Origin of the sequence: Clostridioides sp. ES-S-0006-03 (genome assembly GCF_020662275.1) — a bacterium.
Lineage (GTDB): Bacteria > Bacillota > Clostridia > Peptostreptococcales > Peptostreptococcaceae > Clostridioides.
Genome location: NZ_JADGMM010000013.1, coordinates 57,672 through 115,342 on the forward strand (window position 1 = coordinate 57,672; position 57,671 = coordinate 115,342).

General features: G+C 29.0%; 57 protein-coding genes, 1 riboswitch and 1 other annotated feature (2 of these 59 cut by a window edge). Of the genes, 3 read left to right on the top strand and 54 right to left on the bottom strand.

Translation table 11 applies throughout. The annotated features are described in order from the left end of the window. The 27 genes from IR151_RS15705 to purR form a co-directional block, all read right to left on the bottom strand. On the bottom strand, positions 1 to 240 hold the start of the coding sequence (locus tag IR151_RS15705; RefSeq protein WP_227436279.1) for a Ppx/GppA phosphatase family protein. It extends 681 nt beyond the left edge of the window; 240 of the gene's 921 nt are visible here — the first part of the coding sequence; the start codon lies at positions 238 to 240; its stop codon lies beyond the left edge, outside the window. 112 nt (positions 241 to 352) lie between these two features. Further along, positions 353 to 637: an FtsB family cell division protein gene (locus IR151_RS15710; protein ID WP_227436281.1), complete on the bottom strand. Its 285-nt coding sequence runs from the start codon at positions 635 to 637 to the stop codon at positions 353 to 355. 5 nt (positions 638 to 642) lie between these two features. Then, positions 643 to 1,173 carry a spore cortex biosynthesis protein YabQ gene (gene yabQ / locus IR151_RS15715; protein WP_227436283.1) on the bottom strand — a complete coding sequence of 177 codons (531 nt, stop codon included), beginning with the start codon at positions 1,171 to 1,173 and terminating at the stop codon, positions 643 to 645. Further along, positions 1,174 to 1,428 (bottom strand): YabP/YqfC family sporulation protein, encoded by a 255-nt coding sequence (locus IR151_RS15720; protein WP_003421411.1) that lies wholly within the window; start codon positions 1,426 to 1,428, stop codon positions 1,174 to 1,176. A gap of 61 nt (positions 1,429 to 1,489) precedes the next feature. Next, complete coding sequence (locus IR151_RS15725; protein ID WP_227436285.1) at positions 1,490 to 1,732, bottom strand: RNA-binding S4 domain-containing protein; 243 nt, start codon at positions 1,730 to 1,732, stop codon at positions 1,490 to 1,492. Between the two features lie 71 nt (positions 1,733 to 1,803). Continuing rightward, a complete protein-coding gene (locus IR151_RS15730; protein ID WP_227436295.1) occupies positions 1,804 to 2,082 on the bottom strand; it encodes an HU family DNA-binding protein in 279 nt (92 codons plus the stop codon). Positions 2,083 to 2,170: 88 nt separating this feature from the next. Next, entirely contained in the window at positions 2,171 to 3,619 is a 1,449-nt protein-coding gene (gene mazG, locus IR151_RS15735; protein WP_227436296.1) for a nucleoside triphosphate pyrophosphohydrolase, read from the bottom strand. A gap of 106 nt (positions 3,620 to 3,725) precedes the next feature. After that, complete coding sequence (locus tag IR151_RS15740; protein ID WP_227436298.1) at positions 3,726 to 5,339, bottom strand: polysaccharide biosynthesis protein; 1,614 nt, start codon at positions 5,337 to 5,339, stop codon at positions 3,726 to 3,728. A 119-nt stretch (positions 5,340 to 5,458) separates the two neighbouring features. Further along, the gene (locus IR151_RS15745; RefSeq protein ID WP_227436300.1) at positions 5,459 to 5,998 is read right to left on the bottom strand and encodes a stage V sporulation T C-terminal domain-containing protein; all 540 of its coding nucleotides are present in this window, start codon (positions 5,996 to 5,998) and stop codon (positions 5,459 to 5,461) included. 123 nt (positions 5,999 to 6,121) lie between these two features. Beyond that, positions 6,122 to 7,117, bottom strand: coding sequence for a peptidylprolyl isomerase (locus IR151_RS15750; RefSeq protein WP_227436302.1), 996 nt, complete (start codon positions 7,115 to 7,117; stop codon positions 6,122 to 6,124). 30 nt (positions 7,118 to 7,147) lie between these two features. Then, positions 7,148 to 10,534, bottom strand: a complete 3,387-nt coding sequence (gene mfd, locus IR151_RS15755; protein ID WP_227436304.1) for a transcription-repair coupling factor — start codon at positions 10,532 to 10,534, stop codon at positions 7,148 to 7,150. 16 nt (positions 10,535 to 10,550) lie between these two features. Next, complete coding sequence (gene pth, locus IR151_RS15760) at positions 10,551 to 11,111, bottom strand: aminoacyl-tRNA hydrolase (protein ID WP_227436306.1); 561 nt, start codon at positions 11,109 to 11,111, stop codon at positions 10,551 to 10,553. Positions 11,112 to 11,124: 13 nt separating this feature from the next. After that, positions 11,125 to 11,775 carry a prepilin peptidase gene (locus IR151_RS15765; protein WP_413927206.1) on the bottom strand — a complete coding sequence of 217 codons (651 nt, stop codon included), beginning with the start codon at positions 11,773 to 11,775 and terminating at the stop codon, positions 11,125 to 11,127. Between the two features lie 102 nt (positions 11,776 to 11,877). Beyond that, positions 11,878 to 12,660, bottom strand: coding sequence for a prepilin peptidase (locus IR151_RS15770; RefSeq protein WP_227436310.1), 783 nt, complete (start codon positions 12,658 to 12,660; stop codon positions 11,878 to 11,880). Next, positions 12,641 to 13,723, bottom strand: a complete 1,083-nt coding sequence (locus IR151_RS15775) for a type IV pilus twitching motility protein PilT (protein ID WP_227436312.1) — start codon at positions 13,721 to 13,723, stop codon at positions 12,641 to 12,643. Before IR151_RS15775 ends, IR151_RS15770 begins: the two co-directional genes overlap by 20 nt. Positions 13,724 to 13,828: 105 nt before the next feature. Next, positions 13,829 to 15,367, bottom strand: a complete 1,539-nt coding sequence (locus IR151_RS15780; protein ID WP_227436315.1) for a hypothetical protein — start codon at positions 15,365 to 15,367, stop codon at positions 13,829 to 13,831. Between the two features lie 20 nt (positions 15,368 to 15,387). Further along, a complete protein-coding gene (locus IR151_RS15785; RefSeq protein WP_227436318.1) occupies positions 15,388 to 15,915 on the bottom strand; it encodes a prepilin-type N-terminal cleavage/methylation domain-containing protein in 528 nt (175 codons plus the stop codon). Positions 15,916 to 15,953: 38 nt separating this feature from the next. Continuing rightward, positions 15,954 to 16,520, bottom strand: coding sequence for a prepilin-type N-terminal cleavage/methylation domain-containing protein (locus IR151_RS15790; protein WP_227436320.1), 567 nt, complete (start codon positions 16,518 to 16,520; stop codon positions 15,954 to 15,956). Positions 16,521 to 16,546: 26 nt separating this feature from the next. Continuing rightward, positions 16,547 to 17,455: a type 4a pilus biogenesis protein PilO gene (gene pilO / locus IR151_RS15795; RefSeq protein WP_227436321.1), complete on the bottom strand. Its 909-nt coding sequence runs from the start codon at positions 17,453 to 17,455 to the stop codon at positions 16,547 to 16,549. Further along, a complete protein-coding gene (locus IR151_RS15800; RefSeq protein ID WP_227436323.1) occupies positions 17,448 to 19,160 on the bottom strand; it encodes a PilN domain-containing protein in 1,713 nt (570 codons plus the stop codon). Before IR151_RS15800 ends, pilO begins: the two co-directional genes overlap by 8 nt. A 15-nt stretch (positions 19,161 to 19,175) precedes the next feature. Then, positions 19,176 to 20,384, bottom strand: a complete 1,209-nt coding sequence (locus tag IR151_RS15805) for a type II secretion system F family protein (protein ID WP_227436325.1) — start codon at positions 20,382 to 20,384, stop codon at positions 19,176 to 19,178. Between the two features lie 11 nt (positions 20,385 to 20,395). Then, a complete protein-coding gene (locus tag IR151_RS15810; protein ID WP_227436326.1) occupies positions 20,396 to 22,072 on the bottom strand; it encodes a GspE/PulE family protein in 1,677 nt (558 codons plus the stop codon). Positions 22,073 to 22,219: 147 nt separating this feature from the next. Further along, entirely contained in the window at positions 22,220 to 22,744 is a 525-nt protein-coding gene (locus IR151_RS15815; protein WP_227436328.1) for a prepilin-type N-terminal cleavage/methylation domain-containing protein, read from the bottom strand. A 157-nt stretch (positions 22,745 to 22,901) separates the two neighbouring features. After that, positions 22,902 to 22,987: riboswitch (cyclic di-GMP riboswitch) on the bottom strand. Positions 22,988 to 23,829: 842 nt separating this feature from the next. Next, the gene (locus IR151_RS15820; RefSeq protein ID WP_054271950.1) at positions 23,830 to 24,780 is read right to left on the bottom strand and encodes a ribose-phosphate diphosphokinase; all 951 of its coding nucleotides are present in this window, start codon (positions 24,778 to 24,780) and stop codon (positions 23,830 to 23,832) included. 94 nt (positions 24,781 to 24,874) lie between these two features. Continuing rightward, entirely contained in the window at positions 24,875 to 26,254 is a 1,380-nt protein-coding gene (glmU, locus tag IR151_RS15825) for a bifunctional UDP-N-acetylglucosamine diphosphorylase/glucosamine-1-phosphate N-acetyltransferase GlmU (RefSeq protein ID WP_227436330.1), read from the bottom strand. A 210-nt stretch (positions 26,255 to 26,464) separates the two neighbouring features. Next, complete coding sequence (gene spoVG / locus IR151_RS15830) at positions 26,465 to 26,743, bottom strand: septation regulator SpoVG (RefSeq protein WP_003421453.1); 279 nt, start codon at positions 26,741 to 26,743, stop codon at positions 26,465 to 26,467. A 155-nt stretch (positions 26,744 to 26,898) separates the two neighbouring features. After that, the gene (gene purR / locus IR151_RS15835; protein WP_227436331.1) at positions 26,899 to 27,777 is read right to left on the bottom strand and encodes a pur operon repressor; all 879 of its coding nucleotides are present in this window, start codon (positions 27,775 to 27,777) and stop codon (positions 26,899 to 26,901) included. A gap of 218 nt (positions 27,778 to 27,995) precedes the next feature. On the opposite strand from purR, the gene murC reads away from it, so the two are divergent. Next, positions 27,996 to 29,348, top strand: a complete 1,353-nt coding sequence (gene murC / locus IR151_RS15840) for a UDP-N-acetylmuramate--L-alanine ligase (protein ID WP_227436333.1) — start codon at positions 27,996 to 27,998, stop codon at positions 29,346 to 29,348. 77 nt (positions 29,349 to 29,425) lie between these two features. Here murC and IR151_RS15845 read toward each other — a convergent pair whose 3' ends face one another. From IR151_RS15845 to IR151_RS15945, 21 genes are all read right to left on the bottom strand, one after another. Beyond that, complete coding sequence (locus tag IR151_RS15845) at positions 29,426 to 30,220, bottom strand: hypothetical protein (protein WP_227436335.1); 795 nt, start codon at positions 30,218 to 30,220, stop codon at positions 29,426 to 29,428. 69 nt (positions 30,221 to 30,289) lie between these two features. Further along, entirely contained in the window at positions 30,290 to 31,186 is an 897-nt protein-coding gene (locus tag IR151_RS15850) for a cation diffusion facilitator family transporter (protein WP_227436337.1), read from the bottom strand. Between the two features lie 185 nt (positions 31,187 to 31,371). Further along, a complete protein-coding gene (locus IR151_RS15855; protein ID WP_227436340.1) occupies positions 31,372 to 32,487 on the bottom strand; it encodes a M20/M25/M40 family metallo-hydrolase in 1,116 nt (371 codons plus the stop codon). 149 nt (positions 32,488 to 32,636) lie between these two features. Further along, a complete protein-coding gene (locus IR151_RS15860) occupies positions 32,637 to 33,923 on the bottom strand; it encodes a hypothetical protein (RefSeq protein ID WP_227436342.1) in 1,287 nt (428 codons plus the stop codon). A gap of 65 nt (positions 33,924 to 33,988) precedes the next feature. After that, on the bottom strand, positions 33,989 to 34,858 hold the full coding sequence (gene rsmA, locus IR151_RS15865) for a 16S rRNA (adenine(1518)-N(6)/adenine(1519)-N(6))-dimethyltransferase RsmA (protein ID WP_227436343.1): 870 nt from the start codon (positions 34,856 to 34,858) through the stop codon (positions 33,989 to 33,991). 161 nt (positions 34,859 to 35,019) lie between these two features. Continuing rightward, positions 35,020 to 35,550, bottom strand: coding sequence for a ribonuclease M5 (gene rnmV, locus IR151_RS15870; RefSeq protein WP_227436345.1), 531 nt, complete (start codon positions 35,548 to 35,550; stop codon positions 35,020 to 35,022). A gap of 357 nt (positions 35,551 to 35,907) precedes the next feature. Then, positions 35,908 to 36,975: a putative 2-aminoethylphosphonate ABC transporter substrate-binding protein gene (locus IR151_RS15875; protein WP_227436348.1), complete on the bottom strand. Its 1,068-nt coding sequence runs from the start codon at positions 36,973 to 36,975 to the stop codon at positions 35,908 to 35,910. 11 nt (positions 36,976 to 36,986) lie between these two features. Then, entirely contained in the window at positions 36,987 to 38,675 is a 1,689-nt protein-coding gene (locus tag IR151_RS15880) for a putative 2-aminoethylphosphonate ABC transporter permease subunit (protein WP_227436349.1), read from the bottom strand. A 17-nt stretch (positions 38,676 to 38,692) separates the two neighbouring features. Then, positions 38,693 to 39,688, bottom strand: coding sequence for an ABC transporter ATP-binding protein (locus IR151_RS15885; RefSeq protein WP_227436351.1), 996 nt, complete (start codon positions 39,686 to 39,688; stop codon positions 38,693 to 38,695). Continuing rightward, positions 39,689 to 40,525, bottom strand: coding sequence for a PHP domain-containing protein (locus tag IR151_RS15890; protein ID WP_227436354.1), 837 nt, complete (start codon positions 40,523 to 40,525; stop codon positions 39,689 to 39,691). It abuts the gene before it with no gap. 3 nt (positions 40,526 to 40,528) lie between these two features. Continuing rightward, a complete protein-coding gene (locus IR151_RS15895) occupies positions 40,529 to 41,698 on the bottom strand; it encodes an alpha-D-ribose 1-methylphosphonate 5-triphosphate diphosphatase (protein WP_227436356.1) in 1,170 nt (389 codons plus the stop codon). Further along, positions 41,699 to 42,412 (bottom strand): phosphonate C-P lyase system protein PhnL, encoded by a 714-nt coding sequence (locus IR151_RS15900; RefSeq protein ID WP_227436358.1) that lies wholly within the window; start codon positions 42,410 to 42,412, stop codon positions 41,699 to 41,701. A gap of 40 nt (positions 42,413 to 42,452) precedes the next feature. Then, positions 42,453 to 43,325, bottom strand: a complete 873-nt coding sequence (locus IR151_RS15905; protein WP_227436360.1) for an ATP-binding cassette domain-containing protein — start codon at positions 43,323 to 43,325, stop codon at positions 42,453 to 42,455. After that, the gene (locus IR151_RS15910; RefSeq protein ID WP_227436361.1) at positions 43,318 to 44,187 is read right to left on the bottom strand and encodes an alpha-D-ribose 1-methylphosphonate 5-phosphate C-P-lyase PhnJ; all 870 of its coding nucleotides are present in this window, start codon (positions 44,185 to 44,187) and stop codon (positions 43,318 to 43,320) included. The genes IR151_RS15905 and IR151_RS15910 overlap by 8 nt, the downstream gene beginning before the upstream one ends. Positions 44,188 to 44,205: 18 nt before the next feature. After that, positions 44,206 to 45,291, bottom strand: coding sequence for a carbon-phosphorus lyase complex subunit PhnI (locus IR151_RS15915; RefSeq protein ID WP_227436363.1), 1,086 nt, complete (start codon positions 45,289 to 45,291; stop codon positions 44,206 to 44,208). Between the two features lie 2 nt (positions 45,292 to 45,293). Further along, a complete protein-coding gene (gene phnH / locus IR151_RS15920) occupies positions 45,294 to 45,869 on the bottom strand; it encodes a phosphonate C-P lyase system protein PhnH (RefSeq protein WP_227436365.1) in 576 nt (191 codons plus the stop codon). Positions 45,870 to 45,883: 14 nt separating this feature from the next. Continuing rightward, positions 45,884 to 46,315, bottom strand: coding sequence for a phosphonate C-P lyase system protein PhnG (gene phnG, locus IR151_RS15925; RefSeq protein ID WP_227436367.1), 432 nt, complete (start codon positions 46,313 to 46,315; stop codon positions 45,884 to 45,886). 265 nt (positions 46,316 to 46,580) lie between these two features. Continuing rightward, positions 46,581 to 47,351 carry a TatD family hydrolase gene (locus IR151_RS15930; protein WP_227436369.1) on the bottom strand — a complete coding sequence of 257 codons (771 nt, stop codon included), beginning with the start codon at positions 47,349 to 47,351 and terminating at the stop codon, positions 46,581 to 46,583. Between the two features lie 29 nt (positions 47,352 to 47,380). Further along, complete coding sequence (gene metG / locus IR151_RS15935) at positions 47,381 to 49,318, bottom strand: methionine--tRNA ligase (protein ID WP_227436371.1); 1,938 nt, start codon at positions 49,316 to 49,318, stop codon at positions 47,381 to 47,383. Positions 49,319 to 49,400: 82 nt separating this feature from the next. Continuing rightward, positions 49,401 to 49,649, bottom strand: a binding site (T-box leader). 65 nt (positions 49,650 to 49,714) lie between these two features. Then, positions 49,715 to 50,236: a spore maturation protein gene (locus IR151_RS15940; RefSeq protein WP_227436373.1), complete on the bottom strand. Its 522-nt coding sequence runs from the start codon at positions 50,234 to 50,236 to the stop codon at positions 49,715 to 49,717. 15 nt (positions 50,237 to 50,251) lie between these two features. Further along, positions 50,252 to 50,836, bottom strand: a complete 585-nt coding sequence (locus tag IR151_RS15945; protein ID WP_227436375.1) for a nucleoside recognition domain-containing protein — start codon at positions 50,834 to 50,836, stop codon at positions 50,252 to 50,254. Positions 50,837 to 50,967: 131 nt separating this feature from the next. On the opposite strand from IR151_RS15945, the gene IR151_RS15950 reads away from it, so the two are divergent. Next, entirely contained in the window at positions 50,968 to 52,398 is a 1,431-nt protein-coding gene (locus tag IR151_RS15950) for a nicotinate phosphoribosyltransferase (RefSeq protein WP_227436377.1), read from the top strand. Between the two features lie 37 nt (positions 52,399 to 52,435). Further along, the gene (locus IR151_RS15955; protein ID WP_021386461.1) at positions 52,436 to 52,864 is read left to right on the top strand and encodes an Lrp/AsnC family transcriptional regulator; all 429 of its coding nucleotides are present in this window, start codon (positions 52,436 to 52,438) and stop codon (positions 52,862 to 52,864) included. 211 nt (positions 52,865 to 53,075) lie between these two features. Here IR151_RS15955 and IR151_RS15960 read toward each other — a convergent pair whose 3' ends face one another. The 6 genes from IR151_RS15960 to IR151_RS15985 form a co-directional block, all read right to left on the bottom strand. Then, on the bottom strand, positions 53,076 to 53,780 hold the full coding sequence (locus IR151_RS15960) for an HDIG domain-containing metalloprotein (protein WP_227436379.1): 705 nt from the start codon (positions 53,778 to 53,780) through the stop codon (positions 53,076 to 53,078). A gap of 22 nt (positions 53,781 to 53,802) precedes the next feature. Further along, the gene (rsmI, locus tag IR151_RS15965) at positions 53,803 to 54,636 is read right to left on the bottom strand and encodes a 16S rRNA (cytidine(1402)-2'-O)-methyltransferase (RefSeq protein ID WP_227436381.1); all 834 of its coding nucleotides are present in this window, start codon (positions 54,634 to 54,636) and stop codon (positions 53,803 to 53,805) included. Then, complete coding sequence (locus IR151_RS15970) at positions 54,637 to 55,389, bottom strand: tRNA1(Val) (adenine(37)-N6)-methyltransferase (RefSeq protein WP_227436384.1); 753 nt, start codon at positions 55,387 to 55,389, stop codon at positions 54,637 to 54,639. Between the two features lie 76 nt (positions 55,390 to 55,465). Continuing rightward, the gene (locus tag IR151_RS15975) at positions 55,466 to 56,359 is read right to left on the bottom strand and encodes a stage 0 sporulation family protein (protein WP_227436386.1); all 894 of its coding nucleotides are present in this window, start codon (positions 56,357 to 56,359) and stop codon (positions 55,466 to 55,468) included. Continuing rightward, entirely contained in the window at positions 56,356 to 57,291 is a 936-nt protein-coding gene (locus IR151_RS15980) for an ATP-binding protein (protein ID WP_227436388.1), read from the bottom strand. The genes IR151_RS15975 and IR151_RS15980 overlap by 4 nt, the downstream gene beginning before the upstream one ends. A 2-nt stretch (positions 57,292 to 57,293) precedes the next feature. Beyond that, a protein-coding gene (locus IR151_RS15985) for a dTMP kinase (protein WP_227436391.1) crosses the window boundary here: on the bottom strand, positions 57,294 to 57,671 show its 3' portion. Its footprint extends 312 nt past the window's final position; the window shows 378 of its 690 coding nt (coding positions 313-690); its start codon lies off the right edge, out of view — the gene reads right to left on this strand; the stop codon is at positions 57,294 to 57,296.

Consider the following 57,671-nt stretch of genomic DNA (forward strand, 5'->3'; position numbering starts at 1 on the left):
AGATGTCCCCATACAATAAATATTTTCACATTTTTCATCATTACACTTGTCAGAGAATTCTTTTAATGCTTCTATATTTCTTTGAATCGCATCTTCCTTTATATATCCCTTGCTATCTACACCTTGCCCAATTCTAGTTGTGTTAACAAATTTTTTTCTATTTATAAGTTTTCCATCCACATAATCTACTATCAACAATCTCATTGAGTTTGTTCCAATATCAATAGCTCCTATTTTCATTATAAAATTCCTCCTTAAATCAAAATAAAAAAGTCATCCTTAAACTGAATGACTTTTTTATTCAATCTTAAATTTTAAAATCAATACTCGTAGACTTATTGGCAACTTTTAATCAACGATTTATATCTACATAAACGGTTTCATTAGGCTTTACCATGTTTAACCTTTTTCTAGCTATTTCTTCTAAGTCTCCTTCATATGATTTTTCATCTTTCTTTAAGCTGTTTATTTGTATTTCAGTCTTTTTTAATTGTTTATTTAGACTTGCTATTTCTGTTTTATATTCTTTAGCTTTTTCGTACTCAAATACAAATCCTGTCATTATACTAAAAATTGATATTCCTAAAAATAAACTGATAACAATAATTTGTCCTGAAAATTTTTTTCTTAAGTTCATTTTTCCTACACCCTTTTTTTAGTTTTAGTTTTTTTCTTAGATTTTGATTTTTTCTTGTTTTTTGATTTTTTATTTGATTTTCTCTTTATACTTTTTTTTGTTGCTATAAATATATTTGGTATATAAAATATAATATCAAATAGTAGGTGTAGTGAATAGATTATAACGTAATACAAATTGTTTAAAAAACTGACTATGTAGTATGTAACTTTTTTAAAAGAATTCCTCACAAAACGAATTATTTTATTGATAATTGATAAAACAATTTTACTTATGGTGTTATAGTATAAAATAAAACCAATAAACAAAGCCACAAAATGGTAATATCTTAAATTAAAAAACTCTGTAAGGTTTATTGTTATAAATATTATAATGGTTGCTAGAAACCAAAATAATACATCAAAAATTATTGCAAAATAATTGATGAATTTAAAACTCCCTCTCAGGCTTCTATAAAAATCAAACAACACTCCTATGAGTATTCCACCATAAATAGTAGCGTAGAAAATACTTACATCTTGAGTAAAAGGTATCATCTATCTAAATACCTTTTTCAAAAAACTTTCTTGTGGCTTTTTAGGCTTTGCATATACCATAGAATTTATAGTTCCATCTATGCTAATTATATTTTCGTCTATACTTAGCTTGCTCATATCTAGGTTTTCGCCTTCAATTACCATCTCACCAACAGAAGTTTTAAGCTCTACTCTTTTATCATTAAAAGAATATATGTGCTCAACTCCTGAAATAACCAGCTTTGATCTATCTTTCAAAGTTATGTTCTGTTCCATAATATCCCCCCAGTAAATATTTCACTAATACTACTATTAATATACTAGAGGACTATTAATTTTATTCTAAAATTTCGTACATTTCTTTCGCATCATTTTTTAATACATGCTCTCTTACTTCATTTATCTTAAACTTCATCTTCTTCTCTCCAAATTGTATTTCTAATGTATCTCCAATATTCACTTCTGAAGAAGATTTAGCGACTTTTCCATTTATAGTGACAATTCCTTTATCACATGCATCTTTAGCAACAGTTCTTCTCTTTATAATCCTAGATACTTTTAAAAACTTATCTAATCTCATAATTATCACCTTCCTTAGCTCTATAGAAAAAGTGTGGTAAATTTATCCACACTTTTTCACAAGATTTCTAATTATCCATTTATTGTATCCTTTAATCCTTTTCCAGCTTTGAAAACTGGTGCTTTAGAAGCTGGTATATCTATAATTTGCTCTGGATCTCTTGGATTTCTTCCTTGTCTAGCAGCTCTTTCTCTTGTCTCAAATGTTCCAAATCCAACTAATTGAACTTTTTCATTATTTACTAGTGCATCTTGAACAGAACTCATAAATGCGTTTAACGCAGCCTCTGCTTCCTTCTTTGTTAATCCACTTTTTTCTGCCATCTTTGATACTAATTCAGCTTTATTCACGATATTTACCTCCTAAAAATGTTTATAATATAGACTCCTATCTTTCTGATAAAAGTTCTAGATTTTTGACAAATTTCCTTCCACAATTTTATTGTTTTTTAGCCTGATTCCAAAATTCATCCATCTCTTCAAGTGTCATGTCTTCTAATTTCCTATTTAAATTCATTGCACTTTTTTCTACAAACTCAAATCTATTTATGAATTTATCTGTAGTACAGTTCAAGGCTTCTCCTGAGTCTATGTCTAAAAATCTAGCTAGATTTACTATCGAAAATAATAAATCGCCTAGTTCTTCCTTTATGTATTTTATATTCCCGACCCTGTGTTCGTCAAGTAATTCCTGATATTCTTCTTCAATTTTTTTAAATACATCTTCTACATTGTCCCAATCAAAGCCAACAAGAGCTGCTTTATGTTGAACTTTACTAGCCTTCATAAGAGCTGGTAAATGTTTTGGTATTCTTCTAAGGCCATCTGTTACAGTGCTTTCGCCTTTTTCTTCTTTCTTTAACTCTTCCCAAGTTTTTTCAAACTTAGACATATCTAATTTTACACCATTAAATATATGAGGATGTCTATGAATTAATTTTTTGCATATACCATTTACCACTTCTTTTAAATCGAAGTAGCCCTCCTCATTACCTATCTGACAATGGAATATAACTTGTAAAAGAACGTCTCCTAGCTCTTCTACCATTTCATCTATATCATTATTATCAATTGCATTACAAAGTTCATATGCTTCCTCTATAACAGAATTTTTTAATGATTGATGTGTTTGTTTTTTATCCCATTCACATCCAGATGGGCTTCTTAATGTATTAACTATTATTTCTAAGTCATGTACTGTATTATACATCTTTTTAGAACTTTTGGGTATATATAAGCTAGTTAAATAGTCAAAAAAGTTTTCATTTCTGTCTAATTCACATAATTTTATAAACTTTTTACTTTCTAAATCTTTGACACCTGCTCCATTTACTATACATATTTCTTGATTATAATCATAATATTCCATAAGTTTTAACTTTACATTTGATGCTATAAATTTATCATACACTTGAGTTATTATCATACTTGTATCTAAATCTATATATGAGTTTTCTATCTCAAAAGCATCTATCAATTTAAATCCATCAGATGGGTCTATAGCTAAATAGTTAAACATAGCGTCTACAAAGCTCATAGAAGGTACTATCTCCACTTTTATGTGCTTTTCATTGGCAAGTCTCTCTATTATACTTACAGTCTTTTCTGCGACCCTTGGATGACCAGGAACCGCATATACTAAGTCACCTTTTGTAGATTCTTCTATAATAAATTCAGATATTTTTAAGTAAACACTCTCAAAGTTTTCCTCATTTTCATAAAAGTAATCTAAAGAAGTGTATTGTATAGTTTCTTTAAGCTTATCAATTATCGGATGTTTCTCTGTTCTAAAAAAGACTCTAGGGCTATTTTTTAAAGATTCCAGTACACCTTGACTTATAAGAGAATAGTCTCCTGGTCCAAGCCCTACAATACTTATCTTACCCATAACATCACTCCCATTAGCAAATTTCACTTTATTTTTGTATTGTTATACAAATAAGGAGCTTTACTATTTGTATAGTATTTCCTTTATTTGCATATATATTCCTATATTATCTTATAAGTTTAACTTTTTTTAACAATTTATATAATTTATCACCTTTTGGCATAGTTAGTATCTCTTCTTTTTTAATTCCGCCTATTCCAAGTATAACTACTACATATACAATACCACCAACACCTATTGCGATTATTGTAGATATACTATTACCCAATAATCCAACTAAAGCACCATAACTCAATTTAACCATTATAAACATTGTCATAACTGTTATAAATGGTTTTATTATAAATTCCTTCTTAGGAAATTTTACATTCATATATTTCTTAACATATAATAAGTTAATCATAGCTGCCACAAAGTATGCTGTAACTGTTCCAAAAGCTGAACCTAATACATTAATATCTGGAATACCTGTCAATGTATAACTTATAACAATCTTACATAACATACCCACACATAAAGCAATTACAGGAACTATTGGTTTTCCCATTCCTTGAATTATACCAGTCAATGTTTGTATTAATCCTAAGAACAGTACACATGGAGTAAGAGTAAACAAGATAGTTCCTACAGATGATGGCTCATGTGGAAATAAAAGACCCATTATTGGTATCGCTAATGATGCCATACCAAACGCACAAGGTAATACTATAAGTAAAGTCACCTTAACAGCACTTTTAGTATCTTTTCTAGCCTTTGATTTATTACCTAATGCATATGCTTTAGAAATAGCTGGAACTAAGCTCATACTCATTGCAGTTGTTATAACGGCTGGTAAATTTATTGTTGCCATTGCCATACCTGTCAATTGACCAAACATTGAATTTGCTACTTTATATGTAAAGCCTGCTTCCATAAGTCTTCTTATTACAATAACATTATCTATCATATTTACAAGTGGCATTACTGATGCACCTATTGTTATCGGAATAGCAACTGTTAAAAGCTTTTTAAAGATATAAGAAACTTGTTCATCCTTAAACCTTTGACTCGCATCTATCTCAGCTCTACGTTCTCTTCTTCCTAACATATAAGCAAACATCAGATAAACCATAGATGCTACTGAACCTATTGTAGCTCCTGATATAGCACCCGCTGCTCCTAAAGTTTGCCCAAAGCTTTTCATAAGTAGGTAAGCCAAAGTAAGACCTAATACAACTCTAAAAAATTGCTCTGCAACTTGAGACACAGCAATCTTAGTCATGTCTTGTCTACCTTGGAAATATCCTCTATATGCTGACATTGCTGGAACAAATAATAAAGCTGGAGCAATAGCTTTCATAGAGTACAATGCACCAGGATTTTTCATTATGTTTGTTACTATGTAGTCGGCTCCAAAAAACAATATACAAAATGATATTATACCAGTTATAAATAAAACTGTATGTGATACTTTAAATATCTTATTTGCACCTTTATAATTTCCAATGGCAACTTTTTCCGAAACCAACTTTGCCACAGCTGTTGGGAATCCAGCAGTAGCTAATGTTAAAAATAGAGTGTACACAGGATAAGCAGCCTGATAGTATCCCATTCCTTCTGAACCAATCATGTTTCCAAGGGGAATTCTAAAAAATCCACCCATTATTTTTACAATTACACCTGCTAGCCCAAGTATAAGGGCTCCTTTTAAAAAGGAGTCTTTGTTTTTGTTATTGTTCATAACATAACCTCCATACTGTTTATATAACAAACTTTAATATACCATATTTTTAATGCTATATTCAATATTTTAAACAAAAACTTCAAAAGACCTTCACGCAAAAGGTCTTTATGATAAAATTATTGAACTTGTTTTCCTAAAAAGTTAGCAGCTATTTTTAAAGATTTTTCTTCACTTTCTGCAATTGTATCTTTATCTTTTGAAACAACTACAATCGAACCTATACAGTCACCAGATGCACTAATTATAGGCATAATAACTTGACTAATATATTCCTTTTGGTCTTCTTTAAATAAAGGTAAAATATTTTTATCTTTTGAGTATTTTACTGTTCTTTCACTTATTATTGCTTCTAACTCATCACTTATACTTTTTTCTTTATAATCTTTTTTAGGAAGTTTAGATACAGCTATTATAGAATCTAAATCTGTTATTAATACACCATATCCTAGTACTTCTGCTAATGTTTCAGCATATTCCTGAGAGAATTCATTTAATTCTCCTATTGGAGAGTATTTTTTAAGTATGACTTCTCCATCTTTTGCTGTGAATATCTCTAAAGGATCTCCTTCTCTAATTCTTAATGTCTTTCTTATCTCCTTTGGGATAACTACCCTTCCAAGATCATCTATTCTTCTAACTATACCTGTTGCTTTCATATTTTTTAATCCCTCCATAAATTACTTTAAGTTTATTTTTACCATTGTTAAGAAAAATATACAAAAAAAGCTATATCTTCTCCAGATATAGCTTTTTTAAGCATATTACTATTTTTTTAGTTTTTATATTGTGATTGTATTTATTACTTTTTCATCTTTTTCTACTTTAGCTTCTTTAGTTAATTTTTCTATTTTCTCTTGATATTTATTTTTTAATAATTGTTCTTTTATAGTTTCTTTAGAATCTTCAAATGGTGTTTGTTCATTTACTTTGTCTGTTACTTTAATTATATGGTATCCATATTGAGTTTCAACTAAGTTAGATATTTCACCCTTTTTCATAGAAAACGCTGCTTCTTCAAATTCAGCTACCATTTGACCTCTTGAGAAGAATCCTAATTTACCACCATCACTTGCTGAAGCATCTTGTGAATATTTCTTTGCAACCTTTGCAAAATCTTCACCTGATTTAACTTCTTTAAGGGCTTCTTCAGCTTTTTTCTTGGCTTCTGCCTTCTTCGCTTCTGAAAGTGGCTTATTGTTATCATCTACTGTTTTTAATAAAATATGAGAAGCTTCTACTTCATCTTTTTTGAATTCATCTTTATGTGTATCATAGTATTTTTTCATTTCTTCATCTGATATTTTAGTTTCTTTAGTAAAATTAGCTTGATAGTTTTGCATAGCTAAATCTTTTTCTTGTTGGTCTTTTAAAAATGTATCATCTATACCTAATTTTTCAAGTTGTTTTTTATAATTTTCATCTTTACTCATAGCGTCTTTTAAATCTTTAAAACTTTTTTCAACATCTTCTTTTTTAGGAAGTAAGTTATCTTTTTTAGCTTGTGAATATATGACTTCTGTAGTTATAAGTTGTTCAAGAATTAAGTCTTTAAACTTGTCCTTATACTTTACTCCTTTTTCAACTTCTTTGTCCCAAATGTCTTTTCCATAAGTTTGTTCCATAGAATCTTTATAAAGAGCTATAGTTTTTTTAAATTCATCTGATGATATTTTTGTACCATTTACTGTTGCTACAGTTCCATCTGTGCTTGCGCTACAAGCTGTTATTGATACTACAACTATCATAGCTATTACTAACGTTATTACTTTTTTCAAATTTAAAACATCCCTTCTTAAATTTACAAGTTATTTTACCTTGCACATTTTTTCTAACAGTTCTTCTAATTCTGTAACTATATTATAACCTATTTTTTGTTTAGTTCTATACTTTGTTATTGGAACTAATAATATTTCATCTTTCACTTGTCTAATTTTTTCTATTTTTAATATCTTACACAATGATTTTATATAAGCTATTGTAAGTAGTGTTTGTACTGGTTTAGGTATATCAGAGAATCTATCTTCAAGTTCTTCTTGTATATCCAACATATCTTCCCTATTTTCAATAGAAGCAATCTTCTTATACATTTCAATCTTAATCAATTCATCCTTAATATAATTGTCTGGAATATATGCATTTACACTTAAATCTATTTCAACATCAATTTCCTCAACAATAGGCTCACCTTTAACCTTTTTGATTGCATCATTAAGCATTTTGACATATAAATCATAACCTATGACTGCCATATGACCATGTTGTTGAGAACCTAAAATATTTCCAGCCCCTCTGATTTCAAGGTCTCTCATAGCTATTTTAAAGCCTGATCCAAATTCTGTAAATTCCCTAATAGCCTTTAATCTTTTTTCTGCTATTTCACTTAAAGTCTTATCTTTTTCATACATGAGATATGCATATCCTTGTCTGGAACTTCTTCCAACCCTACCTCTTAACTGATATAACTGAGCTAATCCCATTTTATCTGCATCGTATATAATCATGGTATTTGCATTGGATATATCCATACCTGTTTCTATTATTGTAGTACACACTAGCACATCATAGTCTTTATTTAAAAATCCTAAGATTATATTTTCTAGTGATTTAGAAGTCATTCTTCCATGTGCAACAGCTACTCTAGCATCTGGCACAAGCTTTTGAATCATACTTGCCATTTCTTCAATATGTTCAACTCGATTGTATACGAAGAATACCTGTCCACCTCTGCTTAATTCTCTTTCTATTTCATCTTGAATTACGCTTTCCTTACTCTCAGTAACATACGTTATTACAGGATGTCTTTCTTGCGGGGGTTCTTCTATAACACTCATATCTCTTATCCCACTTAAAGACATATGTAGAGTTCTTGGTATAGGAGTTGCTGAAAGTGTAAGAACATCTACTGTAGATTTAATTTTCTTTAAAGCTTCTTTGTGTTTTACACCAAATCTTTGTTCCTCATCAATAACTACAAGACCCAAGTTTGGTAAATTTATATCTTTAGATATTATTCTATGAGTACCAATTAAAATATCTACTAACCCTTTTTTAGCATCTTCAATAATCTGCTTTTGTTGCTTTGGAGTCTTGAATCTACTCAAAACTTCCACTCTCAAAGGATAATTTTCAAACCTTTCTTTAAATGTATTGTAATGCTGTTGAGCCAGTATCGTTGTTGGTACTAATACTGCAACCTGCTTTTGGTCCATACATGCCTTAAAAATACTTCTAATTGCTACTTCTGTTTTTCCATAGCCAACATCTCCACAAACAAGTCTATCCATTACTTTACTTGATTCCATATCATGTTTAGTTTCCTCTATTGCTTTTAATTGGTCTTCTGTTTCTTGATATGGAAACAAGGATTCAAACTCTGCCTGCCAAGGTGTATCTTTTGAAAACTTATACCCTTGTATCTTTTCACGTTTTGCATAGAGTTCAATTAAGTCTTTTGTCATATCTTCAATTTCTTTTTTGACTTTTGCCTTTGCCTTTGTCCACTCATTTGTTCCAAGCTTATTTAACTTAACTTTTTCTACCTCTGCACCAATATATTTTTGTACTTTATCCATCTGATCTATTGGTACATATAAATTATCTCCACCTTGGTAAACTATTTTCATGTAATCTTTTTTGATGGCGTTAACTGTAATCTGTTCAATTCCTGTGTATCTACCTACACCACTATTTTCATGTACTACATAATCTCCAACGCTTAAATCTAAAAATGACTCTATCTTCTTTCCTTTTTTGGCTTTTTTATTACTAGTCTTAGAGGCTCTCTTATAGACCCCTATCATTTCATTATCTGTTATAACAACAAATTTTATGGATTTATACTGAAAACCACTATTTATATGTGCAGGTACAATTACAATTTGAGAAGATTTAATTTCAATATCTCTATCTTTAGAAACAGTTGTTTCTAAGCCTTTATCCAATAAATCTTTTCCTAATTTATTTGCTCTTTCCAATGTATTTGTAGCCAAAATTATTTTATAGCCATTGTATTTCAGCCGATTTAATTCTTCTACAAGTAAGTCTACTTTTCCATTAAATGTAGGTACTTCTCTACTTTCAAAATTTATTATGGATTTTACAGAAAAGTTATTTATAGACTTTGGTAATAGTGAATTTAAGACTACAGACTTGTCTTTTACTAGGTACTCTAAATCTGTATAGTGGTATAATAGTTTTCCTTGATTTTTAATAGCTAAACCTCTTTCAAGGTTTAATTTGTAATTTTCTCTAAACTCATTTAAGTAATTTTCACATCTTTCCTTAAGTCTTGTTATATCATTGATAAATACTATTGCATCATCTGCTAGATAAGTAAATATACTTTTGTTTTCTTCTGGATAGATATAATCTATATAGTTTTCTACACCTTCAAAATAGGTCTTACTTGATATATATTCTATATTTTGAAAGGTTCCTTCATCAGTATTTTTAGTTGTTTCTTTTTTTAATCTAACTAATGCATCTGTAGTTTTTTCTGGATAAATAAATTCTCTTGAAGGGGTTATAGAGAATTGTTGTAATTTATCAATTGATTTTTGAGAAAATACGTCAAAAGTTCGTATGGAATCTATCTCATCATCAAATAATTCCATACGAATCGGATTTGTATACTCAAGCGAGAATACATCAATAATTCCACCTCTTATACTAAATTGACCAAACCCCTCTATTTTTGAAACTCTTTCATATCCTAAGGAAACTAACTTCTCAGTTAATTTTTCTAAATCTAAACTATCCCCCACTTTGTAATGAGACACACTATCAAGTAAAACTTGTTTTGGTATATATTTTCTTAGAACGGCTTCAATAGAAGTCACTAAAATTATTTTTTCTTTCTTTGCTAGTTTTAACAACACCTTTAATTTTTTTGCTTCTTCGTTTCTGTCCTTTGCATCTAAATGATAAAAGTAAATATCTTGAAACCCTAAATATTCGACCTTATCTCCAACATAAAAATTTAAATCTTCATATACTTTTTTTGCTTCTAAATCACTACTTGTGATAAAAATCATTTGTCGTGACAAATCATTAAACATAGAATATGATATATGAGGTTTTTGTACTGGTAAAAGTCCATTAACCAATAATGAGCCTTTTGTATTTTTTATGCAGTTTATTATATCTTTATACTCTTTTGAGTTCTGCAAAGGATATAAAAAAACATCATTCATTTAAATCTCCCTCTCACTATCCATTGTATTTGTTCATAGACATGTCTATATTTTCTCTTATTATTGAGTCAACAGCACACGCCGCTTTTTCTAGTGCTTCATTTATATTATCAGATTCTTCTTTTCTAAATCTAGAAAGTACAAAATCTGCTAAGTCTTGGCCAACTTCTGGCTTAGATACACCTACTCTTACTCTTGGGAAATCATTTGAACCTAAACACTTCGTTATAGATTTCATTCCATTATGAGTACCACCACTTCCTTTTTTTCTTATGCGTATCTTTCCAACATCTAAATCTATATCATCATACACTACTACTATATTATTTAAATCTACCTTATAATATTTATATATATCTATTAATGTTTCTCCACTTAAATTCATATAAGTTTGTGGTTTTACTAGTAATACTTTTTCAGTACCTACTCTACCTTCGCCAATTAAAGCTTTGTGTTTTATTTTAGTAACACTAATGTTGTATTCTTTTGCAAGAATATCTATGACATCAAATCCAACGTTATGTCTAGTCTTTTCGTATTTTTTTCCTGGATTTCCTAACCCTACTACTACGTACATTTTTTACCTCCTGTTATAGAAATTTATATAACAAACTATAATAAAAATCAAATATATTATACTCTGTAAATATTATTATAATTGTCGCTAGAGAAATAAATGGTGTAAAAGGAATTTGTTTTTTGATATTTATATTTTTAAAAATTTTAATTACATATAAAATAACAAAAAATAAAAATGCTAAAATAAATGATAAAATTATCACATAAAATCCATAGTTATTTCCCAATGCAAAGCAACATAAGCTATAGAGACCTACATCTCCATAGCCTAATCCTTTTGTAAATTTAGCAATAATATAAGGTATAATAAAACCTATTGCCAGTCCAAATATATGACTTATATAGTCAATTTGCACTATATTGCAAAAGATTAAAAAAATTACACCTTGAACTATTATACCACTAACTATTGTTATATCATATACATATATTGTGTAGTAGTCTATAATAGATATAATTATTAAAAATGGAATCAATACTATATATTGTACACATTCTGTACTAATCCCAAATTTTAGATATATTAATACAGATAAAACTACAGTTACTATGTAAATAAAAAGCATATTATACGAACTTTTCTTTAATCCATCACAAAAAATATATAAGGATTTATTTATCAAATATGCAAAAAATAAGGAAATTATTATTATATACTCCATAGTCTACAGTACTCTGTAGTAGGGTTAATAATAATATTGTCCTTATTGATTACTTTAATTCACTTTTATAAAAATTAAAATCACATTAAATTTAACTATCCTCTACATAAGTATAGAAAAGTAAAATTCAAGTAATTGTCTTCCAAATAAAATTGTTATTAATGCTCCAATTGATATAAATGGCCCATAAGGTATAACAGAATTGTATTTCTTTCCCTTTATCTTGCTCAAAACTATCACACAAATTCCATATACTGCCCCTACATAAACACTCAGTAAAGCTGTTAAAAGACCATTTTTAGCACCCATATATAAGCCTAACATTGCGAATAGTTTAATATCTCCTCCACCCATGCATTCTTTTTTTATTATGAATTCAATTAGAACTACTATAAGCCAAACGCTTCCTCCACATACAAAAGCACCTATAATAGAATCTTTAATTGAAACTTCTTTTAGTAGAAGATTAAAAATTATAGCAAATATAGCCCCAAAAACTAGTATCCTATCTGGTATTATAAAGTGGTCAATATCTATAAATGTTATTACAATTAATAAAGATACAAGAACCAAATAATAAATAGTTGATATGGATATTCCATAAACCATAAATACTGTTAAAAATAAAATTCCTGTAATTAACTCTACTATAGCATATCTACTAGAAATTTTCTCACCACAATATCTGCATTTTCTCCCACTCATTAAATAGCTAAAAACTGGTATTAAGTCCATAGTCTTTAATCTAGTATTGCAACTCATACAATGAGATGGGGGACTAGAGATAGATATACCTTCTGGAATCCTAAAAATACAAACATTAAAGAAACTTCCAAATACTAGCCCAACTACAAATACATATAAATTAACGACTATAATTTCCATTATAACTTACTCCACCTATCATTCTAGTCATAAATTCTTGGTCAGTACATCTACTAAGTGCCATATCTTTTGTAATCTTTCCATTTTTATAAAGTTCCATTAAATCTTGATCCATAGTTTTCATACCTGCTTTAACTCCAGTTTGTATCATATTTGGAATTTGATATGTTTTTCCTTCTCTTATTAGATTTTTTATTGCTGGTGTTGCAAACATCAATTCAATTGCAGCTATCCTACCCTTCCCATCTGATGTAGGAAGTAATTGTTGTGATACTACCCCTTCACACACTGTAGACAATTGAGTTTTTATTTGTTGTTGTTGGGCTGGCTGGAACATGTCCACTATTCTGTCTATTGTCTTAGCAGCACCAACTGTATGTAGTGTTGAAAATACTAGATGTCCTGTTTCTGCGGCTGTTAACGCTATTGACACAGTCTCAGGGTCTCTCATTTCCCCTATTAGTATTACATCTGGGTCTTGACGTAAAATAGCTCTAAGAGCTGAGTGAAAACTTTCTGTATCAGTTCCTACTTCTCTTTGGTTTACTAAACTTTGTTTATGGTGATGGACATACTCTATTGGGTCTTCTAGTGTAATTATATGTTTTTGTTGCGTTTCATTTATTATATTTATCATACTTGCAAGTGTTGTACTTTTACCACTTCCTGTAGGTCCTGTAACTAAAACCAATCCTTTATGTCTTTCAGTAAAAGATTTTATGTTTTCTGGAAGTCCTAGTTTCTCAAAAGTTGGTATTTCTGCTGTTATAGTTCTTATTGCTATTGCATAATTTCCTTTTTGTCTATAGGAGTTTACCCTAAATCTTTCTCCAGTTTTTAGAGAAGCTGAAAAATCAGCTTCTCCATGTTCTTCTATTACTTTAAACATAGATTCCCCTGCTATGTCTTTTGCCATTTGCATCGTTATCTCTGGTGTCAAGATTTGTTCACTTAGCTTTACAAATCCACCTTTTACTCTAGCTACAGGATTTGTACCAACTGTTATGTGTATATCTGATGCATTTAAACTTATTGCTTGCTCTAATAAATCATAAATATACATAATATTTATTCTCCATATCTTTTATTAATTTACTTATTTTTTTAGTAATAAACATACAAAGTTATTTTATTACTTATTAGTTTATACTAAGTTATAGTTTTGTGTTTAGTTTACTTTTTTGTACGAACTTATGTCATGACTAATTGAAATTTTATCTTTTATGTCATAATTATCTAATATATTTGAATCTACATTTATATTAAATTTAACTTTAGCTTCAACTTCATATTTTGAATTTGAGTTTTCTTCAACACCTAATCCAAGAATATTTTTTTGTCCACCTTTAACTTCTACCTCTTTTATTCCATCTTTATCACCAGTTACTACTAAACTTAACTCTGCCCCTGAGCCATTTTCTTTTAATTCTGGCCAGCTTTCTTTCGTCATGTCGTAGTCAGCTTTATAAAAAGGTATTTTTATAGTAGCGTCTTCTGTTTTATCAACTTCTTGAGGTTTTAATTCCTTCAGTCTACATTTTATCTCCGCTAAAAGCTCATTTTGTATATAATCAAAAGTTGTTATCAAAGTCATATTATCATATTTAACAGGTATTTTCTCATAAGACATACTTTTTAACTGATTACATTGGTCTGATATCTCATATAGTAACTCTTTATATTCCAAAAAATCTTCTGCTGTATTTTTATTTCCACTATATATATTCTCACTTAATTTTTCAAATTTCCTTACATTATTTCTCAAGTGAACCCTCAAAGCATTAAATCCTTCAGTTTGATTTGGTAAGAGTTTTAACAAGTTTTCTAATGTATCCCAGTTACTATTCCAACCATATCTCTTCCCATTTATTATAGGATTTTGTATTAAGTCATAATATTGTTGAGAATCTGGAATTCCATCAGATATTTCTACTTTTGGTTCATCAATATGAAATGTATGTCTGTATTCAATCATATTTTGCATTGCCAAAGAAATACTATCTAAAGCTTTATAAGTGTATGAAAATGTCCCATTTAAATGTTCATTTTCAACTTTATTTCCTTCTAAAAACATTTTTAAAAGAATATCATTATTTACTAACTTTGCCTGAAGTAATGTAGTTGAATCTATATCTCCAACCAAAATACTTTCATTTATTTTACTGATATCTCCAGAAGTATAAGTCTTACAAATTCTTAATGTAGAATCTCTATGTGAAAGAATAGTTTCAGCTATATCTTCAATATCCCTATCCTCAAATATATTTAAACCCTGTAATTTTTTTAACTCTATACTAGCTTTTTCTAAATCTGGAGCAGCTTTATTTAAATAGAACTTTATATTATTCATATACCCAAGTCTCTCCACTGGAAGATTTTCCTCATCTTGATTATTAAGTTCCAAACTTGATATATTTCTTAATGCTGACCTTGATATTGATTTTTCTTGATTTTCACTTTTAAGTTCATTATCTATTTTTTCAAGCTCATCATACAATTTTTCATATGCTTTATCAACACTATTTTCCACACATGTATCTGCTAGATACTTGGCCTGTATACCCTCATTAGTAGTCTTTGTAGATTTTATTCTATTAGCTATCTGATTTGAAAATGTCAATCCAACAATAGAAAGCAATGCTACTACAACCAAAACTAAAACTAATGCCGCCCCTCTTTCGTTTTTTATCTTATTATACTTCCTCAAAATCTCACCCCCAAGTAAAATTATTTATCTTTAAATATTTCAGTTACAATTTTAACTTCTTTTTTACTTGAATAGTCATTCATGCTTTTTCCCGTTGCAGTTATTTTGTATATTTGACCACTTTTATCATCTACAATAACCTTTACTTTGTTTGTAATACTTTCCTTGTCAATTATATTTCCGTCTTTATCTTCTACTGTTGTAATCTCTTTATATGGAGTATCATATAAACTCACATCATCCTTGTTAAGTACTTTATCATATACGACTTTGTTTGATTTATCTATTAATTTTTCATATTCCACTGTTCCATCTTCTCGCTTATCCAGACTGTCAAAATCAAATGTTCCACTTTTTATTTTCTCTCTTAAGTTCTCTATTTCACTTTGAACATAATTTAAGGAACTTATATCTGCTTCATTTTTAGTGTTGGCCTTTTCATTAGTATTGATAATATTAAAAAATGCAAATAATATAATTCCCATAATCGCCATAGCTACTAATACTTCAATTAAAGAAAATCCTTTTTCATTACTCTTTTTACTCATATTTTATCAACCTACTTATTTTTTAAATAAATTCCCATTTACCCAATTCTTGACATAACATCAAATGTATAAGTCTTATTATTTAAATCACTGCTTTTCTGGCCTTCTTGAGCTGATTCATTATAATATACACTTACTGTATAAATAGATTTATCAGCTTGTTTTTCTATTTTAAATGGCGTTTCCTTCATTTCTTTATTGTTTTGAACTAATGGTTGATTAGAAATTATTTCTTCTCTAAGTGCATCTTCAGTATTAGTGGTATTTTCTTGAATTCTTGTTACATAGTATACTCCTGTATTGTTTTTGGTATCTATAGATACTTCATACTTTACTGTATTATCTGGAGTTTCTATATTGTATTCATAGCCACTACCTGAACTGTTCTTTGTTACATCCTTACAGTTTTCTAAGTCTCTATTTAAATATTTATTAATTAAATTAATATTTACTTGAGCATCTGTAATGATTTGTTGTTTTTTTACTGCTGATGTTATACCATTAAATACTTTATAAGAAATACTTAAAACTATAGTCAATATAAATACAGCTACTATTATTTCTAATAAAGTAAGACCTCTTTCATTGTTTTTGTACAAGCTCATCACCTATCTTTAAAACCTATTTGGTTTTATTTTGCACTAGCTTTAAATGGATTATATTTTCCTGGTCTCCACGAAGATGGATTATCTGTATCAAGTACCATTGTAGTATTTTCTTTAGTATACATTATAAATTTAAATGTAGCCTCTACTACACCTTCTGCTTGTGGAGTTACTACTTCTTTTTTTGTTTCTTTTTCTGTTGCAGCTCTAAGTACACAAGTGTTACATAGATAACTTGTTGACCTATCTAAAAGTTTGTCATTTTTAAGAATTTCTCCTTCTTTTATCAATGGACAGTCATTATATAAATGCCATTTATCTTCGCCTTCTACCCAGTATATTTTTGTATCTTTATTTATGTTCACATTTTTAATTAAGTCTTTATTACTTGTTGTCTCTTGTTCTTCTTTTTCTGGCTCTATATATGAAGTCATAGTATAGTCTAATATCTGAGTAACATTTTTTTGCTCTTCTAAATAAGCCATCAATTTTTTAACATTTCTATAGTCCCCTCTAACACTTATCGTTGTTGATATTCCATAAAAATGTTCATATTCTCTAATATTTCCAACATCATAGCTAGTTAAGTCAATATTATATGTTTTCATTTTCTTGTCTAAACCAATTAGAAACAGACCATCTTGCATATCATATAATAGGTTTTTACTTTTTTCATTTAATTCAGTTTCAATATTTTTAAGTTGTTTTTCATATTTTGGCATAAGAGCTGTTTTCTCTTTATATGTATTTAGTTTTTGTGTAGCTTGTTTTACAGAATTTTTTGTAGAAACATATTTCTCATATTGTGGATAAAGTCCAAAATATCCATAGGATAAAATAGCAAGTAAAATTACAACTTTTATAAGTATTCCCTTTAGACTAACTTCCATTTTAAATATATCTTTTATATCTTTTTTAAATATGTCCTTATTCATTAGTTAATACACCTTCTTTCAGGTATAATGTCATATTAAATGTATAGTTGGAATTCTCTTCATTGCTTTTTATGCTATGCAGTTTAACATCTTCAAAATAATACAAGCCCTTTAATTTATATAAAAACTGACCTACATAAGAAGAATCTTTAGCATTTCCTTCTATGTTTATAACATTTGGTATCTTATCATATAATGGTGTTTTATCATCTTTATCTGTATCAGCACTATCAGTTCCACTATCTCCAGTTAATGCTTCTGACACATTTGTAGTCTTATCTTCATTTAAATCACTGCTGGCTTTATCTCCATCACTACTACTTTTTGTATTTGATTTTGTTTCATTACTACTTGATTTATTTGTGGTAGTTTTATTGTTATTTGAGTTCTCAGTTTTATTAGTAGTTCCAAGATTTTGATAAGTCGTTGATAAACTCATTAGTTCAACTCTACTTGGAGTATTTTTATCTATATCATCCAATAGATTTTCCCATTTTACCTTTTTCCCAATTAACATATCATATACCTTTATTTCTTCTGTTTTACTTTGTATCATTTTTTCTATATTTCCAATTTGATAGTAAGCAGACTCAATATTTCTTATTTCATCATTTACATTTTCAAGTTCTTTATTAGCTAAACTGTTTGAAAAAATTAAACATAAATATGGAATAGAAATCACTAAAATAACCACAGGTGCCATTTTCATTACACTTTTTATTTGTTTAGCTTTCATTTGTTTTCTAAGTATATCTATTGGTAGAAAATTTATATTTTCAAAATCTTTTTTGTCTTTAGGCTCTATCATACAACCTAAAAGTTCTACAATTGAATTTATATCATCTTCATCTATATCACCAGATACCATATCAGCTATATCCATTATCTCTGTAAGACCTTGAGAAACATAGTTTGAAAATGCAGAACTAAAAGCCTCATAAATTAATTTATTAGAGTACCTTTTCCCCAATATCAATATAGTGTCTGTTACCTTACCAAAGTTTCTTGACGAATAGTAATTCATAAGTCCTTTTGACTCTTCGACCACATTTAATAATTGCATTTCCATATCTTTAGCAGTTATTCTTATTGGTATATTATCACTAATAAATAAAGTATCTTTTTTATATATGTTTATAATTGTGCTATTATCGCTTATATTTGTCACCATTATATCATTGTAATCTAAATTCTTGAGAATTCTTAAATAAGCTGTTGATAATGTATCTATTCTATCCAATACCAAATCAAATTCATGTATTATATCTACAATTGCATTTATTTCTTCTTTCTTTATAGCCCCAATAATCAGATTTAAACTAGCCTCTTCACCTTCTGACCTATCAGATATCTCACTAGATACTTCATATGAAAATACATACTCATCTGATTCCAGGGCCATCATTTCATCCATTTCTAGCTTCATAAATCCATCTAAATCTTTTTTATCCATCTTAGGCAACTTTTGAGGTTTTAGAATTACATCTCTCGTATTCAAACAAAACACTATGTGTTTTGATTTTAACTTTACATTTTCTAATGCATATCTCAATAGAGCATACTTTTCTTTAGAAAAATCTTGAGCAATATCCTCTATTGAAAATACATTAAAGTTTTTTATATAAAATTTATCTTTATCATGTTTGTATCTGCCTTCAACTATGGATATAGAATCACCATAATATGATACATAAACCTTATTCATTTGTTGTTTTCCCTCCTACATAGCATCATATATACTAAGCATTGGCATGAATATTGATACAACCAGTACCGCAACTATAATACCAACTGCAATTATTAAAACAGGTTCTATCATTGATGCCATTCTATTTAGATAAATTTCGGATTCATATTCATAGAATTCAGCCATCTGTCTACTTATGTTCTCTAATTCCCCTGTCTGTTCCCCTATAGCTATCATCTGCACTAAAACTGAATCAAAATACGTATATCTTTCTAAGTTTTCTGCTAGACTTTCACCTCTTGTTATTCCATCTTTTGCTGATGTTAAAATCTTTTCTGCCATAGTATTATTTACACTATCTATAATATAATCGAGCCCTTGAACTAATGGATACCCAGTTGATACAAATAGATACAATGCTCTTGAAAATCGTGTAGCCACCATACAGTTTATACCTTTTCCCAATACAGGAATTTTATTTATAACTCTATCCTTTTGAGCTCTACCCACTGGTGTTTTTAGATACTTCTTAAATTGGTAAATAGACAGTATAATAACTAAAAGTACTATTGGCCAAAATGTCTTCATAAATGTACCAAATCCCATAACAATCCTTGTTACAAGTGGAAGAGTAGCACCTACTGTTGTGATTGAATTAATCATCTTAGGTACCATAAATGCTGTAAATATAAAAATCATTATAAATGAAGAAATCAAAACTATTAATGGGTATGTAGCTGCATTTCTAAGCTTTTGCTTAACTCTATGCTCACTGGAATAAAATGAAGCCATACTTTTTAATACTTCATCTAGTTTACCTGTAGCCTCACCTGTAGCCACCATAGCACCAAGTAACTTTGGAAACTTAGACTTTGGTGCAAGCATTGAGTCAGCAATAGTAGAACCTATTTTTATCTCTGCTACTATACGATTTATTTCTTCTCTTAATGTAACATTAGTTGACCTTCCTGCTAATGTTTCTAATCCAGAAATACTATTTATACCAGAAGATACTATAATAGCAAACTGTCTGCAAAAATGGCTTATTTGGTCAGCTCCTAAGTCTTTTTTTCTCTTTCTAGAAGATATATTTATATTTTTACTTTTACTTTCTTTGATTTCAAGAACTCTAAGATTTCTTTTTCTAAGAAGACTTTTAGCTTCATTAAAATCATTAGCTTCAATCACATCAGTTTGCTTTTTCCCATCCTCTTTTATTATTGTATACTTAAAACTTTTCATAATATCATCCCTTAATCAGTCATCAAAATTATTCTAATCATTTCTTCTACTGTTGTCTTTCCACCTAAAACCTTTTTAACTATATCCTCTTTTAGACTAATCATACCTTGTTTTTTAGCTAACTTTAAAATTTCTCTTTGATTTGCAGATGAATCTATTAGCTCTTTTATTTCTGGTGTAATTTCAAGCATTTCAAATATACCTAGACGTCCCTTATATCCAGTATTATTACATCTTTCACATCCCTGTCCTTTATAGATAGTCACTGATTCGTTTACATCAATTCCAAGAGCCTTTTTTTCTCCAGTGTCTGCTTCATATGAAATTCTACAATGTTCACATATTTTTCGTGTCAGCCTTTGAGATATTACCCCTAAAAGAGATGAAGTTATCAAAAAACTTTCCACATCCATATCTAAAAGACGTGAAATCGCTCCGACTGCTGTATTTGCATGTAATGTACTTAAAACTAAATGTCCTGTAAGAGAAGCTCTAATTGCTATTTCAGCAGTTTCTGTATCTCTTATCTCTCCAACCATTATTATGTCTGGGTCTTGACGCATAAAGGCTCTAAGCCCACTGGCAAAAGTAAGTCCTGCCTTCTCATTTATTTGAGATTGATTTACACCAGGTAGTTCATACTCTATAGGGTCTTCTATCGTTAATAAATTTCTATTTTCCGTATTCAATTGATTTAGCATTGAATATAATGTAGTAGTTTTTCCACTTCCAGTAGGTCCAACTACCAATATAAGCCCATAAGGAGTATTTATTAACTCATCATATATCTTAGAGCCATGTTCATCTATTCCTAGTACTTCTTTACTTACCATAAAATTACTCTTATCAAGTACTCTCATTGCTATTTTTTCATCCCTATTAGTAGGCATTGTAGAAACCCTAAAATCTATAGGTTTATTATCTACTTTTAAATATATTCTACCATCTTGTGGAATCCGCTTTTCAGATATATTTATATCTGACATTATTTTTATACGACTTATTACCGCTTTGTATGGAGCAGAGTTCATTCTCATATATTCTCTTAACATTCCATCTATTCTAAATCTAACACGCATGTAATTTTCGCTTTGTTCTATATGTATATCACTGGCCTCCATTCTAACAGCATTTTCTAGTATATTATTTACTAGTCTTACTATTGGAGCAGCATTTACATCCTCTTCAAGGATTACTGTTTCTCTAATTCCACCAGTCTTGTTTTTGTTGTATTCAGTCATTGCTTTATTTATTTCTGAATGTGCATAAGCATGACCTATTGCTTTGTTTATATCTTCTGCACTTGATATAAATATTTCGACATCTTTACCTGACATACGTCTTACATCTTGAACTGCTTCTCTGTCTTGTGGGTCTGACATGGCTAGACATATTTTATTTCCATCAATTTTGAATGGAAATACAGCATATCTTTTGCATATATTTTCTGGAACCATCTTTGTAGCTAATGTGTCTATTTCTGTTCCTTCTAAAAATACACTTTCTATATCTAAAAGTTCTTTTAATACACTTATTAATAAGTTACTATCTATAAGACCTTCTTGTACTAGAAATTCTCCTAGTCTTTTTCCACTGTTTTTTTGCTCTGATAATGCCCATTTAAGCTGGTCTTCTGTTATGTATCCTTTTTCGACCAGTTTGTCTCCTATTCTAACTTTTTTAGCCACAGATTTCACTCCTTTACTATCTCAATTATATCATCATTTATGATTAGATATTAAAGAAAATAGTATAAAAAGACAGGAAGATTTTCTTCCTGTCTTTTTTATTATATTTTTCATAAAATTTATAATATTTCTTATAAAAATATTGCTTTAATTATTTGCTGAATCCATCTCAGCATTATCTATAAGAACTATATATAGAATCTCATTATCTACTTTCTCATTAGCCTTTAATTGATTTGCAAGTGTACCATCGTTAGCTATAGTTCTGTATATCTTATCTCCACCTATATCACTAACTAACTTTGTTGATTGTGCTCCTGTTAATGTAGCTTTTTCTGAGTCTTTACCTATTTGTAAGACTAACTTATTATCACCCAAAAGCAATTGATAAGCTCCACCTATATCTGCTTTATCAGGAAGAGTTTCCATATAAGTCTTTAGTTTTGTTAAATCACCAACTGATGCTGTAGCTGGCATCTTATTAGTATCTGAATAATAAGACAACGCTGCACTCTTAATTGAGCTATAATCAGACTCAACACTTGCTACCTTAGCCTTGTTTATATTACTAAATAAAGCTGGAACTGCTACCACTGCTAATACACCTATAATTGCAATTACTACCAATAATTCCACTAAAGTGAAACCTTTTTTATTCTTTCTTAACTTCATTTTTATTCCCCCTCAATTTTTTTAATTAATACTTAATTATAATATATCTGGTTAAAAATCTAAGTAAAATTATTTACACGTACTAACCAGATTTATTTCTAGCATATAACCATTTTTTTGAACAAAAAAAACTATGAAAATAAAAGTATCATAAATACAATTTCATAGCCGGTTGCACCACTAACTCAATATGTTCCAAGGTGCCCACATCACAGAACATACATCAACGTTTCTATTTTATTAAATTTAGAATGATATATAACTCATAATAGAGATACATATCCACTTATATTATATAATAGTTACCACATTTTAGCAATACAGTTTATATTATTTATATATACCAAACTTTAACATATTCAAACATAATTTCCGAAAGTAATTATACTATACAAAAAAGAAACATCTCCCTACAATTATCATATATCGTAAGGAGATATTTATAAATTATCATTTAGTTTTATCATTGTCATTTCCATCCTTTGCTAATATTTATTTGAAAGCTAAAAGCTATTACAATATAGTATTTTATTAAAAACATCTATATATAAACATTCTATATTCTTGCAGTTATGATTCAGCCACAATCACTATATAAATGAAACTCTTCATCTATATATATGCTTATCGTACAAAATTACTTTCTTTACAGTAACTTTATATAATCCAGAACCCTCTCACAAACACTAAAGATATAGAATAGATACTATTTTCAATTCTTATAAATAAACTTTCAATAGATTTTTATATTTACTTTAGATTGTGGCTGAATCAATTAATTATTAGGGGTTCATCTTCAATCCTTCCCATTGGAAACACCTCTTTCTTTAATTTATATTTACATAATACTACATAATTCAAACTTTTTCAATGCTTTTTCCAAATATTTTTTATATTCGTAATATTCATAATTTTATATTTTTTATTAAATTTAGTTTTTAATTACTTATCCACATGTTTTACAAGAAACATTTACTTTTATATACACACATACAACTCCAATAAATTATACTAATACATAAATTAGATATTAAAAAAGAGTTGCTTAAAAACTTACTTTAAGCAACTCTTATAAATCTAATTAATTAAAATAATTTACTTACTGATTCATTAGAGAATATCATTCTTATAGCATCTCCAAATAAAGGAGCTACTGTTTTTATTTTTATCTTATCTATTCTTTTTTCTTCAGGAAGTTGTATAGTATCAAGAACTATTAACTCACTTATTTCTGAATTAGAAATTCTTTCAATAGCTGGTCCTGATAATACACCATGAGTACAACAAGCATAAACATCTTTTGCTCCAAACTCTTTAAGCGCATTTGCAGCATTAACGATTGTTCCAGCTGTATCTATCATATCATCTAATAGTATAACATTTTTACCTTTAACATCACCTATTAAGTTCATAACTTCACATACATTAGCTTTTGGTCTTCTCTTATCTATTATCGCTATTGGAACTTCTCCATTTAAAGTATTAGCAAACTTTCTTGATCTAGTAACACTTCCTAAATCTGGAGATACTACTACTAAATCTTCTATTTTCTTTTCATTGAAGTAATCTGCTAATATTGTTCCACCTAATAAGTGGTCTAGTGGTATATCAAAGTATCCTTGTATTTGAGCTGCATGTAAATCCATTGTTAATACTCTGTCTGCCCCAGCAGCAGTTATTAAGTTTGCAACTAATTTAGCAGTGATTGGATCTCTTGCCTTAGCTTTTCTATCTTGTCTTGCATATCCATAGTAAGGAATAACTGCTGTTATTCTTCCTGCTGATGCTCTCTTTAATGCATCAATTAAGATTAATAACTCCATTAAGTTATCATTTACTGGACTATTAGTAGATTGTACTACAAACACATCACAACCTCTTACTGTCTCATTCATGTTTACACATATTTCACCATCACTAAATGTACCTACTTCACAGTCTAGCACTGATACACCTATATAGTCAGCTATTTTTTGTGCTAACTCTTTCGATGAATTACCTGCAATAATTTTAATCTCGCTTCCGCTAGTATTCATTTATGTAACCCTCCTGAAAATTTTAAAATCCTAATGAATATAATTTATAATAATTTCGAGCTAATTTTATTAGCCAAAATAATAAACTAAATAACTACTTACCTTGATTATCTTTTTGATTCTTCTTTTCTACCCATCCTTCTTTAACAACTTGTCTTTGTCTTGCTATTGCTAAAGCTCCATCTGGGACATCATGTGTTATTGTTGAACCTGTTGCTATATATCCTTTTTCTTCTACAACTACTGGTGCAACTAAATTAGAATTTGAACCTATAAACGCATCATCTTTAACTATTGACTTAAATTTATTTTTACCATCATAGTTTACAAATACTACTCCACATCCAATATTTACATTTTTTCCAACATGCGCATCTCCTATATAAGAAAGATGAGATGCTTTTGAACCATCTTCTATAACAGCATTTTTTACCTCTACAAAATCACCTATTTTTACATTGTTTCCTAAGTTAGTTTTCGGTCTTAAATATGCATATGGTCCAACAGTAGTATTATCTCCAACTTTACTATCAAGTATCGTTGAATTTTTTATTTCTGTACCATTTCCTATTTCTGAGTTTGTTATAGATGAGTTCATTCCAATTATACAATCTGAACCTATCTTTGTTTTTCCTTGTAACATAACCCCTGGATATATTATAGTATCATTACCTATCTCAACATCAGATTCTATGTAGGTAGAGTTAGTGTTTATTATAGTCACTCCATTTACCATATGAGATTCATTTATTCTTCTTCTCATAATTTCTTCTGCCTTTGATAATTCCACTCTTGAGTTAACACCCATAAGTTCTTCAATAGTTGAACCTGCAAATGCACCAACTTTTAAGCCCTTGTCTCTCATTATTTTAGCAGTATCAGTTAAATAATATTCACCTTGTGCATTGTTATTATTTAACAAATCTAATGCTTCTCTAAGACTCTTTCCATTAAAACAGTATATCCCAGAATTTATCTCACTTATCATTTTTTCTTCTGAATTTGCATCTTTTTGTTCCACTATTTTAAGAAGGTCACCCTTCTTATCTCTTATTATTCTACCATAACCTGTTGGATTTCCAACTTTTGTTGTAAGAACTGTGGCATGATATTTATTTTCTATATGGAAATCAAATAATTTCTTTAATGTTTCTTCCTTTATAAGTGGAGTATCTCCACAAAGTACAACTATTATATCGTCATCATTTATATATTCTTTAGCCATTTTTACAGCATGTCCTGTTCCAAGCTGTTCTGTTTGCATAGCTATCATAGTTTCTTCTGCAAGTTTTTCTTTTACTACATCCGCTTCATGCCCCAAAATTACAACAGTATCCTTTACACCTGATTTTTTTGAAACATCTATAATATGGTTGACCATTTCTTTTCCGCATACTTTATGTATAACTTTTGGGTATTTAGACTTCATTCTTGTTCCTTTGCCAGCGGCAAGGATTATAGCTTTAAAGTTCATTGATACACTCCATTCAATCTAATTTAATTTTATTCGTATTATTATCTCAATCAATATACATTATAATACATTTATTTAACAATTTGTATACAACATATACATTATCACTAATAATATAGCACTTTTTTACTAAAAAGTACATATTTTAATGCAAATTCTACATTTAAAAAGAGCCTAAATGTTCGGGCTCTCTCCATTTTATATTTATTGTTATTCAGCAGCTACTTCCCATTGAACTAATGCTTCATGATACGCTTGTAAAACTGCATCTTCTAAAACTTGTCTCATTTCTGCATTTATTGGATGAGCTATGTCTCTGAAATTTCCTTCGCCTACTTTTCTGCTAGGCATTGCTATAAATAACCCATTGTGGCCTTCTATAACTTTTATATCATGCACTACAAACAAATTATCAAAAGTTATTGAAACTATACATTTCATCTTGCCTTCTTCTGTTAATTTTCTTACTCTTACGTCAGTTATCTTCATACCAATATATCCCCCTTTGATTTTGACAGAAATTAATTTATATTAAAATTATTATTGTTGGAATAAATTAATATAAACTGTTTTTTAAGTAATTCTATGGACAACTAGGGATATCCTCTTTTTATTTTTACATATTTTTCTAAATATTTTTTTTATTAATCTTCATCTATTTCAAATTCAAATTCTGAATCATTTTCTTCATCTAATTCTTCATTTCTATATTCATCTTTAAAAGTTTTTAAATTTGGTTCAACTACTATTTTATCTCCAGTAACATCTAACTGAATTAGTGATATATAATCTTTTACCATTTTTTCTGAAGGATTTGTTGTAGATATAAATACTCCAGTACCTATAACCTCTGCTCCAAATTCATTCATAAGGTCTACCATTCCTTTTATAGTACCTCCACCCCTCATGAAATCATCTATAATTATAACTTTACTATCTGGTTTAAGAGCCCTTCTTGGTAAACTCATACTCTCAACCTTCGAATTATTTCCACTTACATATGTCATACTAAGGGTAGGACCTTCTGATACTTTTATGTCTTTCCTTATTATAACTAAAGGCAAATTCATAGCCTTTGCAGTCATAAGTGCCATAGGTATACCTTTTGTTTCCATTGTTACAACATAATCTGCATCTACATATTCAATGTTTGAAGCAAATATTTTTCCTATCTTAGCAGCTATTGTAGGGTCATAAATTAAATCAATTAAGTATAAAAAACCACCAGATAGTATTCTAGATGTGTCACATATTTTCTCACATAATTCCATTAAAAACTCTGCATTTTCTGCTATAGAAGTTTTAGGTATATATTTTACTCCTCCTGCTGCACCTGAGATAGTTATAACTTTCCCTAAATGTAGTTTTTCAAATACATTTTTTACAACTAATAAATCTTCACTTATTGTGGATTTTGCTGCATTAAATTGATTTGTAAAATAACTTAATGTATATATTTTATTTGGATTATCAGATAGTATTTTAACTATTGCTCCAATTCTCTCTGTTCTTTTAAATTTCATTACTATTTCCTCCTACAAATACCTTTATATAACGTTAAACTAAATAATGCATAACAATTCGTATTGTGGTATAATATTACTTATGTTTTATTATATTCAAAAATAAAATACATATAATATTATATGCATATTAATTATAAAATATTGAACATTATATTATTATACCACAAAAATAGTTCATATTGTAGGACTTAATTAAAAAGAAAGGTGGTTTTATTATGAATATACACTTTATAGGAATTGGCGGTATCAGCATGAGTGCATTAGCCGAAATATGTATCAATAAGGGTTATCAGGTTTCAGGTTCGGATTCAAACGAATCATATCTATTAGACAAACTTAGGGATCAAGGGGCAAACATCTATATCGGTCAAAAAAAAGAAAATATATCAGATGATGTAAATATGGTTGTTTATACTGCAGCAGTTCACCCAGATAATGAAGAACTTATAGCTGCTCGAGAAAAGAATAAATTAATAATGAACAGAGCTACTTTTTTAGGCCAGATTATGAGAGAATATAAAAACTCTATAGCAGTTTCTGGTACACATGGAAAGACTTCTACAACATCTATGTTGTCTACAATTTTTGAATATGCAGACTTAGACCCAACTATACTAGTTGGTGGTAACTTAAGCATGATAGGTGGTAATGTTAAGATAGGTAATTCTAACCATTTTATAACTGAGGCATGTGAATATGTAGATAGTTTCCTTAATTTTAATCCTAAGATATCTATAGTTTTAAATGTTGAGGAAGACCATCTTGATTATTTCTCAGGTATAGACGAAATCAAAGCTTCTTTTAATAAATTTGGTAAACTTTTACCTCCAGATGGATATTTCATAATAAATGGTGATGATGAAAATGTAGATGACATATTATATGATGTCAAAGCTACTATTATAAAATATGGTAGAGATTCTGACAATGATGCTGTAATAAAAGACATACATTTTGATAATAGTGGTCATGGGATATTTAAAATAGAGTATCAAGGAAAAGATTTGGGAGAATTCGAGCTTTCTGTATATGGTCTTCATAATATATACAATGCTTCTTCTGCTATAATGGCAGCTCTTGTTTCTGGTATTGATTTAGAGACTATAAGAAAAAATTTAAAAATATATAAAGGTGTAGGAAGACGATTTGAATCTAAAGGATACTACAAAAATGCCTTAGTAATAGATGATTATGCACATCATCCAACTGAATTAAAGGCTACTTTAGCTGCTGCTAAAAAGTTAAAAAAATCAACTTTATGGTGCATCTTCCAGCCACATACTTACACTAGAACAAAATCTCTTTTAGGAGAATTTTCAGAAGCTTTCTATGCTGCTGATAAAGTTATCATAACAGACATATATGCTGCAAGAGAAGATGATCCAGGAGATATACACTCTAAAGATTTAGTTGAAAAATTATATCAAAACAACGTAGATGCTATCTACATAAAAGAATTTGAAGATATAGTAAAATATTTACGTGAAAATGTTAATGATAATGATTTAGTAATAACTGCTGGTGCTGGTCCAATATATAAGGTTGCAGACTTACTAGTTGAAAAATAGTATGTAACTAAAAATAACATATAAAAATTAATGTAGGCTATCAAATGATATAATCGCTTGATAGCCTTCTTAATATTTTATTTCTTTCCAATCTCAAATATTTCATTTTTAAGATAATCAAATAAACTTGTATGAACCTCGTAGTAAGAGACAGTTTTTTTAGAAGTAACTTTTACATAATCCTTGCCCATTGTATCTACTTTCACAGCAAAATTTTCACCTTTTATATTTATACTGAAATTATAATCACTTCTTTCCTTGCTTTTTTCTGGCTGAACCTTTCCTACAACTCTTTTTGAAATCATCTTATGTGCTAAATCATCAAACTTCCATTTATGAACCTTCTTAGTTTCTTTTCCATAAGTTATAGTGACCTCTTTCCAGTCTTTATAGTGACTCAAAAGGTCAAATGAAGTATATATACTCTCATCTAAAAGTTTCTTAAAAGAATTTTTGGAATCAATTGGAACTTTATAATATTCCTCTTTATTTACAGTATAGACTCTAAAAAAATTAAGGTCTGTAGAAAATTTAATTCCATCATCAGAATACCCTTCATAAATTGCTTCATAAGAAGTAGTATTTCTTACCTTCTTAAATTCTGAGAAAAAGAACTTTATCTCGTTCCACATATCTTCTTCGATTTTTATGTTTTCTACATTTTTATCTGATACATAAATTTTCTTTTTCTCTTTTATTTGAGTCATTAAAGACCTATTATCTTCTGTCTCTGTTTCTACTTTCTTTGGAACTTCACTCTTATCCTTCTCCATGTTTAGACCTATTTTAAAGGATATAAAGTATATTATAAAGAAAACAACTACTCCTATTAATATTGCAGCTTTTTTCTTTAGTTTTCTTTTCTTACTCATTTAACCACCCCTAGAGTTTATAGTCATAAAACAATTATATAACTTTTTACACTTTTTTTTAAGCTATAATTATTTTATACACTTATTTCCTTGGCAATTAGTGCATGGTTCAACATGAACTGTTATCCCTTTTACAAATTCCATATGTTTTATTATATGTTTTTCCAACTTAGTAGCAATATCGTGCCCCTGTTTTACTGTGAGATTTTCATCAACACATATAGTCAAGTCCACATATGCCATAGCTCCATGCTTTCTAGTCTTTATATCTCCTAGATTTTTAACACCTTCTGTATCTGCTACAATAAACTTTAATTCTCTTCTTTCTTCTTCATCAACTGAAACATCCATCAATTCATTTACAGAACTTCTAAGTATATCGATTCCTACCTTAGCCACAAATACTGCCACTACAACTGACGCAATTGGGTCTAATGGTTTAAATCCTAAAATAGAACCTCCTATACCTATAAATGCAGCCACTGAAGATAGAGCATCTGACCTATGATGCCAAGCATCTGCTTTTAAAGCTGGTGAATTTATCTTTTTAGCAACTTTGATTGTTATTCTATATTGATACTCTTTTATCAAAATTGAGATGACTGACACTATTAACGGAAGTATTGATGGAACACTCAATGCATCTAAGTTAAATAATGATTTAATAGCCCCTATACCTATTGTTATAGAAACAAATATAAGTAATATTGATAATACGAATGATACCAATGTCTCTGCCTTTTCGTGACCATAATTATGTTCCTTATCTCCTGGTCTAGAAGATACATAATTACCTATCAGTACACCTATAGAACTTATAATATCTGAGGCTGAATGTAATCCATCTGCAATCATAGCACTCGAATTACCAATAATACCAGCTATCACCTTAATTATTGTTAAGACTATATTCCAAATTATTGATTGTATTGTTATTTTATTTGCTTCCTCATACCTTGTTTCCATTGTTATTCCTCCTAACAAACCAAATCTAAATATTATTAAAAACATATACTTAAACATAAATTAAATTTATTATTATATTCAAATGTATATCTTTTACTTTCAATAGAGATTATCAATCTTCTATAAAATGAAAAATCACCTAGCTTGAGCTAGGCGATATATATATTATACACTATTATTTAAATTTATGCTTCTTTTATTATCTCTATTACCATTTTGGCAGAATCATATAAATCCTTTATAGCTATATGTTCATCTAATGTATGCGCATTTTTCATACCTATTCCTAGAGTTATAGCTTCAATACCATTTTTACTTAATATATTAGTATCGCTACCTCCTCCTGTAGATTCAGTATGACCTTCTATTCCTAAATTTGAAAATGCTTTTTTTGCAAGTTGTATTATTTCTGAATCTTCATTAACATCTATTGGAGTATATGCTCTATTTACATCTATTTCAATTTTAGCTCCAAAATCCTTAGCAGCTTTTTCAAAAGTTTCTACCATATGTTTAGTTTGAACATCTAATTTATCTTCTTTTAGACTTCTAGCTTCTGCAACTATGTTAACTTCTCCTGTTACTATATTTGTAGCTGTTCCACCATTTATAATTCCTATGTTAGCAGTTGTTTCTTCATCTATTCTAAGTAAATTCATATTATCTATTGCTCTAGCAGCTACCATTATAGCACTTATACCCGCTTCAGGCTCAAGACCTGCATGAGCTGTCTTTCCTAATATCTTAACATTTATTACATCTTGTGCAGGAGCTTTTACTATTATCTCTCCTGGAGAACCACCACTATCTAATACAAAGGCATATTTAGAATCTATTTTTGCATAGTCTAAATTTTTAGCTCCAACTAATCCACATTCTTCACATATAGAGAATACAACTTGAATATCAGTATGTTCTATATTATTTTCTTTTACTTGTCTTAATCCCTCTAATATAGCTGCTATACCTGCTTTATCATCAGATCCTAATATTGTAGTCCCATCACTTTTTATTATTCCATTTACTTCATCCACTATAGGTTTTACCCCTATTCCTGGAGTTACTGTATCCATATGTGAACTAAATAATATTTTCTTTCCTTCTTTATTTCCTTTTAAAGTAGCTATTATATTGCCTGTTTCTCCATTTGCTTTTTCACCAGCATTATCTACTACAACTGAACAACCTATTTCTTCTAACTTTTCAACTAATACTTTGGCTACGTTCCCCTCTTTTAAAGATAAACTGTCTATCTGTATTAATTCAAGGAACTCATTTAAAATTCTTTGCTCGTTTATCATAATCTTCCTCCATAATATAATAGGTATTTCAACATATATTGTAGTGTAATATTTAAATATTATCAATAGTTTTTAAACTTTTATATCATTTTAGTTAAGTTTCTTTACTAAAATGAAAGTTAAAGTTAAATTCTTTCATTCTTATTGTTTTATCTAACTATACTTCTCTGTCTAGAATCTATAAAGCATAACCAGTAGCCTAAACTATTGGTTCTGTGGTCACAAGCTTGATATCTCAAAAATCCTGTACTTCCATTATCTGGTTGTTCATTTCTATTACCTGGAATAGCATAAATATAATGCTTTCTCTTATTATATTCATCATATTGTACTCCGAATAAGTAATGTCTATATTTATATGAATGTAAAACTGCATCACTATACATTGTATAATTCAATACATTTAAATATCCTAAATAAGGCATTGAATATCCACACAATGTTGTAGGGTTTACCTCTATTTTCCACCATCTTGTATTGTCTATATAATCTGCTGTAAAAGGCTTAACTTCTCTAAATAGCTTTAACCCTTTCTTTATTTGCCTAGGCATAAGTAATGTTCCAGCTTGCTTATTCCCACTATCTATTTGATTTATTCCATTGGCTCTTTTTACTTTTTCAACATTATTTTGTTCTTTTTGAGTTTTCTTTGACTTAGTAGTTTTTTGAGAAGCAACTACCTTTTCTTCATGTCTTATTTCAAAATCTTCTTCATCCTCATCATATTCATCTTCATATTCTATATCGTCATAGAATTCATTTTCTTTAGCCTTGTTATAATTTTCTATTTCCTTATAGTTATTAAATTCTTCAATTTCATCATCACTAGAATCTTCTACATCTGCTCTTATCTTTAATTCTCCCTCTTCGGTTTCATCATCTTCCCAATAATCTTCATATTCATCTTCATCATATTCTTCTATAATATATTCTTCGTCACTATCACTGTTTTCTTCATTATCAGCATCTTCTTCTAAGTACTCTTCTTCTCTTTCAACCTCTATATCTTCTTCTAAATACTCTTCTTCACTTTCAGCTAACTCTTCATCTTCTACATCTTGGAATAATATGTCCTCATAATTTTCAATCTTATTTCCCTTAAACCCAACTAGAGGAATATTTCTTTCATACAATAAGGCAATTCCTTTTATTTCTTCATCATAATCCTCTAAATCTAAAACAAATTCACCTCTTCCTTGTTCATTTAAAATTATATTTCCTAAGTCTATTAATCCATGGTCACCTTTTATTGCTACTGCTTTATACCCATCTTTAACATATTTTAGATTTTCTACATATAATGCAATGATTGATTTTTCATCATTTACTTCGACTTTTGCAAAAGCTTTTGGCAGTACTCGTTCTTTGTATCTAAAGTTTATGTCTTTAGCTTCTAGTATTATATAGTCTCTTTTAAACTTTCTTTTAGAACCCACTGCAATCCCCCCTTAACACAGTTTCTCTAAACAATATATGTTAATAAAATAAAAAAAAGTACCTCCTATTTAGAAGATACTTTTGTATTTACTATATTTGAAAGAACTGCAAACTCTTCTATACTAAGAGTTTCACCACGTCTTTTTTCATCTATATTAGCTTCTTTTAATATTTCTCTTATTTCGTCCTTATTAAGAAAACCAAGGCCTCCCAATGAATTAAGTAAAGTCTTCCTTCTTTGTCCAAAAGATGCTTTTACTGTCTTGAAAAATAGTTCTTCATTATGAACATCATATTTCTTTTCAGCTCTGACATGTAAACCTATAACCGTTGAATCTACATTGGGTTGTGGTATAAACATATGTCTTGGAGCCTTTGCTACAATTTCTGTTTCACAATAGTACTGAACAGCTATGGACAATGCTCCATAATCCTTTGTACTTGGAACAGCATTCATTCTATCTGCAACTTCTTTTTGAACCATAACTACTATATCCGTTACAGGTATATCCTCTTCTAAAAATTTCATAACTATTGGTGTAGTTATATAATATGGAAGATTTGCTACAAGCTTAACTGGTCCACCATTTAATTTATCTTTTACTAGTTCTTGTATATCTACTTTTAATATATCTTGGTTTATAACTTCTATATTCTCTAAATCTGATAAGGTATCTTTCAATATAGGAATTAAGTTTCTATCAATTTCTATAGCTACCACTTTCTCTGCTACCTTACCCATTTCACAAGTAAGTGTACCTATCCCAGGACCTACTTCTATTATGTTATCTCCTTCTGTAACTCTAGCTCCATCCAATATTTTATCTATTATATTACTATCTATTAAAAAATTCTGACCTAAAGACTTTGAAAATTTAAAATTATGTTTTTGTACTACTTCTTTCGTTGCACTGTGTGAAGATAGTCTATCCATCGTTTACTCCTTTTTAACTTATTTTAAGATTTTATCCTATTAATTATACTTATTTACATGTGTTTAAAGCAAAATATTTATTAAAGATAATTTATTTTAAATTACTCCATAATTTTATATTTATTTTTTATATATTTTTTTCATATCATACATGCTTACATTTAAATTTGTTTTAATGCACTTATAAATTCTTCTCTTTCAACACCATAATTATTTAATCTATTTAAAAATTGCTTTGCATTTCCATAACCAATCCCAAGTATTTTACCAAGTGCATCTCTCCTAGATGATGCATCTTCATTTCCTATAAGACCATTTCTAATCAAATCAACTTGTTTAAATTCATCTCTTTTCTCTGTACTTTCAGTTCTAACTTTATTTAAAGCTGCTATTATACTTTTAGGAGTAGCATTTTCTATACCTATATCTCCATCCTTTTTAGCTTCTTCTCTTGGTAAAAACGCATGTTTACATCCTGGAACTTCTGATGCTATTTTTTTTCTTATTTTTTCACCTGCAAAATCTGGGTCGGTAAATATTATAACTCCTCGTCTTTCATTAGCTGATTTTATACGCTCCATTACTCCTTTTGGAAATCCAAATCCACCTGTGGTTATAAGTTCTGCATCTATTGCTCTCTTAACAGCTGTAACATCATCTCTTCCCTCTACTACTATTATCTCTTTTATCATATAAATTCACCTTTTATTTGTTTTTAGTTTTTGTTTACATCTCTTTATTTTAAGGTTTTTATTTAATTTAATCAAGGCACTAACCTATTTATTTTTATTTAGAAATCTATAGTTTAAGAAAAATTTATTCCTACTAGATAAATATATTCACTATTATATTCTATTGAATCACCTATAAGCAACAATAAGTCCCATGTAGCATTACCTGTATTAATATTATATCATCCATACAATTTTCTTTTTTAATATTAATGATTTATAGAAAAAGATGTAGAACTCAGGACAAATATACATTAAAAGAGCCTAGATATAAATTTTATATTCTAGGCTCTTTTTTATTGTATTTTATTAATGAATTTAACTTTCCTTTTCTGTCTTTCCATCATATTTTGATATCCATTTATTTAATATAGTTTCTCTATTTTTTGCTGCTGATTTTAAATCATTATCTATCATTTGTTCTAATGGCTTTTTAGGGAATCCTTCTGGTATTGGATTTCCTGTATCAACTGTAGTAACTGCATAGTTCTTAGAATACTCATTCATTGCATCTTTACTTATTGCCCAATCTAAAAATACCTTAGAAGCTTCTTTTATATTATCTTTTTTTACAAGAGCATTTGCTTCTATATCCCATCCAGAACCTTCTTTTGGAAACACTACTTCTACTGGATAACCTTCTTCTTTTAATTTTATGCCTCTGTATCCAAAAGATATCCCTATAGGATACTCTCCTGAAGCTGCTGATGTAGCTGGAGCTGAACCTGATTGAGTATATACACCAATATTTTCATGTAACTTATCCATATATTGCCATGCTTTTTCTTCTCCCATAATTTGTATAAGCGCTGATACCGTTAAATATCCTGTACCAGAAGAAGATGGATTAGGCATAGATATAAGACCTTTATATTCTGGCTTTATCAAATCTTCATAAGAACTAGGAACTGGTATATTTTTATCTTTTAATTCTTTAGTATTTACTGTTATACCTGTCATCCAAGCATCTATTCCAACCCATGAAGGTACTTCTTTATCATCTTTAAATGCAGGGTCTATCTTATCAGACCCTTCTGGAGCGTATGGTTCTAACATTCCTTGGTCATCTGCAACTAGCAAGCTTGTGGCAGCAATCCCCCATACAATATCTGCTTGAGGGTTATCTTTTTCTGCTAATAGTCTTGCTGTTATATCTCCTGTTGATGCTCTAACAACATTTAATTTAATATCTGGGTATTTTTCTTTAAATGTAGCTAAATATGGGTCTATACTGTCTTCTTCGATTGCTGTGTAAACTGTTAAATCACCTTTTGTTTTACTATCAGACTTTGAGTCTCCACCTGATGAGGCAGTGCTACATCCTGTTATTACACTCAATAAAAGTGTTGATAATACTCCTAAAGAAACTAGCTTCTTAAATTTCATCTTTACCTCCCCTATGCAACATCTTTTTGTTGCCATTTTTGTGTATTATTTTTTAATTTTTTTGTTACGAATTCATAGCAAAGTCTTACTATTATATTTGTTAAAAGCACTAATACTGCCATAGCTGCTGATGGTCCTATATATCCTATCTCATCTAACTTCAATATGGATATTGATGCAGTCTGAGTCTGAGGAGTATATAAAAATATTAATGCTGAAACAGTAACCATTGAATTTACAAAATAATATACTACTATCTCAAGTATTGATGTTATAGACATTGGTACTGTGATGTTGAAAAACACTTTATAAAAGGGAATGTTTATAGATTTTGCAACTAACTCATACTCTCTATCCAACATTTTTAGTGACGAATTTGAAGTTATAAAGCAAACAGAGTAAAAATGTACTATATTTACTATGACAAGTATAGCTGTACCACCATATAGGAAATTTAGTGGATTACTTGCTGAGTTAAAAAAAGTTATATATGATATTCCTAGCACTAGACCTGGTAATGCCATTGGTATCATAGATAAAAAGTAAGCTGTTTGTCTTAATCGTGGAAACTTATCTACTTTTTCTATCATGTATGCACTAAAAAACACAAATATAGTTCCAAATATAGCTGTTAATGTTGATATTTTTAAACTGCTTAAATAGGTTTTTAATCCGCTTCCTAAAATACCTTTAAATGTATAATGTTCCATTGTAAAACTTAGGTTATATGGCCATAATTTTATGACTGAACCTATAACTGAAACAAATATCAAAATGAAGATTAATAAAGTTATAAAACTACATGCTATTAAAAATACTCTATCTCTAAATTTGTTTTCTTTAATTTTATAAGGCATAGATTTTGCTGTTATAGTCATTCCTTGTTTTTTACTTGCCACCTTGTCTAATGTAAAAGCTATTAGTACAGGAATCAACATTACCATAGAAACAGTTGCTCCCATTGGTATGTTAAACTGCCCTACTACTTGCTTATATATATCTGTAGCTAACACATTATAGTTTCCTCCGACTACTTTTGCTGCTCCAAAGTCTGTAAATGCAAGTATAAAGGATACAAAGAAGGAGCTTACTAGTGAGTACTTTATGCCTGGAATTGTAATTTTAAAAAACTTTTTAAAATCACTAGCCCCTAAGCTATCTGCTGCTTCATAAAGTCTATAATCTGCCATTGAAAGAGCAACGGATAGTATTAAAAAAGCTTGTGGAAATGTAAACAGTATTTGAGAGACAATTATTCCTAATGGTCCATATAATGGTATCTCAAATCCCATTGTTGTAAATATTCCTTTATTTCCAAACAGGTATATAAGTGAAATACCATATAACATAGTTGGTGCAAAAAGGGGAAACATTCCCATAGTTTTAAAAAAATTCTTAAATTTTATATTTGTTCTTGTTATTGCATATGAATAGATAAATGCTAAACATAGTGATATTAAAGATGAAACTGTAGATACAAAAATTGAATTTTTAAATGATGCTATAAGACTTGGATTTTCAGCATATTTACTAAAATTTGAAATACCTATGAAGTTTCCACTTGTATCTAAAAATGCATTTTTTAATAATGATACTAAAGGAAACAATATAAATACTATTAGTATAATTAGCGAAAAAATTAAAAAACATTTTTGTATTGTACTATCACTTATCCTTCTTTTGTTTTTTGTTGTTATCATTTATTCACCCCTAGCTATTAAGCACATCCCTCTGATTTATATTCTACAATTCCTTCTTTGGGAATTTTAAAATTTATTTTAGACCCTATACATAGTTTCATTTGTTCTGCAACTTTTGAAACTATATCTAATTTTATTTTCTTAGAACAATACTCAACTGTAATTCTATAGTTAAATCCTCTAAATTCAATATCTAAAATCTCTCCAACTTTGATATCATTGTCTTTAGAATCTCTATTAAATTCTACTTTTATATCTTCTGGTCTGATAGCTATCTTATTAATACCATCATCTATAAAGTTTATTGTTCCTATAAAATCAGCTACAAAAGGGGTCTCTGGATTTTTATATACTTCTTTTGGAGTCCCAACCTGTATTATTTCTCCACTATTCATAACAACCATTTTATCCGCCAAGCAAAGTGCCTCTTCTTGGTCGTGAGTTACCATTATAGTAGTAATACCCAGTTTTCTATGTAAGCTTCTAATCTGTTCCCTAAGTTTCAATCTTACTTTTGCATCCAATGCAGATAATGGTTCATCAAGAAGTAAAAAATCTGGCTCTAGAGCAATTGCACGAGCTAGTGCGACTCTCTGTTGTTGCCCTCCTGATAATTGAGAGGGATACTTTTTCTCATATCCACTTAATTCTACTACCTCTAAAACTTCATTAACTTTCTTATCAATATTAGATTTATTTATATTTTTATTTTCTAAGCCAAAAGCTATGTTTTTGTAAACAGTCATATTTGGAAATAGTGCATATGACTGAAAAACTATACCAAAATTTCTACTTTCAGGTGGTGAGTTTGTCATATCTTTATCATTTATTATTATTTTTCCATCATGTTTGTCTTCAAGCCCTGCAATTATCCTAAGCAATGTACTTTTCCCACATCCACTTGGTCCCAATAAACAAATAAACTCTCCTTTTTCAATATCAATAGATATGTCTTTTAGCACTTTAGCTTGTCCATAACTTTTACTTACATCTTTAACTTGTAAAAAAGACATTTATAAAACCCCTCCTAAGGCTAACCTAAACTTAAATAAATCTTCTCTATTTAAGCTTTTACTTCCTAGGTCACACTCATGCTGAGAGTAAAGCCCATGATAATCTGAGCCTCCTGTAACAACTAAGTTGTATTTCTTAGCATAAGAAAGTGACTCTTTTTCTAAGTCTTTATTGTGAGATGGATGATACACTTCTATCCCATCTAATCCAACATTCACCATATCTTCAATAGCATTAAAATTGTCCATTTGCCCAGGATGAGCTAGTACGCAAATTCCACCAGAACTTTTTATAGCTCTTATTGCATCTTTATAATCTACATATTTTAAAGATACATACGCCTTACCATTTCCTCTATGAAACAACTCTTTATATAAACTTGAATATATTTTATCTGTGTATCCTTTATCTATAAGCGCTTTCATTATATGTTGTTTAAATATTCCAGTCTTTGATGAATATTTCTTTACATCTTCTAGAGATATTTTATATCCTAAATCTATAATTTTATTTACCATCTTAACAGATGCTTTATGTCTATCACAAACCATTGGATTACATAAATTTTTTATTTCTTGACTATTTAAATCTATGTTATAGCCCAAGATATGAACTCTTTTTCTGTTTTTATAATCGTATGCTGATATTTCTATACCTGGTATTATAGTTATTCCATAATTTTCTCCCAATATGATAGCTTCATCTAATCCAGACAATGTATCATGATTTGTTATTGCTAAAACACTTATATTATTTTCTGATGCTCTCTTAATTATTTCTTCTGTAGTGAAGTTATTATCTGATATGCTTGTATGACAATGTAAATCTGTTAACAATCTTTATACCTCCCTTTTATAAACTGTTTTTCCATTTACAATAGTATTTACAACTCTTGGATACTCACTATCAATATCCAATAAAACTAAATCCGCTTTTTTATTTTCTTTTATGCTACCTCTTTCACCATATATACCAACTGCTTTAGCTGGATTTGAAGTAAATAGGTTAACTGCTTTATTTAGATTGTTAGTTTCTTGTGCAACTATGCACATGGACTTTATCATTGCTGATGGAAGATAGTCTGAACAAACAATATCACAACAGTCTTCCAATATAGCATCCATTGCCTTTAAGTTGTTATTATGAGATTTCCCTCTTACAATATTTGGGGCACCTAGACAAGTTAAAACACCCAATTTCTTTGAATATTTTGCAACTTCAAGAGTTATAGGAAATTCAGATACATTAACTCCTATATTTTTTATAAAATCCATTTTTTCTAACGTATCATCATCATGTGATGCAACATTTATATTTTTAGTTTTTGCCACTCCGATGACACTGGCTATTTTATTCCAATCTAAATTATCATGTAAATCTACTAAGTCATCTAACCATGTATCTACATAATTTTCTGTTACTCCCCATACCTTAGTAGCATACTCTCTATAGAACTTTGGATTTGTATACTGACCTTGTCCTGGAGAATGGTCCATTATAGATAAATAGTCTATTTTATCTTCTTCTAACAACTCTGACACCTTCTCTAAACCTTCATGGTATAACACTTCATACCTTAAGTGAACTTTATGATTTATATTCTTACTATTTATATTTTTGTACGAATCGATATTTTCAATCATTTCCAAAGAATTATCAATACTTCTAACTCCTACTCCATCACCCAAAGATATAGAATGATAAACTGTTGTTATTCCATTTGCAGGTAGTTTTTTATCTAGTTCATAAAATGCCATATTAAATGGTAATAATGTACTTGGTCTTGGCTCTATTTCCTTTTCAATAGCATCACTATGAATATCTATGATACCAGGTATAACATATAAGTTTTTTGCATCTATTATTTCATCTATCTCGTTGAAATCTAGTAAATAATCAATCTTATCATTTGAGACTTTCTTTATTGTATCTCCTTCTATAATTAAATGGCCATTTTCTAATATTTTATCTTCCAATACAATATTTGCATTATGAATTAATTTTACCATCTAAGCTACCCCACTTTCACTTATAGTGCCTTTTGTCATAGTAAATGTTTTATCTATAACAGTCTCCATAAATTCTATATCATGAAATATCCCTATCATTGTAGTTCCTTGATTTTTAAGTTCCAACATTTTTTCTTTTACGTATATTTTAGATTGATTATCAAGTGATGCAGTTGGTTCATCAAGTAACAAAAGCCTAGGTTTTTTGACCATAGCTTGTGCTAGATTTAATCTTAATTTTTCTCCGCCAGAAAAATTATTCGGATAAGCATCCCACAAGTTTTCCTTTATTTCAAACTGAGTTAGTATATCTTTTGCCATATCATATGCACAATCTTTTTCAAATCCACTCTCAATTAAAGAATGTACTACTAGCTCAATAGCCGTTATTCGTGGAAGTGTTTTTAAAAACTGTGATACATATCCTATTTCCTTTTTTCTAAGATTTATCATTTCTCTGTCACCAATTGTAGATAAATCTATCTTTCCATATATTTCTGAGTTAAATATTATTTCTCCAGTCGTTGGGATATATGTTTTATAAATACTTTTTAATATAGTAGACTTTCCCGCTCCAGATTTTCCTATTATTCCTAAAAATTCACCTTTGGAAATTGTAAAATTTATTTCACTACACGCTTTTATAGTTTTATTTAATGCATGTAATTCAAAATCTTTGCTAAAATTATTTACTTCAAGTATAATTTCTTCCATTTTATTTAAAACCCCCATTTTACTTATTTACAAATATTATTTATAGTAGTGAATTTATAAGTTGCTGAGTATATGGATGCTGTGGGTCTTCCATTATTTGGTCTGTTAAACCAGATTCGATTACACTTCCATTTTTCATAACAATTGTCCTATCAGCAAGCATTTTTATAACATCAAAGTCATGAGATACTACTATCATAGAGATTTTAAGCTCTCTTTGTATTTCCCTTATTAAATCTAATACCTCAGCTTGTACAGAAACATCCAGTCCTGTTGTAACTTCGTCTAATAAAAGTATTGGAGGATTATTAGAAAGTGCTTTTGCTATTTGAACTCTTTGTTGCATTCCCCCACTAAAATATTTCGGTTTGTGGTCTATTCTTTCTACAGGTATATTAGTCTTTACTAGAAGCTCTTTAGCCCTATCTCTTATTTTCTCAACATTATATATATTAGCCATTAATAATTTCTCTGCTATATTCCCACCACTACTAAAATTCAAATTTAAACCAAGGTGGGGATTTTGATATACAATACCCATAAAATGATTCTTTATGTACCTCTTTTTTTGGTCTGAGAGTTCTAATATATTTGTACACTTGTCATAATTTGACATGTACACTTCTCCACTATTTGCATTCTCTTGAAAAAACAAAATCTTTAACAATGTACTTTTTCCTGAACCAGATTCTCCAACAATACCAAGAACTTCTCCTTCATAAAGTTCAAGATTTACATTATTACATGCAACTATAGAACCACAATATTTACATATATTATTACTTTCATATCCTGTACTCTCAAAACAATTTTCACATCCATCTCCATAAATAAGATTAATATTTTTTCCTATTAACACTTGTTTATCTATATTTTCTATTTTTTTGTCTTCGCCTAGTTTTGCACTACTCATTCCAAGCACCTCCAATTGCCACATCTACGCCATCATTTCTTAACCTAACTTTTTCACAATAACTTGTATCAGAACAGCTATAGTACTTTTCATTAGTATCACCATCATATACTTCATCTAGAAATGTATTTGAACTTTTACATAAACTACAATGTTTTCCTTCAAATTTTTCCTCTTCAAATTTATAGTCATCAAATTCTAAAGGTTCTACCTTTGTGTATGGAGGTATAGCGTATATTCTCTTTTCTCTACCTGCACCAAATAAAAATAAGTTATCTGACATGTTTAATTTCTTTATATCAAATCTTGGTATTGGCGATGGATTCATTAAATATCTATCATTTACTTTACATGGATACTCTGCTGCTATTGATATATCATCAAATTTAACTATATCTTCATACAGATATACCCACATCCTACTATAATCTTCTTCTGAATGCATTCTTCTTGTCTCTACTTCACTAGGCTCTACTATTCTAAGTGTCTCTGGTATTGGCACTTGAAATATCAGTATTTGATTAGACATTAATTTTTCTTCTGGTATTCTATGTCTTGTTTGAATCAATGTAGATTTTAATGTATCTTTTGTAGTTTCTACATTACTTACACTTGAAATAAAATTTCTTATATTACAAGCATTTGTAGAATCATCACTTCCTTGGTCAATCACTTTTACTACATCACTTTCACCAAGCAATGATAGGGTTAGTTGTAGTCCTCCAGTCCCCCATCCCTTAGCAATAGGTAATTCTCTTGAACCAAAAGGTACTTGATAACCAGGTATTGAAACTGCTTTTAGTATTTTTCTTCGGATTTCTTTTTTTGTATTTTCATCTAAAAAACCATAGTTATATATCACTTAATTTCCCTCCATATCCTATTTTATTCTTTCTACATCTGCTTTAAAATCTACATAGTGAGGAAGCTTAAAGTGAGATATAAACCCTAATGAATCTATACCATCTATATGAAGTAATACAAATTCTTCATCTTGGGCTAATTTTTCACTATTTGGTTCCAAAGATTTATCTAGTATAGCCATAGATATAGCCTTATTTTCATTATTTCCCATACAAAGACCATATCCTAAAGACATTTTATTTATATCTCCCGATTTATTTTTAGAATTTTCAGACTTACTTTGTGATGCTTTTGATACTATTTCACACTCAGTAACTAACATTTCTCCGATTGTTATTTGCTCATCTTCATAAATAGGATGTTTTATTTTTATATATACATCTCCTGTCCTAAGTTCACTTATATATGGATGTTCATCACCAAAACCTCTTACAATAGAATAAGCAAACCCTGATACGGCTCCACTTTCACCTCTAGTAAGTGCCTGCAATTTAGCTGACCTAGAAACTGGAAATCTTAGGCTGTTTCTTGTAATATCATCTATTACTTCTTCTAATTTATCTTCATAAGTATCCTCTTCCAACAAATTCTCTTTTCTAAATATATTAGATACTTTTGTGAATTTAGGTATTTCATTCACTTTTTCTAAGTCATTTATATAGTTAGCTTTAAAATCTCTATTTTTTTCTTCATCTTCTTTAAGCAACTCTACATTTAGTATTCTATTTTCATAATCTCTAGTTGCTCCAAGATACTGCCCTCCTGGTATATCTTTAAATGTAGCTGATATTCTTCTACCTATTCTCATTTCTTCTGTATTTATAGGTTCTGAATAGGTTACTCTAGGCATTGTTGACCTTAATGCTCTTATATAGAAAGATGCTTCTAATATATCACCTTGAGCCTGTTTTATAGCTAATGCAGATAATTCCTTATTGTATAGACTTCCTTCAGAAATCACTTTGTCCACAGCATAAGACATTTGCTCTTTAATTTGTTTTACATCTATTGGTAGGCTTTCTCCTTTTATTCTATAAAATTCAAGTATATTTTTAGCCTGTAATATAGCTTCTTCTCCACCTTTAACTGCCACATAAGCCATTATTATAATACCTCCCAACTTAATTTTGATGACCTTGGTATAAATGCAAGTTCTCCTTTGTTATCTATTAAAATCAAATCTGACCCTGTCGGATAGTCTTTATTTATCATAAGTAATCTTTCTAAGAATTCTTGTTTAACTCCATCTATATATAAATTCTTTTTAGATTTTATACCAGGACCACTTAAATAAAGTCTTATGAATTTATCTTTATAATCTGTTGATAGTTCATTTACTTGGTGTATTATAGTTGTACTTTCATCAGGATATTCAAAAGAACCTATTTTAATTTGTAGTATATCTAATTCTGAATTAATATCTAAAAACAGATAATCTGATTTATTGTAATTTACTTGGTTTGACATTGTCAGCGCTCTTATATTTTTTATATCTTCTTTAGTACAGTTTTCTATATAGAAGGTAACTTCTTGGTCTAATAAAGTAATTGCTATACCAATTGCTCCATTTGATAATTTTGTATTATTTTCTATATTTATATTATTGATGTTATTTAATTTCCCAGGAAATGAAGCACTATCTAGCAACTTTCTATATATTTCTTGCGTGTAACTTACCATGATTCTCCTCCTACTTAATCCATAGTATTGAATTGGACTTTTGTTTTATTAATTAAACTAAATTCATTAATAAGTTCTTGCTCATATCTTAAACTTTCTTCACAGATACTTTTATTTATGTAGTTCTTTAATTCATCAAATTTATTATTATTGCTATGTAAAACTGCATCTATAGTTGCCAAGCAAATAACTTTTTTTTCATTATTTTCTGCAACTATACCATAACCTAAGCTTTCATCTACCTTAACACTACACTCTGTAACTAGTATTTCTCCTAAATTAAATGTAGTATTTTTTACACTTTCGTTGGCTCTCACCATCACTGTAGCTAAGCTAGGGGCTTTAATTATAGAAATGCTTGATGTATTTTTTATCATTAAATATATTTGCTCTAATTTCTCATAGTTCATATTTATCAATATCTTAGTACTATCAACTGTATGCAAAATTTTGCCTCCTTAATCTTTCCTTTATTTACTTATTTCTAAGAATATAATATACAATCTAAGTTAAATGGATATTATGTTTGAGTTAATTCTAGTGAATATCTTGTAAATTCTTTTTTAACAATGTTAAGAAGTATGTTGTAAAACTAATAAAAAATTATAATATTACAAATAAAAAAAGCATACCATTCAAACTGAATGGTATGCTTTTTCTATATTTATAACTATTATTTTTGTATAATTGTAAATTTTATTTTTAATTTACTTATTTTATATTAAAGAACTTCTTCGCATTTTCTTTAGTAATTTTACACACTTCCTCATAAGATATTCCTTTTTCTTGAGCTATTTTATCTGCAACAAAAGCTACTTGAGAAGGATTATTTCTCTTTCCTCTATGTGGTTCTGGTGACATATATGGTGAATCAGTTTCTATAAACAGTCTTTCTAGAGGTATCTCTCTTACAACTTCTCTAGTTTTTTTATTATTTTTAAAAGTAACTGTTCCTGGAATTGATATATAGCATCCCATTTTAACATATTCTCTAGCTAATTCCACATTACCACTATAACAATGAAGCACACAACCTATTTCAGGACTCTTAGTGTTTTTTATTATCTCAAAAGTATCCGCATGTGCATCTCTATCATGTATTATTATTGGAAGCTTTAACTCATTAGCTAGTTCAATTTGTTTCTTAAACCACTCTTTTTGCTCTTCTCTTGGAGAATAATCATAATAATAATCTAACCCAATCTCTCCTATAGCCACAACCTTTTCATTTTCAGTTGCAAGTCTTCTTAGAGTGTCTATTGCTGTATCATCTAGTTTTGATACATCATGTGGATGTACCCCAACTGCCGAATATATAAAGTCATATTTTTTTGATAGTTCAATTGCTGTTATAGAAGTTTCTATATCTGCTCCTGGATTTACAACCAAATCTACACCTTTTTCTTTTAATGAACCAATAAGTTCATCTCTATCTTCATCAAAACTTTCATCATTTAAATGTGCATGTGAGTCAAATAACATTTTTTATCTCCTTACTGTTTAATTGCCTATTAGCGAACCTCGCATCCATCCTTGGCACCTTGTGTAAATGGTAGAACATAAGGGTCACCATCATCTCCTGCTGCTAATATCATCCCTTGAGATTCTACACCTCTTAACTTAACTGGTTTTAAGTTACATACCACTGTAACCTCTTTACCAACTAAATCTTCTGGTTTATAGTATTCAGCTATTCCAGACACTATTTGTCTTGTTTCTGGTCCAATCTTAACTTGTGATACTAATAATTTATTTGCTTTTGGATGCTTTTCACAACTTATTATTTTTCCTACTCTAAGCTCTATTTTATCCAAATCATCAATAGTAATTTCTTCTTTATGCTCTAAAGGTTTTTCTTCTACTGGAGGTTTCCCAGAAAACATTTTAGTTAATTCTTCTATTTCTTTTTCTACATCTAGTCTTGGGAATAAAGGTTCGCCTTTAAACACTTTTACGTTTTCTCCAATAAGACCAAATGTCTTTGTGCTTTCCCATGTAGTTATATCATCTTGACCTTGTATTCCTATATGTGCATATATCTTATTAGCAGTTTCATTCATTATAGGATTTATTAGTGTTGCAATTATTCTTATAGATTCACATAAATTATATAAAACTGTATCTAATTCATCTTTTTTACTTTCATCTTTAGCAAGCACCCAAGGCATAGTCTCATCTATATATTTATTAGTTCTTCTAACTAGTTTCCATACACTCTCTAATGCTTCATGGAATTGCATTTTATCCATTTCAGCCTCAAAATTTTCTCTAGTTGATACAGCTTGCTCTTTTAAATCAGCATCAAAATCAGTTGAAGTTTTTACTGTTGGTATTATACCACCGTTGTATTTTTCAACCATTGCTACAGTTCTACTTACTAAGTTTCCTAAATCATTTGCTAGGTCATAATTTATTCTTGTTACAAAATTTCTATGAGTATAACTTCCATCTTGACCAAATGCAAACTCTCTTAATAAGAAATATTTAAGAGTATCTATTCCATATCTTTCTATTATTGGCTCTGGATAAACAACATTACCCTTTGATTTACTCATTTTATCATCAGCAAACAATATCCATCCATGACCAAATACTTGTTTTGGAACTTCTAAACCTAAAGCCATTAAAAGTGCTGGCCATATTATTGTATGGAATCTCACTATCTCTTTACCTACTATTTGAACATTTGCAGGCCAATATTTTTTAAATTCTTCATCATTATCTGTCATATATCCTAATGCTGTTATATAGTTACATAAAGCATCTACCCATACATAAATTACATGCTTTTCATCAAAAGGAACTTTTATTCCCCAGTCAAAAGTTGTTCTTGTTACACTTAAATCTTCCAGCCCTTTATCTAAGAAATTTGCCACCATTTCATTTTTTCTAGCAGCTGGGAAACAGAAACTATCGTCTTTAAATAACTCTTTTAATCTATCTTCATATTTAGATAATCTAAAGAAATAAGATTCTTCTTTTACTAAGTATGTTTCTCTTCCACAATCAGGACATTTGTTTCCTTCTAATAACTGTGATTCTGTCCAGAAACTCTCACAAGGAGTACAATATCTACCTTCATACTCTCCTTTGTATATATCACCTTGTTCATATAACTTAGTAAATATTTTTTGTATTATATCTGTATGTCTTTTTTCTGTTGTTCTTATAAAATCGTCATAAGATATATCCATAGTATTCCATAATGCTTTTATATCTTTTATCATTCCATCAAGGTATTCTATTTCTGACATTCCTTGTTCTATTGCTTTCTTTTGTATTTTTTCACCATGTTCATCTGTTCCTGTCAAAAACTTTACATCATATCCACAGAAACGTTTAAATCTAGCTATTGTATCTGCAGCTACTGTTGAGTAAGTATGACCTATGTGTAATCCTCCACTTGGATAGTATATTGGTGTTGTTACATAAAAACTCGGTTTGCTCATATTACTTACCTCCTAATTTTTTATCGTTCATAATTATATATATTTCATTTAAAATAATAAAAAATCGCCTCCTATGATTTAACATAGGGGCGAGATTATTCACGGTACCACCCTAATTCATCTATAACGATTATGTTTCACATGAAATGTAGAAATTAACTTTATAGATACCTTAGTAGACTATAACGTGCCTAACCGTTTTACCTTAGCATATATGCTCAGATAAAAAGCTCCAAGACCATCTTCAATAAATCTTTTTACACTAGCTTTCACCTAACCTAGCTCTCTGATAGAAAAAATCCTTATCTACTCTTCTTTTCATAGCTTATAATTCATATTACAATTTATTTCTATATAATCACTATATTATAAAATTTTTCCCACATTGTCAACAAATTATACAAATATTACATAGCAAATAAAAACTGCTGCTATAACTCCTGCAACATGACTAATCATAGCGCATGACAATGTATGTCTAGTATTTTTTATCTTTAAACTCCCATAATAGATTGCCATTGTATAAAAAATAGTCTCAGAAGAGCCTACAATTGTAGCACCCATTTTTTCTACTAAACTGCCTATTCCAACTCTATGTGCAAGTTCGCTATACATTCCCAAGGCACCACTTCCAGATAAAGGTTTTACACTTATTAAACCTATTAATTCTTTTGGTATACTCATCATATTTGCTATTGGTGTAAATAACCATTCTAACATATCAAGGCCTTTACCAGTTTTAAATATTCCTATTGCTAAAAATATACCTATTATATAAGGTAAAATATCCCATGCAGCCTTTAAACCATCAATTGCCCCTTTTACAAAACTATCATATACATCTATTTTTTTATATTTACCATAAACTACTATGTACAAAATTATTACTGGTATAAGTAAGTTTGAAAATACTTCCATATATCTACATCCCCTTTATCTATATCTTCTTTGAAAAAATTTACATGTTATTATTGCTATTGCTGTAGATATTATGGTTGCAAATAAAGTTGTAAAAATTATTTCACTTGGGTTTTGAGCTCCCATATCCATTCTTAATTTAATTATAGTAAATGGAATTATCTGTATAGATGATATGTTTATTACCATAAACATAATCATATCATTGGTAGCTGTATCTTTTTTGTTATTTAAAGTCTGAAGCTCACTCATTGCTTTTAAGCCAAATGCTGTTGCACCATTACCAGCACCCAACATGTTCAAGGCAATATTCATAACTATATAAGACATTGCTTTGTGACCTTTTGGAATAGAAGGAAACAATCTTCTCATTATAGGATTTAATTTCTGACCTATTTTTTCAATCAAGCCTGACTCTTTTGCAATATTCATTATACCCATCCAGAGTGCCATAATACCAGCTAGACTTATTGCAAATTCTATACCTTTTGATGTTTCACTCAATATAACTTTATTTAATTCTCCCATATTTTTAGAAATCAAACTTCCTATTATTCCTATTGATACCATGTAAAACCATATTTTTCCTATTATAATCAACCTCCTCTTTAAATAATTTTATGATAGTTAGGTAATACTTTATACTTGAAAGTTGTACTATATTATGTTTTAGTATAAGTGTGGGAGTTTTTATAATTTTTAATATTTAATAATAATTAAGGAGAGAAATAATGAGAAATCTAACACTTCTTACTGATTTATATCAGCTTACTATGTTAAATGGCTATTTTGAAAAAAATATTCACGAAGACATTGTTGTATTCGATATGTTTTTTAGAAAAAACGCTTGTGATGGAGGGTATACTATAGTTTGTGGTATTGATCAGGTTGTTGAATACATAGATAACCTTCATTTTTCAGATGAAGATTTGGAGTACTTAAAAAGCTTAAATTTATTTTCTGACAAGTTTTTAAAATTTTTGAAAGAGTTTAAGTTTACAGGAGATATTTATGCTGTTGAAGAAGGGACTATAATGTTCCCTAATGAGCCATTGATTACTGTTAAAGCACCCTTGTATCAAGCTCAACTTATTGAAACAGCATTGTTGACAATAGTCAATTTTCAATCTCTTATTGCTACGAAAGCATCTAGAGTTTGCTTTGCAGCTCAAGGAGATACTGTACTTGAATTTGGATTACGTCGTGCACAAGGTCCAGATGCAGGTATATATGGAGCTAGAGCTGCTGTAATTGGTGGCTGTTCTGGAACTGCAAACGTATTAGCTGGAAAGATGTTTGATGTTCCTATAATTGGTACACATGCTCATAGTTGGGTACAAAAATTTGATACTGAGCTTGAAGCATTCCAAGCATATGCTGATGTTTATCCAGATAAATGCCTACTACTTGTGGATACTTATGATGTATTAAATAGTGGTGTACCTAACGCAATAAAAGTCTTCAAAAATATTTCTGAAAAAGGATACAAACCTATGGGTATAAGACTAGACTCTGGAGATTTAGCTTATCTATCTAAAGAAGCAAAGAAACAACTCGATAGTGCTGGTTTTTCAGATATTAGTATAACTGCATCTAATGACCTTGATGAATACACTATAACATCACTTAAGGCAGAAGGAGCTACTATAAATTCATGGGGAGTAGGTACGAAACTCATTACATCTTTCGATTCACCTTCTCTTGGAGGAGTTTACAAATTAGCTGCATCTTGTGAAAAAGGAACGCTTGAACCTAAGATAAAGATTTCTGAAAATCCAGAAAAAATAAATAATCCTGGTTACAAGAAAGTTATAAGAATATATAACGAGGACAATAAAGCAGAGGCAGATTTAATTATGTTACATGATGAAGTTATAGATGAATCTAAACCTTTAGAAATCTTCCATCCTACATATACATGGAAAACGAAGACGTTTACAAATTATAAAGTTAAAGAGCTTCTTAAGCCATTGTATATAAAAGGAATATGCAAATATAATAAAAAACCTGTTCTTGAAATAAGAAATCATGTACAATATGAATTAAGTACTATCTGGGAACAATACAAAAGACTTTCGAATCCACACATTTACAAGGTTGATTTATCTAGAGATCTTTGGTATTTAAAAACAAAAATGATAGATTCTAAAAAAGTTTTATAGGCATTAATTATTTTTATTTAAGGGGGACTGTTTATTTATGGATGTTACAGATTACAGAATCATAGAAATTTTACAGGATGATGGGAGAATTTCTATGAAGGACTTAGGAAAAATAGTTGGTTTAACTTCTCCTGCAGTTTCAGAAAGAGTCAAGAGATTAGAAGAATCTGGTGTTATAGAAGGATATAAAGCAATTGTTAATCCAGATTCATTAGGTAGAGTTATAAAAGCGTTTATTCACATATCTCTTCCAAGTAATGGATATACAGAATTCATTGAGTCTGCTGGAAAGGACCCTAGAATTGTAGAATGTCACCACATAACAGGTGATGATTGCTTACTTTTAAAAGTTATTGTAAAAGATATGTATGAATTAGAAAACGTGATTGATACTATAAAGAAAATAGGTTCTACCAAGACATCTGTTATATTATCAACACCGATACAAGCAAAATCAATATTGTAAGATAAATTGAACATTAATGGTTTATTCGCTAATACACCATTAAATATTTTTAATAAAATTTTAAGTTTTGATGTAAAAAAAGTTGTCTTTTTTAATTCTATTAAAGACAACTTCTTTTAGGTTTTTAAAGTTTGTATATTTTAAATTTAAATCAATTGTATAAGTCTTAAATTATATTAACTAAATAAGTCTTAAATTATATTAACTAACTTTATACATTTGTATAATTACTCTTATATAAGTAATTTGTTAGAATATATTCCATATAGGTCTTTAATACTCCTACTTCTTCATCCTTGCCTAATAATTTTATAGTAGATACTATATCTGCATATCCAAGTAATATTATACCTATAGTATCTTCATCTACTAAATTAAATACATTAGCTAACTCTTTTTTACTCAAATCATTTTTCTTATATAAAGATAAAAGTGTCATATGATATCTTACATATTTACTTATAAGTTTATATGTCTGTATTGATAACTCTAAATTTGTACCCATATTATTTACTATTTGTGCACCTATTTTTTCATGATTTGTAAAATGAACTCTACCTGTTTCATCTAAAGTTACACTATCTGGCTTTCCTATATCATGTAAAAAGATTCCTAACTTTAATGCTTGTGACTTATTTATTTCATCATCAATATATAAATTCAAATAATTTGACACATGTTCTCTCAAATGATTTGGAAAAAATTCTTTGTCATTTAGCACTACTTCTAATTCTTTTAATGCATTTATAGAATGTTCAAAACAGTTAACAACATGATATTTACATTCTCCTACAGATTTCATTGCTTTTACTTTAGGGATTGCTTTTTCTAGTTCATTCTTTTTATCCAACTCTATAAACGTTTTATGTGTATCTTTCCTTTTTAAACTCTCTATTATAATTTTTCCTATTTCCATAAAATCACCTCAGATTCAGGTTTTATAAATCCAGAACTTGTTTATAAACAATATCCTTTTTTAATTTTCTATCTTTACAAACTACTTTTATTGCATCTTTTTTGTTCATACCACTTTCAATTAACTTTAAAACATATTCTCTATCTGTAAGAGCATCATAATCTCTTTTTTCTGATTTTTCACCATAGAAACCTTCTACTATTAATACAAACTCTCCTCTTACTTCGTTTTCTTCAAATATTTTTATAACAGTTTCTATATCTTCTCTTATTATCTCTTGATATTTTTTTGTGAGCTCTCTATTTACAGAAATTTTTCTATTTCCAAGAATTTTAAGCATATCTTTTAGTGTATCCTTCAATCTATGTGGTGATTCATAAAAAATTATAGTTCTGCTTTCCTCTTTTATTTCTTCTAGCTGTTGTCTTCTAACTTTTTTATCTCTATCCAAAAAACCTTCAAAAACAAATTTATGTGTATCCATACCAGAGCCAACCAACGCTGTTACAAATGCTGTTGCTCCTGGTAATACTTCTATCTCTATATTATTTTGTATGGACTGTCTTATTATCTCTTCTCCTGGGTCAGATATACCAGGCATACCTGCGTCACTTATTAAAGCTATGTTTTCTCCATCAATTAATTTATTGATTAAATAATCGCCTTTTGAATCTTTATTGTGCTCATGATAGCTAGTCAAAGGTTTTGAGATTTCAAAATGATTTAAAAGCTTTATACTGTGTCTTGTATCTTCTGCCGCAATTAAATCTACTTCTTTTAAGATTCTTAAAGTCCTATACGTTATATCCTCTAAATTTCCAATTGGTGTTGGACATATGTACAATTTTCCACTCATCTATAACTCTCCTATATCTTCATTATTATATATTGATTTTAATTCTTCTGTATAATTACCATCTTCTCCATAGACATATAGTGGGTCTAATATCTTAAGCTCTGGTCTGCCATCTTTTACAAATTGAACCAAAACCAAATTAGGTGCTTTTTTAGGTCTTGGATGAACAAACTGAATAACTTTTGGCTCTAATCTGTATTTTCTCCCTAAAGTTATTATATCAACCAATCTTGTTGGTCTATGTATCATGAAAAATTTACCTCTAGGCATAACTAATCTAGATGCGGTCTTTATTACATCCTCTAGATTACATTTTACTTCATGCCTTGATATTGCTTTTTTATCATTTGGATTTTTTATACCATCAATATGCATATATGGAGGATTTGATGTAACTACATGATATCCATTAACTTCCAAAACTTTGTCTATTGATTTTATATCTCCATTTATAATCTCAACTCTTTCTTCCAAATTATTTAGTTTTATAGAACGAGTTGCCATTTCATATACATCATCTTGTATTTCTACACCAATAATTTTCTTAGCTTCACTTTTACCTGCAATTAGAACTGGTATAATTCCTGTACCAGTGCCTAAATCAACAACTTTAGCATCTTTTTTTACTTTTGCAAAATTAGCTAATAAAACAGCGTCTATACCAAAACAAAACCCATTAGTATCTTGTATAATTTTAAGACCTTTTAATTGTAAATCGTCGATTCTCTCTGAATCTTTTAATTGTATGCCCATATATAACTCTCCTCAAATATTAGTAGCTCTAAGCATTAATTGCTTTAAAAAAGGTAGGAGAAGCCCTACCTTAAATTTAATCTTCTAATTTCTTTAACTCCTTTAGTGTAGCTTCATCTAATCCATCATTGCCCTTGCATTTACCACCACAGCCCTCACACTTTTTAGGCTCTTTAAGTATTTTTATATCTTCTCTTGTATATATTTTTACTGTTTTGTCTTGGAATTCCACTTTGATTTGTTCTAGCAAAGGATTTACCTCTACAACTTTTCCTTTTCCATCATCTGATTGCACCAATGCACCCACAACAGGCATTTTTTCTATTGCTTCACTATATACATCATGTTCATATTTTAAGCAACAGAATAATCTTCCACATATACCAGATATCTTTGTTGGATTTAAAGATAAGCTTTGGTCTTTTGCCATTTTTATTGAAACTGGTTGAAAATCACCTAACCAAGAAGAACAGCAAAGCTTTCTACCACAAGGTCCTAGACCTCCTATAGACTTTGCCTCATCTCTAACACCGATTTGTCTAAGTTCTATTCTAGTCTTAAATATGGCAGCTAAATCTTTTACTAATTCTCTAAAATCTATTCTACCTTCTGCTGTAAAGTAAAAAATCAATTTATTTCTATCAAATGTATATTCGCAATCTATTAAAAACATTGTTAACTCATGTTCTTTTATCTTTTGTTGACATAATTCAAAAGTCTCTTTTGCTTTTTCCTTATTTTCTAAATATATTTTCTTATCTTCTTCTGTAGCTATTCTTATAATTGGCTTTAAAGGAGAAACTAATTCGCTCTCGTCCATTTCTTTTGGCCCAACCACTACTTTACCATACTCTAAACCTCTTGCAGTTTCTACAACTACATCCATATCTTGCTCTATATTAAAATCAACAGGGTCAAAATAATATATTTTCCCCGCACTTTTAAACCTAATTCCTACTATTTTTATCATTTAATCACCTCGTATATATTTAAAGACATAACTTGTATGCTTATATTGAAATTACAATTACTTTTAATTTTAGTCTTTGTACCTTCTATTATATCAATAATTTTAGATAATTGAGAATAACTAATTTTTCCACTCATGTTTTGGATAAAAACTAGCTTATCTATATTTATTAACATATCTCTATTTACATTTTCTTTTAATAAAATAATGTCTCTAAAATAGTTTATCATAATATCCAATAAACTTATAATCTGATTTCTATATTTCTCCATGTTATTTGGTATATTTAGAATCTCTACTATATTTTTATCTAGCATTATTTGGATATATTGTTGTATATCGTCCCTCATTACTGAAAACTCAGCCGACTGAGATAAGTCTAAAGCATTTTCAATACTACCTCTTGAAAAAGTGGCCAATATTTGGGCTCTTTCTTCTTCTATGCCCTTATTTATTAAATAAGTTTTTAAATCTGCTATTGGTATAGGCGAAAACTTTATTATGTCACATCTAGATTTTATCGTTTCTAATAATGATTCTTTATTATTTGTGACTAAAATTATTATAGCGTAACTTGGAGGCTCCTCTAATGTCTTTAAAAGGGCATTTTGAGCTTCTACCGTCATCTTTTCAGCATTATTTATTATATATATTTTATAGTCTTTATGAGGTCGTACTACTATATCTGATTGTAAGTTTCTAATCTGAGCTATTTTTATACTATTTCCATCTGGATTTATAAGTACATAGTCTGGACTATTTTCTAGATTTACATAGTCAAGTAACAATTTTGATAGCTCATCAGCAAATTTCTTTTTTCCTATTCCATCTATTCCTTCAAACATATACGCATTATTAAGTTTATTTTTATTTATAGAATTTATTAAATATTTTTTTGCAAAATCTTGTCCTATAATATTTTCAAAATACATATTTATCTCTCCATAGATTTTATTGAATCAAGAACTATTTCATAAACTTCATTATGTATACTTTCAATACTTCTTAATTTATTATTTGAAACACAATTTATTTTTTTCCAATCATATTTATCTGCTATATATAGAGCATTATTATAAGATTTCTTTAAATACTCTATATCACTTTCATGAATATCTTTCTCTTTTTCTCCTGTAATTTTGTTTTTTCTATTCTCCATAAGTTTTTCACTAAACTCAATAGGAACATCTAAAAATACAACACAATCAGGTTGAGGTATTTTAAATAAATTAAATTCATAATCAGCCAGCCAGTTAAGATATTCCTCTCTATCAGCAATGTCCATTTTAGAAGCTTGGTGCACCATATTAGA

Bases quoted from the DNA above. Each gene is read 5' to 3' on its own strand.
- IR151_RS15885 (WP_227436351.1), bottom strand. From the start codon at position 39,688: ATGTCTTTTTTACAAGTTAAAGATGTAAGTAAAAGTTATGGACAAGCT.
- pilO (WP_227436321.1), bottom strand. From the start codon at position 17,455: ATGAATAAGGACATATTTAAAAAAGATATAAAAGATATATTTAAAATG.
- metG (WP_227436371.1), bottom strand. From the start codon at position 49,318: ATGAGCAAACCGAGTTTTTATGTAACAACACCAATATACTATCCAAGT.
- glmU (WP_227436330.1), bottom strand. From the start codon at position 26,254: ATGAACTTTAAAGCTATAATCCTTGCCGCTGGCAAAGGAACAAGAATG.
- IR151_RS15740 (WP_227436298.1), bottom strand. From the start codon at position 5,339: ATGAACAATAACAAAAACAAAGACTCCTTTTTAAAAGGAGCCCTTATA.
- IR151_RS15850 (WP_227436337.1), bottom strand. From the start codon at position 31,186: ATGGAAACAAGGTATGAGGAAGCAAATAAAATAACAATACAATCAATA.
- mfd (WP_227436304.1), bottom strand. From the start codon at position 10,534: ATGAATGATGTTTTTTTATATCCTTTGCAGAACTCAAAAGAGTATAAA.
- mazG (WP_227436296.1), bottom strand. From the start codon at position 3,619: ATGGGTAAGATAAGTATTGTAGGGCTTGGACCAGGAGACTATTCTCTT.
- purR (WP_227436331.1), bottom strand. From the start codon at position 27,777: ATGAAATTTAAAAGAACAGAGAGAATTGGAGCAATAGTTAAAATACTA.
- IR151_RS15975 (WP_227436386.1), bottom strand. From the start codon at position 56,359: ATGATAAAAATAGTAGGAATTAGGTTTAAAAGTGCGGGGAAAATATAT.
- IR151_RS15845 (WP_227436335.1), bottom strand. From the start codon at position 30,220: ATGAGTAAGAAAAGAAAACTAAAGAAAAAAGCTGCAATATTAATAGGA.
- rsmI (WP_227436381.1), bottom strand. From the start codon at position 54,636: ATGAGTGGAAAATTGTACATATGTCCAACACCAATTGGAAATTTAGAG.
- yabQ (WP_227436283.1), bottom strand. From the start codon at position 1,173: ATGATACCTTTTACTCAAGATGTAAGTATTTTCTACGCTACTATTTAT.
- IR151_RS15950 (WP_227436377.1), top strand. From the start codon at position 50,968: ATGAGAAATCTAACACTTCTTACTGATTTATATCAGCTTACTATGTTA.
- IR151_RS15710 (WP_227436281.1), bottom strand. From the start codon at position 637: ATGAACTTAAGAAAAAAATTTTCAGGACAAATTATTGTTATCAGTTTA.
- IR151_RS15725 (WP_227436285.1), bottom strand. From the start codon at position 1,732: ATGAGATTAGATAAGTTTTTAAAAGTATCTAGGATTATAAAGAGAAGA.
- IR151_RS15880 (WP_227436349.1), bottom strand. From the start codon at position 38,675: ATGATAACAACAAAAAACAAAAGAAGGATAAGTGATAGTACAATACAA.
- IR151_RS15980 (WP_227436388.1), bottom strand. From the start codon at position 57,291: ATGTATTTTGAAAATATTATAGGACAAGATTTTGCAAAAAAATATTTA.
- rnmV (WP_227436345.1), bottom strand. From the start codon at position 35,550: ATGATAAAAGAGATAATAGTAGTAGAGGGAAGAGATGATGTTACAGCT.
- IR151_RS15800 (WP_227436323.1), bottom strand. From the start codon at position 19,160: ATGAATAAGGTTTATGTATCATATTATGGTGATTCTATATCCATAGTT.
- IR151_RS15960 (WP_227436379.1), bottom strand. From the start codon at position 53,780: ATGGAAATAGGAAAAATTATAATAGAGAGTTTAAAAAGGAAAGATACA.
- IR151_RS15815 (WP_227436328.1), bottom strand. From the start codon at position 22,744: ATGAAGTTAAGAAAGAATAAAAAAGGTTTCACTTTAGTGGAATTATTG.
- IR151_RS15765 (WP_413927206.1), bottom strand. From the start codon at position 11,775: ATGGAGTATATAATAATAATTTCCTTATTTTTTGCATATTTGATAAAT.
- IR151_RS15970 (WP_227436384.1), bottom strand. From the start codon at position 55,389: ATGGGCATACAATTAAAAGATTCAGAGAGAATCGACGATTTACAATTA.
- pth (WP_227436306.1), bottom strand. From the start codon at position 11,111: ATGTACGTAGTAGTAGGGTTAGGAAATCCAGGAAAAAAATACGAAAAG.
- IR151_RS15940 (WP_227436373.1), bottom strand. From the start codon at position 50,236: ATGGAAGTATTTTCAAACTTACTTATACCAGTAATAATTTTGTACATA.
- murC (WP_227436333.1), top strand. From the start codon at position 27,996: ATGAATATACACTTTATAGGAATTGGCGGTATCAGCATGAGTGCATTA.
- IR151_RS15915 (WP_227436363.1), bottom strand. From the start codon at position 45,291: ATGGCTTATGTGGCAGTTAAAGGTGGAGAAGAAGCTATATTACAGGCT.
- IR151_RS15770 (WP_227436310.1), bottom strand. From the start codon at position 12,660: ATGGAAATTATAGTCGTTAATTTATATGTATTTGTAGTTGGGCTAGTA.
- IR151_RS15900 (WP_227436358.1), bottom strand. From the start codon at position 42,412: ATGGAAGAAATTATACTTGAAGTAAATAATTTTAGCAAAGATTTTGAA.
- spoVG (WP_003421453.1), bottom strand. From the start codon at position 26,743: ATGAAGATAACTGACGTAAGAGTAAGAAAATTAACAGAAGAAGGCAAG.
- IR151_RS15785 (WP_227436318.1), bottom strand. From the start codon at position 15,915: ATGAGTAAAAAGAGTAATGAAAAAGGATTTTCTTTAATTGAAGTATTA.
- phnH (WP_227436365.1), bottom strand. From the start codon at position 45,869: ATGGTAAGTTACACGCAAGAAATATATAGAAAGTTGCTAGATAGTGCT.
- IR151_RS15875 (WP_227436348.1), bottom strand. From the start codon at position 36,975: ATGAAATTTAAGAAGCTAGTTTCTTTAGGAGTATTATCAACACTTTTA.
- IR151_RS15855 (WP_227436340.1), bottom strand. From the start codon at position 32,487: ATGATAAACGAGCAAAGAATTTTAAATGAGTTCCTTGAATTAATACAG.
- IR151_RS15745 (WP_227436300.1), bottom strand. From the start codon at position 5,998: ATGAAAGCAACAGGTATAGTTAGAAGAATAGATGATCTTGGAAGGGTA.
- IR151_RS15775 (WP_227436312.1), bottom strand. From the start codon at position 13,723: ATGTATATTTATGATTTATTAGAGCAAGCAATAAGTTTAAATGCATCA.
- IR151_RS15955 (WP_021386461.1), top strand. From the start codon at position 52,436: ATGGATGTTACAGATTACAGAATCATAGAAATTTTACAGGATGATGGG.
- IR151_RS15930 (WP_227436369.1), bottom strand. From the start codon at position 47,351: ATGTTATTTGACTCACATGCACATTTAAATGATGAAAGTTTTGATGAA.
- IR151_RS15805 (WP_227436325.1), bottom strand. From the start codon at position 20,384: ATGAAAAGTTTTAAGTATACAATAATAAAAGAGGATGGGAAAAAGCAA.
- IR151_RS15905 (WP_227436360.1), bottom strand. From the start codon at position 43,325: ATGAGTAGTGCAAAACTAGGCGAAGACAAAAAAATAGAAAATATAGAT.
- IR151_RS15820 (WP_054271950.1), bottom strand. From the start codon at position 24,780: ATGAATACTAGCGGAAGCGAGATTAAAATTATTGCAGGTAATTCATCG.
- IR151_RS15720 (WP_003421411.1), bottom strand. From the start codon at position 1,428: ATGGAACAGAACATAACTTTGAAAGATAGATCAAAGCTGGTTATTTCA.
- rsmA (WP_227436343.1), bottom strand. From the start codon at position 34,858: ATGGATAGACTATCTTCACACAGTGCAACGAAAGAAGTAGTACAAAAA.
- IR151_RS15790 (WP_227436320.1), bottom strand. From the start codon at position 16,520: ATGAGCTTGTACAAAAACAATGAAAGAGGTCTTACTTTATTAGAAATA.
- IR151_RS15895 (WP_227436356.1), bottom strand. From the start codon at position 41,698: ATGGTAAAATTAATTCATAATGCAAATATTGTATTGGAAGATAAAATA.